This window comes from Microbacterium sp. (assembly GCF_047607465.1).
Taxonomy (GTDB): Bacteria; Actinomycetota; Actinomycetes; order Actinomycetales; family Microbacteriaceae; genus Microbacterium.
In genome coordinates this window covers 1-49,908 of sequence record NZ_JASGCY010000070.1, presented here as the reverse complement: position 1 = coordinate 49,908, position 49,908 = coordinate 1, and the positions used below count along the sequence as shown (strand labels likewise).

General features: G+C 69.4%; 49 protein-coding genes and 1 pseudogene. 27 read left to right on the top strand and 23 right to left on the bottom strand.

Annotated elements, in window-relative coordinates; genetic code table 11:
- Positions 1-207 (bottom strand): annotated as a pseudogene (locus QM568_RS10200) (hypothetical protein); the annotation flags it as partial.
- A gap of 206 nt (positions 208-413) precedes the next feature.
- Here QM568_RS10200 and QM568_RS10195 point away from each other — a divergent pair.
- The 6 genes from QM568_RS10195 (at position 414) to QM568_RS10170 (ending at position 4,861) form a co-directional block, all read left to right on the top strand.
- Positions 414-1,106: an NTP transferase domain-containing protein gene (locus tag QM568_RS10195; RefSeq protein ID WP_415138441.1), complete on the top strand. Its 693-nt coding sequence runs from the start codon at positions 414-416 to the stop codon at positions 1,104-1,106.
- An 80-nt stretch (positions 1,107-1,186) separates the two neighbouring features.
- Positions 1,187-2,119, top strand: a complete 933-nt coding sequence (locus QM568_RS10190; RefSeq protein WP_415138439.1) for a hypothetical protein — start codon at positions 1,187-1,189, stop codon at positions 2,117-2,119.
- A gap of 76 nt (positions 2,120-2,195) precedes the next feature.
- Positions 2,196-2,498: a hypothetical protein gene (locus QM568_RS10185; RefSeq protein ID WP_415138437.1), complete on the top strand. Its 303-nt coding sequence runs from the start codon at positions 2,196-2,198 to the stop codon at positions 2,496-2,498.
- A gap of 128 nt (positions 2,499-2,626) precedes the next feature.
- On the top strand, positions 2,627-2,932 hold the full coding sequence (locus tag QM568_RS10180) for a HigA family addiction module antitoxin (RefSeq protein ID WP_415138435.1): 306 nt from the start codon (positions 2,627-2,629) through the stop codon (positions 2,930-2,932).
- A gap of 115 nt (positions 2,933-3,047) precedes the next feature.
- Positions 3,048-4,637, top strand: coding sequence for an acyl-CoA carboxylase subunit beta (locus QM568_RS10175; RefSeq protein WP_415138433.1), 1,590 nt, complete (start codon positions 3,048-3,050; stop codon positions 4,635-4,637).
- Entirely contained in the window at positions 4,634-4,861 is a 228-nt protein-coding gene (locus QM568_RS10170) for an acyl-CoA carboxylase subunit epsilon (RefSeq protein ID WP_415138431.1), read from the top strand. Before QM568_RS10175 ends, QM568_RS10170 begins: the two co-directional genes overlap by 4 nt.
- Positions 4,862-5,042: 181 nt before the next feature.
- Here the strand turns inward: QM568_RS10170 and QM568_RS10165 are convergent, their stop codons facing one another.
- The 5 genes from QM568_RS10165 to QM568_RS10145 all read right to left on the bottom strand — a co-directional run bounded on the left by QM568_RS10165 (position 5,043) and on the right by QM568_RS10145 (position 10,925).
- Positions 5,043-6,275 (bottom strand): ROK family transcriptional regulator, encoded by a 1,233-nt coding sequence (locus QM568_RS10165; protein WP_415138429.1) that lies wholly within the window; start codon positions 6,273-6,275, stop codon positions 5,043-5,045.
- A gap of 248 nt (positions 6,276-6,523) precedes the next feature.
- Complete coding sequence (locus QM568_RS10160) at positions 6,524-7,534, bottom strand: hypothetical protein (RefSeq protein WP_415138427.1); 1,011 nt, start codon at positions 7,532-7,534, stop codon at positions 6,524-6,526.
- Positions 7,531-8,766, bottom strand: coding sequence for a sensor histidine kinase (locus QM568_RS10155; RefSeq protein WP_415138425.1), 1,236 nt, complete (start codon positions 8,764-8,766; stop codon positions 7,531-7,533). Before QM568_RS10155 ends, QM568_RS10160 begins: the two co-directional genes overlap by 4 nt.
- Before the next feature lies 1 nt (position 8,767).
- On the bottom strand, positions 8,768-9,418 hold the full coding sequence (locus QM568_RS10150) for a response regulator (RefSeq protein WP_415138423.1): 651 nt from the start codon (positions 9,416-9,418) through the stop codon (positions 8,768-8,770).
- 259 nt (positions 9,419-9,677) lie between these two features.
- Positions 9,678-10,925: a class I SAM-dependent RNA methyltransferase gene (locus QM568_RS10145; protein ID WP_415138421.1), complete on the bottom strand. Its 1,248-nt coding sequence runs from the start codon at positions 10,923-10,925 to the stop codon at positions 9,678-9,680.
- Between the two features lie 36 nt (positions 10,926-10,961).
- On the opposite strand from QM568_RS10145, the gene QM568_RS10140 reads away from it, so the two are divergent.
- On the top strand, positions 10,962-11,600 hold the full coding sequence (locus QM568_RS10140; protein ID WP_415138419.1) for a Maf family protein: 639 nt from the start codon (positions 10,962-10,964) through the stop codon (positions 11,598-11,600).
- 77 nt (positions 11,601-11,677) lie between these two features.
- The gene (locus tag QM568_RS10135) at positions 11,678-13,441 is read left to right on the top strand and encodes an acetyl/propionyl/methylcrotonyl-CoA carboxylase subunit alpha (protein ID WP_415138417.1); all 1,764 of its coding nucleotides are present in this window, start codon (positions 11,678-11,680) and stop codon (positions 13,439-13,441) included.
- A 42-nt stretch (positions 13,442-13,483) separates the two neighbouring features.
- Here the strand turns inward: QM568_RS10135 and QM568_RS10130 are convergent, their stop codons facing one another.
- Positions 13,484-14,350, bottom strand: coding sequence for a hypothetical protein (locus QM568_RS10130; protein ID WP_415138415.1), 867 nt, complete (start codon positions 14,348-14,350; stop codon positions 13,484-13,486).
- 121 nt (positions 14,351-14,471) lie between these two features.
- Between QM568_RS10130 and QM568_RS10125 the strand changes: the two genes are divergently transcribed.
- The 4 genes from QM568_RS10125 to QM568_RS10110 are packed head-to-tail and all read left to right on the top strand — an operon-like array spanning position 14,472 to position 16,643.
- Positions 14,472-15,539, top strand: coding sequence for a hypothetical protein (locus tag QM568_RS10125; RefSeq protein ID WP_415138413.1), 1,068 nt, complete (start codon positions 14,472-14,474; stop codon positions 15,537-15,539).
- Between the two features lies 1 nt (position 15,540).
- Complete coding sequence (locus QM568_RS10120) at positions 15,541-15,909, top strand: hypothetical protein (protein WP_415138411.1); 369 nt, start codon at positions 15,541-15,543, stop codon at positions 15,907-15,909.
- Entirely contained in the window at positions 15,899-16,336 is a 438-nt protein-coding gene (locus tag QM568_RS10115; RefSeq protein ID WP_415138409.1) for a hypothetical protein, read from the top strand. The genes QM568_RS10120 and QM568_RS10115 overlap by 11 nt, the downstream gene beginning before the upstream one ends.
- A 10-nt stretch (positions 16,337-16,346) precedes the next feature.
- Positions 16,347-16,643, top strand: coding sequence for a WXG100 family type VII secretion target (locus tag QM568_RS10110; RefSeq protein ID WP_415138407.1), 297 nt, complete (start codon positions 16,347-16,349; stop codon positions 16,641-16,643).
- A 24-nt stretch (positions 16,644-16,667) separates the two neighbouring features.
- On the opposite strand, the gene QM568_RS10105 is transcribed toward QM568_RS10110, so the two are convergent.
- Positions 16,668-18,119 (bottom strand): NAD(P)H-quinone dehydrogenase, encoded by a 1,452-nt coding sequence (locus tag QM568_RS10105; protein ID WP_415138405.1) that lies wholly within the window; start codon positions 18,117-18,119, stop codon positions 16,668-16,670.
- 45 nt (positions 18,120-18,164) lie between these two features.
- Between QM568_RS10105 and QM568_RS10100 the strand changes: the two genes are divergently transcribed.
- From QM568_RS10100 to QM568_RS10090, 3 genes are all read left to right on the top strand, one after another.
- On the top strand, positions 18,165-18,998 hold the full coding sequence (locus tag QM568_RS10100) for a purine-nucleoside phosphorylase (protein ID WP_415138403.1): 834 nt from the start codon (positions 18,165-18,167) through the stop codon (positions 18,996-18,998).
- Entirely contained in the window at positions 18,995-20,665 is a 1,671-nt protein-coding gene (locus QM568_RS10095; RefSeq protein WP_415138401.1) for a phospho-sugar mutase, read from the top strand. The genes QM568_RS10100 and QM568_RS10095 overlap by 4 nt, the downstream gene beginning before the upstream one ends.
- 87 nt (positions 20,666-20,752) lie before the next feature.
- A complete protein-coding gene (locus QM568_RS10090) occupies positions 20,753-22,042 on the top strand; it encodes a flavin-containing monooxygenase (protein WP_415138399.1) in 1,290 nt (429 codons plus the stop codon).
- 24 nt (positions 22,043-22,066) lie between these two features.
- Here the strand turns inward: QM568_RS10090 and QM568_RS10085 are convergent, their stop codons facing one another.
- From QM568_RS10085 to QM568_RS10045, 9 genes are all read right to left on the bottom strand, one after another.
- Complete coding sequence (locus QM568_RS10085) at positions 22,067-23,173, bottom strand: polysaccharide deacetylase family protein (RefSeq protein ID WP_415138397.1); 1,107 nt, start codon at positions 23,171-23,173, stop codon at positions 22,067-22,069.
- Between the two features lie 3 nt (positions 23,174-23,176).
- Entirely contained in the window at positions 23,177-24,292 is a 1,116-nt protein-coding gene (locus QM568_RS10080; RefSeq protein WP_415138395.1) for an adenosine deaminase, read from the bottom strand.
- A 50-nt stretch (positions 24,293-24,342) separates the two neighbouring features.
- On the bottom strand, positions 24,343-25,635 hold the full coding sequence (locus tag QM568_RS10075) for a thymidine phosphorylase (protein WP_415138393.1): 1,293 nt from the start codon (positions 25,633-25,635) through the stop codon (positions 24,343-24,345).
- Positions 25,632-26,030: a cytidine deaminase gene (locus tag QM568_RS10070; protein ID WP_415138391.1), complete on the bottom strand. Its 399-nt coding sequence runs from the start codon at positions 26,028-26,030 to the stop codon at positions 25,632-25,634. The genes QM568_RS10075 and QM568_RS10070 overlap by 4 nt, the downstream gene beginning before the upstream one ends.
- Before the next feature lie 17 nt (positions 26,031-26,047).
- Complete coding sequence (locus QM568_RS10065) at positions 26,048-27,337, bottom strand: ABC transporter permease (RefSeq protein ID WP_415138389.1); 1,290 nt, start codon at positions 27,335-27,337, stop codon at positions 26,048-26,050.
- On the bottom strand, positions 27,334-28,581 hold the full coding sequence (locus tag QM568_RS10060; RefSeq protein ID WP_415138445.1) for an ABC transporter permease: 1,248 nt from the start codon (positions 28,579-28,581) through the stop codon (positions 27,334-27,336). The genes QM568_RS10065 and QM568_RS10060 overlap by 4 nt, the downstream gene beginning before the upstream one ends.
- A 56-nt stretch (positions 28,582-28,637) precedes the next feature.
- A complete protein-coding gene (locus QM568_RS10055; protein WP_415138387.1) occupies positions 28,638-30,152 on the bottom strand; it encodes an ABC transporter ATP-binding protein in 1,515 nt (504 codons plus the stop codon).
- 103 nt (positions 30,153-30,255) lie between these two features.
- Positions 30,256-31,371, bottom strand: coding sequence for a BMP family lipoprotein (locus tag QM568_RS10050; protein WP_415138385.1), 1,116 nt, complete (start codon positions 31,369-31,371; stop codon positions 30,256-30,258).
- 149 nt (positions 31,372-31,520) lie between these two features.
- Positions 31,521-32,636 carry a mannose-1-phosphate guanylyltransferase gene (locus QM568_RS10045; RefSeq protein ID WP_415138383.1) on the bottom strand — a complete coding sequence of 372 codons (1,116 nt, stop codon included), beginning with the start codon at positions 32,634-32,636 and terminating at the stop codon, positions 31,521-31,523.
- Positions 32,637-32,865: 229 nt separating this feature from the next.
- On the opposite strand from QM568_RS10045, the gene sdhC reads away from it, so the two are divergent.
- The 7 genes from sdhC to QM568_RS10010 all read left to right on the top strand — a co-directional run bounded on the left by sdhC (position 32,866) and on the right by QM568_RS10010 (position 39,329).
- On the top strand, positions 32,866-33,300 hold the full coding sequence (gene sdhC / locus QM568_RS10040; RefSeq protein ID WP_415138381.1) for a succinate dehydrogenase, cytochrome b556 subunit: 435 nt from the start codon (positions 32,866-32,868) through the stop codon (positions 33,298-33,300).
- Positions 33,300-33,737, top strand: a complete 438-nt coding sequence (sdhD, locus tag QM568_RS10035; RefSeq protein WP_415138379.1) for a succinate dehydrogenase, hydrophobic membrane anchor protein — start codon at positions 33,300-33,302, stop codon at positions 33,735-33,737. The genes sdhC and sdhD overlap by 1 nt, the downstream gene beginning before the upstream one ends.
- A gap of 35 nt (positions 33,738-33,772) precedes the next feature.
- Complete coding sequence (gene sdhA / locus QM568_RS10030; protein ID WP_415138377.1) at positions 33,773-35,599, top strand: succinate dehydrogenase flavoprotein subunit; 1,827 nt, start codon at positions 33,773-33,775, stop codon at positions 35,597-35,599.
- 2 nt (positions 35,600-35,601) lie between these two features.
- On the top strand, positions 35,602-36,369 hold the full coding sequence (locus QM568_RS10025) for a succinate dehydrogenase iron-sulfur subunit (RefSeq protein WP_415138375.1): 768 nt from the start codon (positions 35,602-35,604) through the stop codon (positions 36,367-36,369).
- 117 nt (positions 36,370-36,486) lie between these two features.
- The gene (locus QM568_RS10020) at positions 36,487-37,326 is read left to right on the top strand and encodes an exodeoxyribonuclease III (RefSeq protein WP_415138373.1); all 840 of its coding nucleotides are present in this window, start codon (positions 36,487-36,489) and stop codon (positions 37,324-37,326) included.
- Positions 37,327-37,342: 16 nt separating this feature from the next.
- Positions 37,343-38,347 carry a tryptophan--tRNA ligase gene (gene trpS, locus QM568_RS10015; protein ID WP_415138371.1) on the top strand — a complete coding sequence of 335 codons (1,005 nt, stop codon included), beginning with the start codon at positions 37,343-37,345 and terminating at the stop codon, positions 38,345-38,347.
- A 421-nt stretch (positions 38,348-38,768) separates the two neighbouring features.
- Positions 38,769-39,329, top strand: a complete 561-nt coding sequence (locus tag QM568_RS10010; RefSeq protein WP_415138369.1) for a hypothetical protein — start codon at positions 38,769-38,771, stop codon at positions 39,327-39,329.
- 70 nt (positions 39,330-39,399) lie between these two features.
- Here QM568_RS10010 and pth read toward each other — a convergent pair whose 3' ends face one another.
- Both pth and QM568_RS10000 read right to left on the bottom strand, forming a co-directional pair.
- Entirely contained in the window at positions 39,400-39,981 is a 582-nt protein-coding gene (pth, locus tag QM568_RS10005; RefSeq protein ID WP_415138367.1) for an aminoacyl-tRNA hydrolase, read from the bottom strand.
- Positions 39,982-40,079: 98 nt separating this feature from the next.
- Complete coding sequence (locus QM568_RS10000; protein WP_415138365.1) at positions 40,080-40,688, bottom strand: 50S ribosomal protein L25/general stress protein Ctc; 609 nt, start codon at positions 40,686-40,688, stop codon at positions 40,080-40,082.
- A 220-nt stretch (positions 40,689-40,908) separates the two neighbouring features.
- On the opposite strand from QM568_RS10000, the gene QM568_RS09995 reads away from it, so the two are divergent.
- Positions 40,909-41,034, top strand: a complete 126-nt coding sequence (locus tag QM568_RS09995; protein WP_415138363.1) for a hypothetical protein — start codon at positions 40,909-40,911, stop codon at positions 41,032-41,034.
- A gap of 52 nt (positions 41,035-41,086) precedes the next feature.
- Here the strand turns inward: QM568_RS09995 and QM568_RS09990 are convergent, their stop codons facing one another.
- The 4 genes from QM568_RS09990 to QM568_RS09975 all read right to left on the bottom strand — a co-directional run bounded on the left by QM568_RS09990 (position 41,087) and on the right by QM568_RS09975 (position 44,986).
- Complete coding sequence (locus tag QM568_RS09990; protein ID WP_415138361.1) at positions 41,087-42,115, bottom strand: alcohol dehydrogenase catalytic domain-containing protein; 1,029 nt, start codon at positions 42,113-42,115, stop codon at positions 41,087-41,089.
- 73 nt (positions 42,116-42,188) lie between these two features.
- On the bottom strand, positions 42,189-42,962 hold the full coding sequence (locus QM568_RS09985) for an SDR family NAD(P)-dependent oxidoreductase (RefSeq protein ID WP_415138359.1): 774 nt from the start codon (positions 42,960-42,962) through the stop codon (positions 42,189-42,191).
- Positions 42,963-43,117: 155 nt separating this feature from the next.
- Complete coding sequence (locus tag QM568_RS09980) at positions 43,118-43,906, bottom strand: IclR family transcriptional regulator (RefSeq protein WP_415138357.1); 789 nt, start codon at positions 43,904-43,906, stop codon at positions 43,118-43,120.
- A 21-nt stretch (positions 43,907-43,927) separates the two neighbouring features.
- Positions 43,928-44,986, bottom strand: a complete 1,059-nt coding sequence (locus tag QM568_RS09975; RefSeq protein ID WP_415138443.1) for a D-2-hydroxyacid dehydrogenase — start codon at positions 44,984-44,986, stop codon at positions 43,928-43,930.
- Positions 44,987-45,084: 98 nt separating this feature from the next.
- Here QM568_RS09975 and QM568_RS09970 point away from each other — a divergent pair, with 98 nt between their 5' ends.
- From QM568_RS09970 to QM568_RS09955, 4 genes are all read left to right on the top strand, one after another.
- Positions 45,085-45,972 (top strand): NAD(P)-dependent oxidoreductase, encoded by an 888-nt coding sequence (locus tag QM568_RS09970; RefSeq protein WP_415138355.1) that lies wholly within the window; start codon positions 45,085-45,087, stop codon positions 45,970-45,972.
- A 56-nt stretch (positions 45,973-46,028) separates the two neighbouring features.
- On the top strand, positions 46,029-47,486 hold the full coding sequence (gene gndA, locus QM568_RS09965; RefSeq protein ID WP_415138353.1) for an NADP-dependent phosphogluconate dehydrogenase: 1,458 nt from the start codon (positions 46,029-46,031) through the stop codon (positions 47,484-47,486).
- Between the two features lie 125 nt (positions 47,487-47,611).
- Complete coding sequence (locus QM568_RS09960; protein ID WP_415138351.1) at positions 47,612-48,334, top strand: response regulator transcription factor; 723 nt, start codon at positions 47,612-47,614, stop codon at positions 48,332-48,334.
- Positions 48,331-49,854 (top strand): sensor histidine kinase, encoded by a 1,524-nt coding sequence (locus QM568_RS09955; protein ID WP_415138349.1) that lies wholly within the window; start codon positions 48,331-48,333, stop codon positions 49,852-49,854. Before QM568_RS09960 ends, QM568_RS09955 begins: the two co-directional genes overlap by 4 nt.
- Positions 49,855-49,908 lie beyond the last annotated feature (54 nt).

Below are 49,908 nucleotides of genomic sequence, written 5' to 3'. Positions count from 1 at the left end.
GGCGATCGCCGCGGCGCTCTGCGCCGCCGTCCGTGCCGCCGGGCGCTTCGCCGCCGGGCGCCTCGCCGCCGGCTTCTGCTTCTGGGCGCGGGGCTTCGGAGACGGCGCCTCCACGCCGTCCTGCTCCGCTCGTTCCACACCCCGCTTCGCAGAAGTGCTCGCGGCGTCAGCCACCTCGGGGGTGCGGTCGTCGGAAGAAGCGGTCACCGTCCGAGGGTATCAATCGAGGACGACATCGGCCTGCGGCGAGCAACATTCGGGAGCCTGAATGTTCCGTGTGCAATCGGTCACGAATTGACAACGGCACCCCCTCACCCCGGGCTATTCCAGAGTCTCTCGCTACCATGAGATCGGCACGAAGAAGTGTCTGGTCGGTTAATCGACCGTGAACACACCTTCCTTTAGGAGCACTCGTGACTCTTCAGACCGTCATTCTCGCAGCAGGAATGGGCTCGCGTCTCGGACGCGCGCTGCCGAAGCCGCTCACCGAGCTGAGCGATGGCCGCACCATCATGCGCCAGCAGCACGATAACATCCGCGCGGCGTTCGGGTCCGATGCCCGCATCACCACGGTCGTCGGCTACCGCGCCGAGACGATCATCGAGGCCTTCCCGCACGTGAACTACGTGCACAACGAGCGCTACGACGAGACCAACACCTCGAAGAGCCTGTTGCGCGCACTCGCGGCGACCGGCAAGTCCGGCGTGCTGTGGATGAACGGCGATGTCGTCTTCGACCCGATGATCCTCGGCCGCGCCACCGCGTTCATCGAGCGCGACCAGTCCTTCGTCACCGTCAACACCTCGAAGGTGAGCGACGAAGAGGTCAAGTACACCGTGACCTCCGAGGGCTTCATCGACCAGCTCTCGAAGACCGTCAAGGGCGGCCTCGGCGAAGCGGTCGGCATCAACTACGTCTCCTCGGCGCACAAGAAGGCGTTCATGCGCCAGCTGCAGCGCGTCGATGACCAGGACTACTTCGAGCGCGGCCTCGAACTGGCGATCGCCGAGGACGGACTGCTGCTGGAGCCGATGGACGTCTCCGATCTGTACGCCGTCGAGGTCGACTTCGCAGAGGACCTCGAGCGGGCGAACCTGTTCGTCTGATCCTCTTCTCATCGAATGCCCGGTGCCGTTCGCACCGGGCATTCGGCGTTCTCGCGGCCGGCGTGCCTAGGATTTGAGCCATGGGTGAGAAGGTTCAGAAGATCCATTCGCTGCCCGATGGCGCGGCATGGGACACCGGGGTTGCGCCGCCGGGCTCGAACGAGCATCCGTTGATGGTGCGCGGTCTCGACCGGGTCCTGGCGATCCAGCGCCCGCTCGTGCTCGCCCATATCCGCAGCATCCGTCTGCGTCATCCGCTCGCGACGCCTGCGGAGATCATCCGCATGCTCGAGGGCCGCTATCTCGCCGCTGTGACCACCGGTGGCGCCGCCGTGGGCGCCACCGCCGTCGTGCCGGGCATCGGCACCGGCGTGACCCTCGCCCTCTCCGGTGTGGAGACGGTGGGCTTCATCGAGTCGACCGCGCTGTTCGCGCAGTCGGTCGCCGAGGTGCACGGCATCGCCGTCTCGAACCCCGACCGGGCGCGGGCGCTCGTGATGACGCTCATGCTCGGCAAGGAGGGCGTCGCCCTCGTCGGCCAGCTGGCCGGTCAGGCCGCCGGACGCGCCGGCACGCGATCGGCGTACTGGGGCGAGCTCGTGACGAAATCGCTCCCCCGCGCCGCCGTCGGCCCGATGGTCGATCGTCTGAAGAACGTGTTCATCAAGCAGTTCGCCGCGCGCGGCGGCGCATCGTTCCTCGGCAAGGCCATGCCGTTCGGCGTCGGCGCGGTGATCGGCGGCGCCGGCAACCACATCCTGGGACGCCGTGTGCTGACCGCATCGCGCCAGGCGTTCGGGCCGGCGCCGCTGACCCTTCCGGCTGAGCTGGAGCCCGTCGAGGGCGCCGAGAGGATCGAACGACGGATGCTCCGTGGGGCGCGTTTCGCGGGCGACGCCGTCGCAGGGGCCGTCGGCACGGCGGCGCGCGGTGCGACCTGGGCCGGCCGCAAGGCGCTGACGCTCGGGCGACGTGAGCGCAGCGACTCGCCCTCCACGGCCGAGCCCGACTGACGACTTCTTCACACAACGCGGGCCCGCGTCGCTGACAGGCGGATCGTCGTCCGCGCCCGCCCCTAACGTGACGGGCATGTTGAGACCCGTCGAGCCCACTGATCCTCGCGCTCCCGCCTACCGCGTGCCCTGGCAGGTGTGCCGTGATGATCTCGCCCACCCTGTCGTCAGCAACAGGAGCGGCGAACCCGCCGACTTCGTCCGCATCTTCCATGACGACCCCGCCGACCGCGCGTCCACGCAGCTGTGGGGCCAGGTGCTGCCGGGCGAGCGGATGGAGGTGTGCCTGTGCTCGGCAGACCTCGACGAGGTCGTCGTGACCATCGCCTGGTTCCGCCCGCACGACGGCTTGGAGTACGTGTGGCGATTCGTGGTGTGACGACGCTCAGCCGCGTCGGTGCTCCTGCTCCCGACGGCGCTCATCGACACCTGAAGACAGGTCGCGGATGCATGCTCTCGAGCGTTGTATCCTGTTGCGCAACACGCAACAACCGAGGATTACCACTGATGGACGAGCTGAAGCCGATGTACGACCCGCCGCACCCGGGCGAGCTGCTCCTCGACGTCTACCTTCCTGCTCTCGGCATGAGCGGCCGGGAACTGGCGGTCGAACTCGGCGTCGCACCGTCGACGCTCAGCCGCGTCTTGAACGGATCCAGCCGCGTCACGCCCGAGATGGCTCTGCGCCTCTCCAAGGCTCTCGGCGCTTCCGCCGAGAGCTGGCTGGCGATGCAGAACGCCCACGATCTGTGGGTAGCGCGCAGCACCGTGAATCTCGACGCGGTGAGAAGGATCGACCGCGCGGTCGCCTAAGCTCCGGCATCCACGACGACAGCAATGCATGATACGTGCATCCCCCAAAGGATCGCGGATCGCGTTGTAGCGAGCATCCAACGGCCTCCGACAAGCCCGCGCTAGGGTGGAGAGCGTGACGGAACAGCCCGACCTCTTGACCACCGCCGGCCGCATCGCAGACCTTCGCGCACGCTACGACGAAGCCGTCGTCGCCCCGGAGGAGCTCGCCAAGCAGAAGCAGCACGCCAAGGGCAAGATGACCGCCCGTGAGCGGGTCGAGCTGCTCGTCGATGCTGGAAGCTTCGTCGAGTTCGACGAGTACGTCCGCCATCGCACCACCGCCTTCGGCATGGACCGCAACCGCCCATACGGCGACTCGGTCGTCACCGGCATCGGCACCATCCACGGCCGTACGGTCGCCGTCTACTCGCAGGACTTCACCACCTTCGGCGGCTCCCTCGGCGAGGTCGCCGGCGACAAGATCACCAAGATCATGGACTTCGCCCTCACCAACGGCATGCCGATCATCGGCATCCTCGACTCCGGCGGCGCCCGCATCCAGGAGGGCGTGCTCGCGCTCAGCAAGTACGGCGAGATCTTCCGCCTGAACACCCGCTCATCGGGTGTGATCCCGCAGATCTCGATCATCATGGGCCCGGCGGCCGGCGGCGCGGTGTACGGCCCCGCCCTCACCGACTTCGTCATCATGGTCGACAAGACCAGCCAGATGTTCGTCACCGGCCCCGACGTCATCAAGACCGTCACCGGCGAGGACGTCGGCATGGAGGAACTCGGCGGAGCCCTCACCCACAACACGCGCTCAGGAGTCGCCCACTACCTCGCCGAGGACGAGGACGACGCCATCGACTACGCGAGAACCCTGCTCGGCTACCTCCCCGACAACAACATGGCCGAGATCCCCAGCTACGAGAGCGGCTTCGAGTGGGAGACGACGGATGCCGATCGCACGCTCAACGCGATCATCCCCGACTCCCCCAACCAGCCGTACGACATCCACACGGTGATCGAGCACGTCGTCGACAACGGCGACTTCATCGAGGTGCAGCCTCTCTTCGCGCCGAACATCGTCATCGGCTTCGGCCGCGTCGAGGGCCGCTCGGTGGGCATCATCGCCAACCAGCCCTCGCAGATGGCCGGCACCCTGAACATCGAGGCGGGCGAAAAGGCGAGCCGCTTCGTGCGCTTCTGCGATGCGTTCTCGATCCCGATCGTCACGCTCGTCGACGTGCCGGGCTACCTTCCTGGGACCGACCAGGAGTGGACGGGCGTCATCCGCCGCGGCGCGAAGCTCATCTACGCCTATGCCGAGGCCACGGTGCCGCTGGTGACCGTGATCCTGCGCAAGGCCTACGGCGGCGCGTACATCGTCATGGGCTCGAAGCAGCTCGGCGCCGATGTGAACCTCGCATGGCCCACCGCGGAGATCGCCGTGATGGGCGGTCAGGGCGCGGTGAACATCCTCTACCGCGGCGAGATCAAGAAGGCCGAGGAGGCCGGCGAAGACGTCGCAGCGGTGCGCACGCGCCTCGCCAACGAGTACACCTACAGCGTGACCTCGCCCTTCCTCGCCGCCGAGCGCGGCGAGCTGGACGGCATCATCGAACCGGCGAACACGCGCGTCGCCATCGCGAAGGCGCTGCGGGCGCTTCGCGGCAAGCGCGCTGAGCTGCCGCCCAAGAAGCACGGGAACATCCCGCTGTGACCGGCGCAGAGCCCGAGAAGCAGGATCCGACGATCGAGATCCTGCGCGGCAGCGCCACCGAGGAGGAGCTGGCGGCGCTCATCGCCGTCGTCAGCGATGCCTATGCGCAGGAGGAGGCTGCCGCAGTGGCCGCTGACCGCCGGGTCTCGGCATGGCAGCAGACACGGCGTCCGATGCGCTCGACGATGCGGCGCGACATCCCCTGGGGTCGCTTCTCCGGCTGAGCCAGCGGCAACAACTGGGGATCCGGTCGCATCTGCGGATCCGCGAGCCCCCCGACTCGCGGATCACGCAGACTGACTGCATCGAATTCGGGCGCCGTACGCAGATGCCAGGCGCCGCCCCAGATCGACACCGTAATACTACATCGATTCGAGTTATTCGATCAAGCCTTTTCGCCCGTTGTCATTCCGCGAGGAAGAGATCCGAGGCGCGAGGGGTGAGCACAGCGTCGAGCACCATGCACGCAGCTCCCACCGCGCCCACGTCATCGCCGACGATCGTGCCGTCGACCGCCATCGGACGCACGGCCCTGGTGACGTTGCGCGCATCGATCAGCGCCGGCAGCTCGCGGAGGCAGATCGGCTCCAGACGGCTCCACAGCGGCCCTCCGAGCACGATGCGATCGACGTCGAGCAGGTTGGCCAGCGCCGAGATCAGCACGGAGAGATGCACCGCCGCACGGCGCAGGAGCTGCCCCGCCTGGCGGTCACCGGCGCGCGTACGATCGCAGAGTTCGGTGAAGCGGGCGTCGACGGCCTCGACATCGTTGCCCTCGCGGTCATCGAGGAGCACGCCTTCGCGCTCGGCCTCCTCGACGATCGCCTGCGGCGTGCACACGACGTCGACGCATCCGCGCAGTCCGCAGCCGCACAGGGCGCCGTCGGGATCGACGACGATGTGGCCGATCTCTCCGAAGTTCCCCGAGGCCCCCGTGATGACATCGCCCCGCATGACGAGCGCGGCGCCGATGCCGGTGCCGAGATAGAGGAACACGAAGGTGTCATCCGCAGGCCCCGTCCCCTTCCACAGTTCGCCGGCTGCGGCCGCGGAGGTGTCCTTCTCCAGCACCACCGGCAGCCCGGTCCGCTCGGAGAGCACGGCGCGCAAGGGCACGCGGTGCCAGCCGTGGAGCTTGGGAGGATCGATCACGGTGCCCCGATCGGCGTCGAGAGGCCCTGGCACCGCGACACCGATGCCTGCCAACCGCTCCCGATCGACACCGGCATCCGCGACGATGCCCTCGACCGCCTGCGCGATGACCTCGACGAGGCGGCGGGGGTCGTTCTCGTTCGTACGGACCACCCGTTGCTGGACGACCTCGCCGGACAGGTCGAGGAGGACGAGGGTGATCACCGCCGGATCGAGGTGCACGCCGATGGAGAAGCGACTGTCGGCGACGAGCCGGAGGATCACCCGGGGCTTGCCCGGTCCGTTGATGGCGCGGCCCGCCTCCGCGACGAGTCCGTCGCCGAGCAGCCGCCTGGTGATGTTCGTCACGGTCTGCGCCGAGAGCCCGGTCGCCTCGGCCAGCTCGATCCTGCTGACGCCATCCGCCGAGCGTCGGATCGACTCGAGGATGACAGCCTGGTTGAAGTCACCCATCCGGGGGAGGTTGGTGCCTCTGCGCGTGCCCATAGACCTATCTTGTCCCCCAAAATACCTACAGACAACGCGGGCACGGTGCGTCAGAATGATGACAACGCTTCGCGTTCGGTCGGTGCCTCCGTTCCAGGGTAGACGGATGGTCACCGGTCTTCAGCGGCCGGTTTTCGGGTAACCGCGCCGCGCGGCGAGGGGCAGGCGGTCTCGCCGCCCCTCGCCCACTCCGGCTCACCTCGGCCCTGATCCTCCTCCCCGTTCAGAGCCGAGGCGCGGGCCTGCGCTCAGTCCGCGCCCGGTTCGCGCTCGATCTCATGCCAGAGATCGACCTCGTCGTCATCGCGCGACGATCCCGAGCTCGCGCGGCCGACGACCGTCACGGCGACGCGTTCGTCATGAGCGGCACGGATGATGACGCGCGATGCGCGCGCATCGGCGAGCACTCCGGCGAGCTCATCGCGGATCTGCGCCCGGCGCGTGTCGGAGATGCCGTCCAGTCCGCCCTCGTCGAACACCGTCACCGCGATCCCCCGCCGCCGTGCATCGTCGATCGCATCGCGCACCGCATCGTTGAGCAGGCTCGCGCCGCGCAGCTCGTCCCGCAGCCGCCCCTCGGCCAGACGCGCCTCCAGCCGCTCGGCCTCATCGAGCACCCCGTGCGTGGCGACGACGCGGCTGAGCACGGGGCCGGCGACGGCCAGGGCGAACTGCGTGCGCAGCCGGCGCTCGCGCTGGCGGACCTGCTGCGTCGCGTGCCAGGTGGAGACTGCCTGCTGGATGTCGGCCAGTCGCTCCGTGTCGCGGATCGCCCTGTCCCAGAACAGCACGAGCAGCCACGCCACGAGCATCCACACGATCGAGCCGACGAGGCCGAGCGAGAGCGCGCCCGCGATCCCCAGATGCACCCAGCTCAGGGCGACGAGCGCGATGAGCACGGCCGAGGCGATCACGTGACGCCGCCGCACCACGAGCACGACGCCGAGGAGACCGATCGCGCCGATGTACCAGGTCGCGAACGGGGCGGTGCGCTGCTCGAGGGCGAGCGAGTGCGTCGCCAGCGACTGCACGACCACGCTGCTCACGGCCGCGGCGATCGCGACCCACAGCGGCATGCGCACGTTCACCGCCGCGTCCCACAGGATCGCGGCGTTCACGGTCACCAGGTAGAGGAGGATCGCCGCGACCAGCAGCAGGGGCTGGGCCGGCTGCTCGATCCACCACACCGCGCGGGCGGCGAAGTACATCGCGAAGCCGATGGCGAGCAGGGTCGCGACGCTGCGCACTGTACGGTTCATGCGCGCGACCAACCGAGGGTGACGACGGTCCCTGTGCTGTTTGAGTCGATCTCGGCGGTGCCGGCGACCCCGGCCATGCGCGCGAAGATCGATGCCCGGATGCCCAGCCGATCGGCGCCGATCGCCTCGGGATCGAAGCCGGGCCCGTTGTCGCTGATCACCACCGTGGTGCCGTCGTCGCCGTCGCCGATGACCACGACATGCAGTCCACGGCCGGCGGCGTGCGTGACGGCATTGCCCAGCGCCTGCCGCGCGGCGAGCACGAGCGCTCTGGCGACGCGACCGGGCAGGTGCCCGGCGTCGCCGCGCTGCTCCACGATGGCATCCGCCCCCAGTTCCGACAGCGCGCGCCGCAGCTCGATGACGATCTGCCCGACCGCGACCGGCTCGTCGCTGCCCTCCTCCGCGACGCCGGCGTCGGTGTTCGCGAGCCGGGTGAGCGCCTCCCTGGCCATCGAGACCGCGAGCGTCTGCGCCCGCGGAGTCTCGGCGCGCTCGGCGGCGATGAGGGCTGCGAGCACGCTGTCGTGCATGAGCGCAGACATCGCCACCCGCTCCTCCTCGGCGGCCGTGGCCGCGGCGGCGGCGGCATAGGACGATACGGTCCGGCCGCGCACGTCGTCCACTCCGGCGGCGACCGAGCGGAACATCCAGCCCAGGGCGATGATGACGAGCCCGAGGATCAGCGTGAAGGACACGTCGAACCCTGTGGTGACCCAGAACTCGTTCGAGAAGTCGCCCTGCACGAGGCGCACGTAGCCGTACACGAAGGGCATGCACGCGGCCCAGACGAACTGCAACCAGAGCGGGAAGGCGAGCATGGCGGCGACCACACCGACGTTCACGAGGAAGAAGATCCACGGCTGCTGCGCGGCGACCTTGTGGTTCGGATTGACCACGACCGGCCACAGGATCAGGGCGATGAGATAGCCGACGGCGAAGAGTCCGGATGCCGTGCGGACCCCGCGCCCGAGCACGCAGGCGACGAGCATCGCGGCCAGGGGCGCGAAGACGAGCACGAGCATGCCCACGTGCGCGAAGTCCGCCTCCGACAGCGTCGTGAGCGCCGCGATGAGAGCCTGTGCTCCGAGCACCGTGGATCCGACGGCCACGACGATCGCGAGGATGCGCTCCATCCGCTTCGAGGTGAACCGCTCGGAACCGGTCTCGATGCTTCCAGGAGAGGGGATCTTGCTCCATGCCTCCCGGATGCCGACGCCCTCGACGGGCACCTCAGGCTCCGTCGGGGGCGTAGATGCCGTCTTCGATCGCGCGACGCATGAGATCGACCTTGGTCGAGGCCGTGCGACCCACGCTGACGTACTTCACGCGGACCCGCGAGATGTTCTCCTTCGCCGTCGAGTAGGCGACCCCGAGCCGCTCGGCCACGGCCTTCAGCGGGAGCCCGGTCGCATACAGGCGCAGCACCTCGCGTTCGCGGCTGGAGAGCTGGGCGTCGGAGAACTCGCGGTCGCCGTCGACGGCGCTGGCCCACTCGACGTTGTTCAGCGCCTCGCCCTGGGCGACGGTGCGGATCGCGTCGAGGACGTCGTCGAGCGCGGACGATTTGCTCACGACACCCGCCGCGCCCGCCACCAGCGCCTCGCGCACGGCGACTGGGCGGTCGGCGACACTGTGGATGACGACGCTGGAGCCGTCGGCGACGATCGAGGCGACGTTCTCGGTGACGGTGGTGCCGTCGCCGAGGGTGAGGTCGAGCACGACGACATCCGCCGGCGCCTGTCCCGCTTCACGGCGCCAGTCGAGGTAGGAGCCGACGGTGCTGCCGGAGAACACCACTGTCTGCTCGCCGTCGCGCGCACACGCCGCCTCGAGACCGAGACGGACGGACTCGTGGTCATCGATGAGTGCAACGGTGCTCATTGCTCCAGCCTACTGATCCCGTGCGGCGCGCCGGAGGTCGGCGCAGGGCCTTCTTGAGGCCGGTGGCGGTCGGTTTGTCGGGTGCGGATGCCGGTGCGCCGGCGTGTCGGGCAGGATCCGCCCGACATTCGACAATCGGCCCGACAAAGCGCCCGCCACACCTGCCAGCATCCGTTCGTCGAAGCACGGTGCAGGACTGTCTTCGTCCGCGCCGGCCCCCTCGCGAGGCGACCGACGTCAGGAAAGCCGGAGGCAGGACTCAGCGCGTCAGCAGCGCGACGACCTCGAAGTGGTGGGAGTGCGGGAAGAGGTCGAACGCGCGCAGCCGCGGCACCTGCCAGCCGCGCTCGCGAAAGGTGCCGAGGTCCCGGGCCAGGGCGACCGGATCGCAGGCGACGTAGGCGATGGCATCCGGGGCCATGGCATCGATCGCCTCGACGACGGCGCGGCCGGCGCCTGCGCGCGGCGGGTCGAGCACGACGGCACCGGCGCGGCCGCGGGGGGCCTCCTGCAGGAAACGGTCCACGCGTGCGGTGACCGCCGTCACCTCGAGCGGGGCGAGGTTCTCCCGCGCGTGCGCCGTCGCCCGCGCGCTCGACTCGACCGTGACGATGTCGCGCGCGCCGAGATCGGCGAGCGTCGCCGCGAACAGGCCGACACCGCCGTACAGGTCGAAGTGCCTGGCCGTGTCGTCGACGTGATCCTCGAGCAGCCCGTAGACGGCGGCGTCCAGGACGGATGCCGCACGCGGATGCACCTGCCAGAAGCCGTCGGCATCGACCTGGAAGCGCCGCTGCCCGACCTGCTCGTGCACGACGTCGTGGCGGCGCCGCGGCGGACGAGCGGCCCCTAGTCGGCGGGCGGACTCCTCTCGGCGGATGATCCGGACCCGGCCGTCGGCCGGCTCGACGAGCTCGACGCGACCGGGCCGGATGCCGGCGAGATCGGACGCCGCTTCGGCGATCGCCGGCCGCGCGAGCACGTGCTCGCCGACCTCGATCACGCGGTGGCTGCGCGCGGCATAGGGACCGACGCGTCCGTCATCGTCGACATGCAGCGTCACCCTCGTGCGCCAGCGCGTGCCGTCGGAGGAGTCGACGGCCTCGACGTCGGGGATTACGAGACCAGGGCCGGCGAAGCGATCGAGCGCCTCGCCGAGCACCTGCCGCTTGAGCACGCGCTGGTGGGCGAGGCCGATGTGACCGAGATCGGCGCCGCCTGGACGCTCGGCAGGATCGCGCGACAGATCGGCCTCTGGCCAGACGTGCGGCCGGCGGTGCGGTGACGGCTCGAGTACCTCGACAGTCTCCGCACGCCAGAAGCTCTTCGACTCCGCCTCCTTCTGCGACCCTGAACCTACCGGAGGGATCAGGCGCGCCCGGACGCGCTCCCCGGGGATCGCGTCGGACACGAACACCACGCGCCCCTCATGGCGGGCGACGAAGGTGCCGCCGTGCGCGATCCCGGTGATGTCCAGATCGAGCAGCGCAGACGTGGGGTCGGTCATCCCTCCAGAATACGGCGGGCGGCTACGGTGGTGAGCATGCGCGTGTGCCTGGCCTCCACCTCCCCCGCCCGCCTGATGCTCCTTCGCCAGGCGGGGATCGAACCGCTGATCATGGCGCCCGAGGTCGATGAGGACGCTGTCGGGGCCGCAGCGGCCGCAGCGCGCGGCGCCGAGCTGCCTCCGGAGGAGCTGGTCCTGCTCCTCGCCCGCGCGAAGGCCGCCGACGTCGCCGCCCGCCTCGCCGACGACGGAGGGTTCGACGGCCTCGTCATCGGCGGCGACTCGATGTTCGCGATCGACGGCCGCGTCTACGGCAAGCCCTACACGCCGGAGGAGGCCACCCGGCGGTGGGTGCGGATGCGCGGCGCCACCGGGATCCTGCACTCCGGTCACAGCGTGCATCGCGTCTCCCCCGGTGTCGCCCCCGTCGAGGCGACCGCCGTCGCCGCGGCATCCGTCACCTTCGCCGACGACATCTCCGACGCCGAGATCGCCGCCTACGTCGCCTCGGGCGAGCCGCTGCACGTGGCCGGCGCCTTCACCGTCGACAGTCTCGGCGGCGCGTTCATCACCGCGGTGGAGGGCGACCCGTCGACCGTCGTCGGCATGTCCCTGTCAACGATCCGCCTGCTCGCCGGCGAGCTGGGCGTCACGTGGACCTCCCTGTGGTCGTAGACTCCCGAAACGTTCTCTGACTTTTCTTGTGGAGAGTCGTCAAATGGATGCCTGCCTGAGTCGATAGGCTGGCAATTATGCCCATCGAGAAGGTACTCATCGCCAACCGTGGCGAGATCGCCGTCCGCATCATCCGCGCCGCCCGCGACTCGGGCATCTCCTCGGTCGCCGTGTACGCCGACCAGGACCGCGATGCGATGCACACCCGCCTGGCCGACGAGGCCTACTCCCTCGGCGGTGCGACGAGCGCCGAGACGTACCTGCAGATCGAGAAGATCCTCTCCGTCGCGCGCCGTGCCGGAGCGGACGCCGTGCACCCCGGCTACGGGTTCCTCGCCGAGAACGCCGAGTTCGCCCGCGCTGTGATCGGTGCGGGCATGACCTGGATCGGTCCGTCGCCCGAGGCGATCGAAGCCCTCGGCGACAAGGTGACCGCGCGTCACGTCGCGGAGAAGGTCGGAGCACCGCTCGCCCCCGGCACGCCCGGTCCCGTCTCCGGCGCTGACGAGGTCATCGCCTTCGCGCAGGAGCACGGCTTGCCGATCGCCATCAAGGCCGCCTACGGCGGCGGCGGACGCGGCCTGAAGGTCGCGCGCGAGCTCGACGAGGTCGCCGAGCTCTTCGAGTCGGCGACCCGCGAGGCCGTCACCGCCTTCGGCCGCGGCGAGTGCTTCGTCGAGAAGTATCTCGACAAGCCGCGCCACGTCGAGACGCAGTGCCTGGCGGATGCCGCGGGCAACGTCGTCGTCATCTCCACGCGCGACTGCTCGCTGCAGCGCCGCCACCAGAAGCTCGTCGAGGAGGCACCGGCGCCGTTCCTCACCGAGGAGCAGAACGACGCGCTCTACTCGGCATCGAAGGCGATCCTCAAAGAGGTCGGCTACGTGGGCGCCGGCACCTGCGAGTTCCTCATCGGCGCCGACGGCACCGTGTCGTTCCTCGAGGTGAACACGCGTCTGCAGGTCGAGCACCCCGTGTCGGAGGAGGTCACCGGCATCGACCTCGTCCGCGAGCAGTTCCGCATCGCCGCCGGCGGCACGATCGACTACGACGACCCTGAGCCCCAGGGCCACTCGATCGAGTTCCGCATCAACGGTGAGGACCCCGGCCGCGGCTTCCTCCCGCAGCCGGGACCCATCCACGTCTTCAAGACCTTCGGCGGCCCCGGCATCCGTCTCGACTCCGGCGTCACCGCCGGCGACTCCGTCTCGGGCGCCTTCGACTCGCTGCTGGCGAAGATCATCGTCACCGGCAAGGACCGCGCCGAGGCGCTCGAGCGTTCGCGTCGCGCCCTCGACGAGTTCGAGGTCGCGGGACTTCCGACCGTGCTGCCCTTCCACCGCGCGGTCGTCCGCGATCCCGCCTTCACCGCCGAGAACGGCGAGTTCGGCGTGTTCACGCGGTGGATCGAAACGGAGTTCGTCAACGAGATCCCCGCGTGGGACGGCGAGCTCCGGGCCCCCGCCGAAGCGGCGGGGCGCCACACCGTGGTCGTCGAGGTCAGCGGCAAGCGGCTCGAGGTCAGCCTGCCCGACCGGGTGGCCGCCTCCGTGAGCGCAGCCGGCCGCCCCGCGGCGGTGCCGCCGTCGCGACGCAGTCACACGACCACGGTCAACGCCGGCGCGTCGGGAGACGCGGTGAAGTCGCCGATGCAGGCCACGATCGTCAAGGTCGCCGTCGAGGAGGGCCAGCACGTCGTCAAGGGCGACCTCGTGGTCGTGCTCGAGGCCATGAAGATGGAGCAGCCCCTGCAGGCGCACAAGGACGGCGTCGTCGGGAGCATCAACGCCGCCCCCGGTACGACGGTGTCGGCCGGTCACCAGCTGCTGACGATCTCCTGAGCGGCGCCGACTGAGCGGCGCCGGCGTTCGGGGCCGAGTGGGCTACTCCCCCGGCGCGGCGGCGCTCCAGGCGCCGAGAAGTTCCTGACCCGCCTGTGTGCCCAGCATCGCCCGTGCCGATGGCGTGCGGTGGAACCCGCGCAGCGCCGACCAGACCACCAGGGGATGCACCTGCAGCGCCGCGGGCAGGACGGTGACGGTCGCCGAGCCGATCGCGTGCTTCGGGTCGACCCGGAGCCGGATCACCGGACGCTGCTCCATCCCGCGCCGGGGCGCCGTCAGGTCGGCCTCGACGGCGCGGATCGCCTCCCACGGCAGGTGCACCGTCTCGGTCACCCGCACGATCGTCACGCCGTGCGGGCCGAGCGCGAGCCCGACCCGGCGGCGCCCGAAAGAGTCGAACCGGAACCGGGCGACGACCGCGCGCACCGACACGAAGGCGAACAGCACCGCGAGGAACCCCATTGCGACGGCGCCGAGGAACGCCTGCGGCCGCCCGGCGAAGCCGATGTGCACGGCGACCGCTGTCGCCGCGGTGAGCACGAGCGCCCACACGGTCGACAGCACCATCGTGACGACGCCCGCGGGGCGCTCGGCGACGAACAGAGCCCTGACCTCGGGGACCTGCGATCCGGCGCGCACGAGGCGCGAGGCCTCGATCAGCCTCATCCGCCCCCGCCCGAACGGCCTGCGGACCGCGACGAGGAGCGCAGTGGCGCCGAACAGCACGAGCACCGCACCAGACCACACCCGGCCCGCCGAGCCCTCCGCGAAGACGATCATCACGGCGGCGACGGCCCAGAGCGCGACGGCGACCCAGAGCATGCCGGTGATCCGTCGGGGCCGCGGCTCCCCCCACGCCGAAGGCCAGCGCTCCAACGGCAGCAGCGCCGCGTGCTCCGCCGTCACGTCAGCCGGCCTGAGGGCACGCGGGACGACAGCAGCAGGTGTGGAAACGGCATGACGTCCATTCTCCCAGGTCGGTCCGGGGTTAGGGTGGAGGCATCGGTGCCCATCGAGGAAAGACCGCATGTACAAGATCGATCCCGCCCGCCTGAGCGCGCACGCGACCGCGTTGACCGAGGATGCCTCATCGACGGCGACGGCCTCCACGTACGCCGCCGACCACATGACGCTCGAGATACTGGACACGTCCTTCGTCTACTCGAAAGCCATGTTCGCCGCGAACGAGACCGTCGAAGCGCTGCAGAGCTACTTCACCGCGCTGAACACGGCACTGACGGCATCCGCGACCGAGCTCGAGGGGACAGCGACGCGGTCTCTGGAGCTCGATGACGCGATCGAAGCCGAGCTCGATCGCGAGTACCCCGACGCCGGTACTTCCCCAGGCCCGACCACACCCGCCGGCGATGCGTCTTCCGGTTCTGTGCACAACGCCGTCGATGAACTCACGCCGCCTGCCACCGAGGTCCCGGAGGATCTCGTCGCGACGATCCTCACGACCGACTGGCTGAGCCCCTTATCAGCGCTCGCGCAGGTGCTGGACTGGATCTTCGACTGGGACTACCTCGACGTCATCGCGAAGAACTTCAGCGGCGACTGGAACAAGCTGTACGAGGTGTCCGATGCCCTCAAGCACCTCGGCGCGTACACGCGCGTCCAGGGTGACAACGTGCGCCACGAGATGGCGGTCACGGCCGGATCGTGGAGCGGCGAGGCGGCGACGGCCGCCAACGTGTTCTTCACCGACATGGCGGACAACCTCCGCGACGCCGGCACGAAGATCGCCGAACTCGGCCCGGAGTTCGAGGCGGTGTCGCGCGGCATGATCAGCACGGCCTCGCTCGTGAGCGACGTGTTCGCGAAGATCCTCGACGCAGCGCTCGTCGCAGCGATCTGCATCGCCGCGGGCACCGTGAGCATCGAGACGATCGTCGGTGGCATCCTCGGCTACCTCTGCGGCGGTATCGAGATCGGCTATGCCCTGTGGCTGGCCAAGTCCGCCTACGACACGGTGCAGAGCGTGCTGACCTTCTTCGACGCTCTCGGTGCGGCCGTCGGCGTGCTCGGCTCGCTGCTGGCAGGCGGCACCGACCTTCCCGTACCCGCAGGCTACGACAACGCACAGGTGGATTGAGATGATGCAGGACCCCACGATCGCCCCCGAGGGAGAGGTCCCCGACCAGCGTCGAGTGCTCGGCACCGCGCAGGCAGGCAGCCCGCTCGATCTGCGCGCACGCGAGCTCCTCGCCCGGCTCAGCCGTGATCCTGACATGGACGAGAGCGTGCGCACACGGGCGGCGGAGGCGCTGGCCGGTCGAGCGACGCTCCGTGACGTGGCGCAGGTGCCTGCGTTCGCGGCCCGGATGGAGGAGGCCGGTCGCGTCCTGCGCTCCGCGCTGGCCGACATGGACGACGAGCAGCGGGAGGCGGTCCGCACGGCATTCCTACGGGGTGCCGACGGCGGCTCCGAGACGACGGGCCGAGGGGGCACCGATGCGCCGTGATCTCCTCCCGGTCGCCCTGCTCCTGACGGCGACCGCACTCGCCCTGAGCGGATGCTCGTCATCTGCTGCACCGTCGACACTGACCGTGCAGTCGGAAAGCGGCGAGGAGCAGACGATCACGGTGTCGGATCTGCAATGCGTCACCAACGGGTCGAAGTTCATCGCCTCCAGCCTCCAGAGCAGGATCGGCGACCTCTCGGCGTTCACCGCGACCGTCTTCGGCGACACGGAGAATCCGATGACCTGGATCAGCCTCGGCGAGGATCGCTGGTTCCTCACCACCGAAGAGTTCACGCACGACGGCGCTGTGGTCTTCGATGAGGCCGAAGGACGCATCGGAACGTCGGATGACGGGTACCCGACGCAGTTCGACGAGACCGCCATCATCAATGGCGCGTTGCCCTGCACGACGCAGAAGAGTCTTTGAGGAGGACGGGTTGGACAGACGCATCATCGCCGTCGAGCATGACACGCTCGACGAGGTCTGCCGGCAGATCACACTGCACGTGAGCGCCATCGATGACGAGCTGGACAGGCTCGAAGCCGCTGCCGCCGCGCTGTCGGGGCAATGGTCGGGCGAAGCGAGGGACGCCTATCACGTGGCTCAGCGCGGCTGGGATCAGACCATGAGGGAGATGACCGCGATCGCCCGGCAGCTCTCGGCAGTCGCACGGCAGGGCAACGACCGCTTCCGCAGGCAGGACGCCCGCGAAGCGTCGGTGTGGGCGCGCTGAGGCGATCGCACCGCCCCGACGACGTCACTTCGCGATGTACACCTGGTGCATCGCGCGCGTGGCGTCGGTGAAGCTGCTCGTCAGCGACGGGTACGCCGCGAACACGCGCGAGACCTGGTCGACGTTCAACCGGCGCTCGACGGCGAGGGCGAGCGGGTAGATGAGCTCCGAGGCCTTGGGCGCCACGACGACGGCGCCGATGAGCGTACCGGAGCCGGTGCGGGCGATGAGCTTGACGAAGCCGTCGCGGATGCCCATCATCTTCGCGCGCGGGTTCGCCGCGAGCGGGAGCTTGTGCACAATGCCGTCGGCGAGGCCGTCTTCGACGTCCTTCTCCGAGAAGCCGACGGTGGCGATCTCCGGCGCGGTGAAGATGTTCGCGGTGATCTTCAGCTGCTCGAGCGGGATCACGATGTCTCCGAGCGCATGGAACACGGCGGTGCGGCCCTGCATGGAGGCGACGGATGCCAGCGGGAAGAAGTTCGTGCAGTCGCCGACGGCGTAGATGTTGGGGACCGAGGTGCGCGCGACCCGGTTCACCCTGACGTGCCCGGATTCGGTGAGCTCGACCCCCGCCTCCTCCAGGCCGATGCCGCGGGTGTTGGGGATCGAGCCGACGGCCATCAGACAGTGGCTGCCCTCGACGGTGCGTCCGTCGGAGAGCGTCACCGTGACCCCGGTCTTCGTCTTCTCGACCTTGTCGGCCCGCGACTTCGAGAGCACGTGCATGCCCCCGCGCTTGAAGACCTTCTCGAGCACGCGTGCGGCGTCCTGGTCCTCGCCTGGCAGCACCTGGTCACGGCTGGAGATCAGCGTAACCTGGGCACCGAGGTTCATGTAGGCCGAGGCGAACTCCGCACCGGTGACACCGGAGCCGACGACGATGAGGTGCTCTGGGAGCTCCTTCATGTCGTACAGCTGGGTCCAGGTGAGGATGCGCTTGCCGTCGGGCTTGGCCGAGTCGAGCTCGCGCGGAGACGCCCCGACGGCGACGACGAGGGTGTCGGCCTCGACGCGGTCGAAGTCGGTGCCGCCGACCGAGGTAGACACGACGATCGCGTTGGGCCCCTCGAGCCTGCCATGGCCAGAGAGGATCTTCACGCCAGCGTCGAGCAACGCGGTGCGCATGTCCTCGGACTGCTGGCCGGCCAGCGAGATCAACCGCTTGTTGACGGCGGCGAGGTTGATCGCGATCTCGGGCTTGAGAGGCTTGCCGTTCTCGCCCTTCGCGTAGAACTGCACGCCGAGGTCCGAGGCCTCGGAGATCGCCACAGCGGCGTCGGCGGTCGCGATGAGGCTCTTCGACGGCACCACGTCGGTGAGCACGGCCGAACCGCCCACCCCCACCCGCTCGACGAGCGTCACGTCGGCACCGAGCTGGGCCGCGGCGAGCGCCGCCTCGTAGCCGCCGGGACCGCCGCCGAGGACGGCGACGCTCTGCCTGTTCACGAAAGGGGTAGTAGCCATGCTGAACATTCTCCCGCACTGGCACGGCACGCCGCACATTCCTAGAGTGGTCTCATGCCAGACACTCTCTCGAACCCCCTCGACGACCCTGCGGCGAACCCCTTCGAGGTCGCCCAGGCCGCCGCAGCCGACATCGCACGCCTGACCGGGGTCGACCACCACGACATCGCCCTCACTCTCGGATCGGGATGGGGCAAGGCCGCCGACATCATCGGCGAGACCGTCGCGACCGTCCCCGCAACCGAGGTCACCGGCTTCTCCAAGCCCGCCCTCGACGGTCATGTCGGAACCCTCCGCAGCATCCGCACTCCCGACGGCAAGAACGTCCTCGTCATCGGCGCGCGCACCCACTACTACGAGAACCACGGCGTCCGTCGCGTCGTCCACTCCGTGCGCACCGCCGCAGCGACGGGGGCAGCGATCATGGTCCTCACCAACGGCGCCGGCGGCGTGCGCGAGACGTGGAAGCCCGGCCAGCCCGTGCTCATCAGCGACCACATCAACCTCACCGCCGACTCGCCTCTCGAAGGCGCCACGTTCATCGACCTCACCGACCTCTACGCGAAGCGCCTGCGCGACATCGCCCGCACCGTCGACCCGACCCTCGACGAGGGCGTGTACACGCAGTTCCGCGGCCCGCACTACGAAACGCCCGCCGAGGTGCAGATGGCCAAGGCCATCGGCGGACACATCGTCGGCATGTCCACGGCGCTGGAGGCCATCGCCGCGCGCGAGGCCGGCATGGAGATCCTCGGCTTCTCGCTCATCACCAACCTCGCCGCCGGCATCCAGCAGACGCCGCTCAGCCACGCCGAGGTCATCGAGGCAGGCCGGCTCGCCGAACCCGTCATCACCCAGCTCCTCGCCCGCGTCATCGAGGCGCTATGAGCGACGCGCTCCTCGACACGGCGCGCGCCTGGCTGCGTCAGGACCCCGACCATCAGACGCGCGACGAGCTCGCGGGCATCATCACCCGCGCCGCCGCCGGGGACGAAGCGGCGACGGCCGACCTCGCCGACCGATTCGGCTCCCGGCTCGCCTTCGGCACCGCGGGCCTGCGCGGAGAGCTCGGCGCAGGCAGCAACCGGATGAACCGCGTGCTCGTCGCCCAGGCGGCGGCGGGCCTGGCCGCCTACCTGCGCGAGAAGAGCACGGGCGGCGCTCCCACCGTCGTCATCGGATACGACGGCCGTCGCAACTCGCGCGTGTTCGCCGTCGATTCCGCAGAGATCTTCGCCGGCGCCGGCCTGCGTGCGATCCTGCTCCCGCGCCTGCTGCCAACGCCCGTGCTCGCCTTCGCCGTGCGTCACCTGGGTGCGGATGCCGGCGTGATGGTCACCGCCAGCCACAACCCGCCGAACGACAACGGCTACAAGGTCTACCTCGGCGGGGCCGACGACGGCTCGCAGATCGTGGCGCCCGCCGACGCCGAGATCGCCCTGCACATCCAGCGGGTGGCGGATGCCGGCGGCGTGGACGCCCTGCCGCGCTCCGAGGGCTACGAGACGGCCGGCGAGGACGTCGTCACCGCCTACGTCGAGGCGACCGCCGCCGTGGCCCCGGCAACCGAGGCCGCAGCCGGGATGCGCTGGGTGTACACGGCGATGCACGGCGTGGGGTGGGAGACGCTCTCGCGCATCGTCACCATCGCCGGGTACCCGCAGCCGCTCGTGGTGAACGAGCAGCTCCGTCCAGACGCCGCCTTCCCCACCGTATCGTTCCCCAACCCGGAGGAGCCGGGCGCGATGGATCTCGCCTTCGCCCGCGCGCGGCGCGTGCAGGCCGACTTCATCCTCGCGAACGACCCCGACGCCGACCGTCTCGCCGTCGCGATCCCCGACGCCACGGCCCGCGGCGGCTGGCGCCGGCTCACCGGCAACGAGGTGGGTCTCCTGCTCGGCGCCCGCGCCGCGCGGGCGGCGGAGGGCTCCCGCGGCGCCTCGCTGGCGTGCTCGCTGGTCTCCTCCCCCGGCCTCGGCGCCGTCGCCGCCCAGCACGGGCTCGACTTCCACGAGACGCTCACCGGCTTCAAGTGGATCTCGCGCGCCCCTGGCATCGTCTTCGGCTTCGAGGAGGCGCTCGGCTACCTCGTGAACCCCGCGACGGTGCGCGACAAGGACGGCCTCTCGGCCGCGGTCGCGATCCTGTCGCTCGCCGCCGAGGCGCGCGAGCGCGAGACGACGATCGCCGGGCTCCTCGCCGAGCTCGGCGAGCGCTACGGGCACTTCGCCAGCGGCCAGGTGTCGATCAGGGTCGACGATCTCACCGTCATCGGCGCCGTAATGCAGTCGCTGCGCACGACGCCGCCCACCCGATTCGGCGAGCGCGGGATCGCCGAATCGGAAGACCTGCTGCAGGCGGCTCCCGGCGCCCCGTCGGGAGACGTGCTGCGTTACCGCCTCGTCGACGGATCGCGCATCATCGTGCGCCCCAGCGGCACCGAGCCCAAGCTCAAGGTGTACATCGACGCGAAGGCCGACTCCGCGGCGGGCGCGACGCAGGCGGTCGCTGAGCTCGAGACGGACGTGCGCGCGCTGCTCGCCGACCGGTCCTGACGGCGCGGGGCGGACATGGCGACCAGACGCGCGAGATCAGCGCCCTGAGCGGGGGCGAGCGGCATGCACGACGACGGGCGGAGCAGCATGAACACCTACGCCATCATCGGCGCCGGCCCGTCGGGTCTCGCCGCGGCGCGGGCGCTGACGCGGCGCGGCATCCGCGTCGAGGGCTACGAGGCCTCGCACGGCGTGGGCGGTCTCTGGGACATCACGAACCCGCGCAGCACGATGTACGAGTCGGCGCACCTCATCTCGTCTCGGACCACCACCGAGTTCGCCGAGTTCCCGATGCGCTCCGATGTCGACTACCCCGGTCACGCGGTCCTGCGCGAGTACTTCGCGCAGTACGCCGACCGATTCGGCCTCGACGAGCTCTTCCGCTTCGGCACCGAGGTCACGCGTCTCGAACCGCACGACGGCGGCTGGGACCTCACCAGCACCGGCCCCGAGGGCGAGCAGACGCGCCGCTACGACGGCGTCGTCCTCGCCAACGGCACGCTCGCGAGGCCCCACGTGCCGTCGTTCGCCGGCGAGTTCGCAGGCGAACTCCTGCACACCGCGCAGTACCGCAGCGCAGCGCAGCTCTCCGGGAAGCGGGTGCTGATCATCGGCGCCGGCAACTCCGGCTGCGACATCGCGGTGGATGCCGTGCACCATGCCGCCTCGGTGGAGATGAGCGTGCGCCGCGGCTACTACTTCGTGCCGCGCTACCTCTTCGGCCGCCCCAGCGACACCCTGAACCAGGGCCGTCCGCTGCCGGCGCGCCTCAAGCAGGCCATCGACTCCCGGGTGCTCAGGGCGTTCACCGGCGACCCGGCGCGCTTCGGCTTCCCCAAGCCCGACCACCGCATCTACGAGTCCCATCCCATCGTCAACACGATGATCCTCAACCACCTCGGCCAGGGCGACCTGCGCATCCGCGCCGACGTCTCCCGCTTCGACGGCGGCCGCGTGCACTTCCGCGACGGCGGCACCGGCGAGTACGACCTCGTCCTGCTCGCCACCGGATACCAGCTCGACTACCCGTTCGTCGACCGGGCGCACCTGTCGTGGCAGGGGGCGGCGCCGAGGCTCTTCCTGAACATGTTCCCCGCCTCCTTCAACGGACTGTACGCGATGGGCATGATCGAGGCCTCCGGCATCGGCTGGCAGGGGCGCTACGAGCAGGCCGAGCTGCTGGCGGCCTACCTCCATGCGCTCGATCACGCCCCGGCCGCAGCGGCGCGGTTCCGCGACCGGGTCACCACGAGCGCCTGGCCCGACGTGACCGGCGGCTACCGCTACCTGGGGCTGGATCGCATGGCCTACTACGTGCACAAGGACGCCTACCGCGCAGCGGTGCGCCGCGAGCAGGCGCAGCTCGACAGTCGCTGACCCCGTCGACACGTGCCGGCGAGGTCAGCCGATCCGCTTCACCAGCGCGTCAAGGCCCATGCCGTAATCGATCCGCACGACGGGGAGGGCGTGCTTGTCGGTGCCGATCGTGACGTAGCCCGGCTCGATCGTCCGCGCCATCTCGTACCCGGCCTGAGCGACCCCCTGCTTCGCCGTGTCGTCGTAGTGCCCGTAGGGGTAGGCGATGACCTCGCGCACGCCGAGGATGTCCCCCGAGGTGTTGAGATCCGCGGCGATCTGATCGGCCGTCCAGTTGACCATCCGCCCCTTGCCGTTGTCGCCCGCCTGGTGCATGTCGTGGGTGTGCGAGCGGCGCTGCACGTAGATCGATGGCGGCGGGTCCTGCCGGTATGCGGTGATCATGAACGACGTCGAGAGCACCTTGTACTTATCGACGATGGGCACCGCGAGGTCGAACCAGCTCTGATCCGCGTCGTCGTCGGTGATGATCACCGAGTGCGCAGGCAGGAACAGCCGTCCGTCGATGAAGGCGCCGAGCTCGTCCCAGGTGGGCAGGTAGAACCCGCTCGAGGCGATATGGCTCATCTGCGCCTCGAAATCTCCGATGTACGCGTAGTTGCCGCGCAGCCACCCCGACTCCCCCTCCGGTTTGGCGGTGAACTGGTGGTACATCAGGATGGGGATCCGCGCGTTCTCCGCCACGTTCTGCTCCGGCGTCATCCACGCGGAGAAGAGCTGCATCCGCTGGTCCCGGCACGCCACGACATCGGCGCCGTTGATCCTGGCGGCCTGATCGAACGAGGCGGCGTCCGCCGCCGTCGGGTACCAGCCGCCGAAGACACGCCCCTCCTCGGTTGGGATCGGCAGACCCTGATAGAGGGCGTCCTGCCGCTGCAGCATGGGCTCGGCGGGAGCCCCGTCACCCGAGAAGCTCACGGCGCACGCGAGCGGATCGTCCGCGTCCCGCAGCAGCTGATCCTCCGGGCTCAGGGGTGGAGGCGCGATCCTCCGCGCCTCGGCACGGGGCGGGACCTGTTCCCGTGCGGCGGTCGCCCAGATGATCCCTCCGGCCGTTCCCGCTCCCAAGAGGATGACAGCACTGACGATGACGACGACGATCTTCAGCCGCCGCTTCCCCCCGGTCGCCATGGCTCAGACGTCGAAGCCTTCGGCGATCATCTCGACGAGCTCTTCGCGCTCCTCGACGGGCAGGAACGTCGCCGCCGCCGCGTTGAACTGGAACGTCTCGAGATCGTCGAGGTCGTACTCGAAGGTCTCGACGAGCAGGGCGAGCTCGCGGGTCAGCGAGGTCGCGCTCATGGTGCGGTTGTCGACGTTCACCGTCACGGCGAACCCGAGCTGGTAGAGCAGGTCGAACGGGTGGTCGGCGAGGGTCTTGCCCCACTTCGCGATCGCCCCGGTCTGCAGGTTCGACGACGGCGACAGCTCGAGCGGGATCTCGCGATCGCGCACCCAGCGCGCGAGGTCGCCGAAGCGCACCTGCACCTCGTCGCCCTCCTCGGTGATCACCTCGAGGTCCTCGGCGATGCGCACCCCGTGTCCGAGGCGCAGGGCGCGCCCGTCGATCAGGGCAGAGCGGATGCTGTCCAGACCCGCGGCTTCCCCGGCGTGCACGGTCACCGGGAAGAAGTTCTCGGCGAGGTAGTCGAACGCCGCGCGGTGCTTCGATGCGGGGAAACCGTCTTCGGCGCCGGCGATGTCGAAGCCCACGGCTCCCCGACCGCGGAACGCCACGGCGAGCTCGGCGATCTCACGCGAGCGGTCGGCGTGCCGCATCGCGGTGATCAGCTGGCCGACGCGGATGCTGCGCCCTGCGCGGTCAGCGGCATCCTCTCCCTCTTCGATGCCCTGCTGCACCGCCTCGACGGTCTCCTCGAGGGTGAGTCCGCGGCTGAGGTGCTGTTCGGGCGCCCAGCGCACCTCGCCGTAGATGACGCCGTCGCGGGCGAGGTCCTCGACGAACTCGCGGGCGACGCGCGTCAGCGCCTCCTTCGTCTGCATCACCGCGGTGGTGAGGTCGAAGGTCTTGAGGTACTCGACGAGCGAACCCGAATCGCTCTGCGTGGCGAACCACTTCCCGAGCGCTGCCGCCCCGTTCTCGGGCACGGCCAGACCGATGGCGTCGGCGAGCTCGATGATCGTCGCCGGGCGCAGTGCACCGTCGAGGTGGTCGTGCAGCGACACCTTCGGGAGGCTGCGCAGTGACACGCCCTGGATGGTGACGTCGCCGCTCTGGTCGATCGACATGGGTTTCCTCTCGGTGACGGATTCGCTCAGTTCAGGCTAGCGGTCGCCGGTCACGCCGTGATGCGCTCGCGCACGATGGGGCCGGCCGCCGGGGCCTCGTCGCCGATCTCCCAGGCGCCCTCGAGCGCCTCGAGGGCCCGCGCGAAGCGGGCATCGTCCGCGGCGGACAGCGTGAACAGCGCCTGCCCAGCGGCGACGCGGTCGCCGGGCTTGGCGTGCAGATCGATGCCCGCCTCGAAGATCACCGGATCCTCGGCGCGGGCGCGTCCAGCGCCGAGGCGCCAGGCCGCGACGCCGAAGGGCAGCGCGTCCATGCGGGTGAGCACGCCGGAGGCGGGGGCCGTGACGACGTGCGTCTCGCGCGCCGTGGGCAGCTCCGCATCCGGATCGCCGTCCTGTGCGCGGATCATCGCCCTCCAGGTGTCCATGGCACGTCCGTCGTCGAGGGCCTTCTCGACGTCGGCATCCGGGAGACCTGCAAGGGCCAGCATCTCCCTGGCGAGCGCGATGGTGAGCTCTCGCACGTCGGCGGGGCCTGCGCCTGCGAGCACCTCGACCGACTCGCGCACCTCGTTCGCGTTACCGATCGCCAGGCCGAGCGGCACGTTCATATCCGTCAGCAGCGCCGTCGTCGCGACACCGGAATCCGTGCCGAGCGCGACCATGGTGCGGGCAAGCTCACGAGCACGGTCAATGTCTTGCATGAAAGCGCCAGAGCCGAACTTCACATCAAGGACGAGCGCATCGGTGCCTTCAGCGATCTTCTTCGACATGATGCTCGACGCGATCAGCGGGATCGCCTCGACGGTGCCGGTGACGTCGCGCAGCGCGTAGAGCTTCTTGTCCGCAGGAGCGAGACCGGTGCCTGCCGCGCAGATCACCGCTCCGACATCCGACTGCAGCTGCGCGAAGATCTCCTCGTTGCTCAACGCCGCGCGCCACCCCGCGATCGACTCGAGCTTGTCGAGGGTCCCTCCGGTGTGGCCGAGGCCGCGCCCCGAGAGCTGCGGGACCGCGACGCCGAACGAGGCGACCAGCGGAGCCAGCGGCAGAGTGATCTTGTCGCCCACGCCGCCGGTCGAGTGCTTGTCGACCGTCTTCTTGCCGAGGCTGGCGAAGCTCATCCGCTCCCCCGAGGCGATCATCGCGTCGGTGAGCACGCGGATCTCGTCGCGCTCCATGCCGCGCTGGAACACGGCCATCGCGAACGACGCCATCTGCGCATCGGAGACGTAGCCGCGGGTGTACGCGTCGACCATCCACCGCAGCGCGGGCTCCGGCACCGCCCCGCCGTCGCGCTTCGCGCGGATCACGTCCACGGCGTCGAACGGTTCGATACTCATCGGACGGCCTCCAGGTCTCGGGGGCCGAACGCGTCCGGCAGTACTTCGTCGATGGTGCGGATGCCGGAGACGGTCTCCAGCAGCATCCCTGGCATGGCGTGCTCGAAGAGCAGCTGCCGGCAGCGTCCGCACGGCATGATCGTCTCGCCGTCGTTGTTCACGCACACGAAGGCGACGAGCTTGCCGCCGCCGGACATGTGCAGGTCGCCGACCAGCGCGCATTCGGCGCAGAGCGTCACCCCGTACGAGGCGTTCTCGACGTTGCATCCGGCGACGATCCGGCCGTCGGAGGCGTAGGCCGCCGCACCCACACGGTATCGGGAATAGGGGGCGTAGGCCTTGGCCATCGCCTCCGTGGCGACCTGACGCAGCTCGTCCCAGTCGATGTCAGTCATCGTCATCCGCCTCCGGGTCAGCCCTTGATGTAGGGCTTGCCTGCGGCGGCCGGCCCCTTGATCTGGCCGGCGAAGCCGGCCACGGCCAGCAGCGTGACCAGATAGGGCAGCATCAGCATGAACTCGCCGGGTACAGGCGTCTTGAGCACCACCAGCAGGTTCTGCAGGTTCGTCGCGAAGCCGAACAGCAGCGCGGCGAGCGTCGCCCTGATCGGATCCCAGCGACCGAAGATGACGGCGGCCAGAGCGATGAACCCTGCGCCGTTGGTCATGTCGTCGTTACCGAAATGCGGCACGGAGACGAGCGTGAAGTACGCGCCTCCGACGCCGGCGATCGCACCCGCCAGCAGGACGTTCCAGAAGCGGGTCGGGTTGACCTTGATGCCCACCGTGTCGGCGGCTTGCGGATGCTCCCCCACGGCGCGCAGACGCAGACCCCAGCGACTGCGGTACAGCCCCCAGGCGACGGCGGCGACGGTGATGAACATCAGGTAGACGATGAACGTCTGATTGAACAGCACAGGGCCGATGATCGGGATGTCGCTGAGCCAGGGCACCTCGATCGGTGTGAAGCGCACCGGCGAGTTGAGCGTCTTCTCGTTCGGGGCCAGCAGCGTTCCGTAGAGGAAGCCGGTCAGACCAGAGACGAGCACGTTCAGAACGACGCCGACGATCACCTGATCGACCAGGTACTTGATGGCGAACGCCGCGAGCACGAACGCGACCAGCGCGCCGCCGAGCATCGCCCCGAGCAGACCGACGAGCGGACTTCCCGTGACGCTCGAGAGCAGCGCCGCGGCGAACGCGCCCAGCAGCAGCTGGCCCTCGATCGCGACGTTGACGACGCCGGCGCGCTCGCCGATCACGCCGCCCATCGCGCCGAAGACCAGCGGCACCGCGAGTGAGACGGCACCGAACAGCAGGCTGGTGATCGGGACGAGACCTCCAGGCGACGCCCACACGAGAAAGGCGAAGACGGCGAGGATGCCGAATCCCGCGACCAGCCACAGCGAAGGCTTCCGATAGGTCATCGCGCGCAGGAACGATGCCGCAACGATCAGCACGAGAACCACCGTCACGATCCAGACGGTGAGCTCGGTCGGCAGCGCGATGTCGGGCAGCGCGAGCGCTGAGGACTCTTCGCCGAGGCGGAAGGTGCTGGTGCCGCTGCGGGGAACCAGCAGGAACAGCAGCGTCAGCAGCACCGTCAGCACGGCGAGGACGATGGGCGCCTTCAGCTTGCGCTCGCGCACCTTCGCGAGCGCGACGGCGCCGTCGGAGGGCTGCGCCTGAACGATCGACGTCATGCCTTGACCGCCTTCGTGTTCGCGTCGGCGGCGATGCGAGCCGCCTTCCTCGCGTCCTTCTCCGCCTTGCGCGCCGCGGCGATCCGGGCCTTCGCCGCCTTCTCGGCGTCGGACTTCGGAAGGAAGAACATCGTACGCAGCAGCGGCGGGGCCGCGATGAACAAGACCACGAGGGACTGCACGACCAGCACGATGTCCACCGGGATGTCCTGCGCCTGCATGGAGAACGATCCGGCCCTGAGCGCACCGAACAAGATGCCTGCGGCGAAGGTGCCCCATGCCCTGCTTCGTCCGAGGAGAGCGACGGTGATGGCGTCGAAGCCGATGCCCGCATCGATCGTCTCGGTGATGCCGGTCGTGATGGCTCCTTGCAGCTGGTTCATACCGGCGAGGCCCGCGAGGCCACCGGCGAGGAGCATCGCGTAGACGTACACCCGCTGCACGCTGATGCCCGCGGCGCGTGCGGCGTGCGGGTTCTCACCCACCGCACGCATGCGCAGTCCCAGCGACGAGCGCTCGACGAGCCACCACACGAACACGGTCGCTGCGATCACCAGGACGAATCCGAGATCGAGCAGCGGGAACTGCGCGCCGAGCAGAGGAGGGAACTGCGCGGAGGCAGGAGTCGCCGAGCCGAGAGCCTGGTTCGTACCGGGTTTCTGCAGCAGACCTGGCGTGCGCAGCATCCACAGCAGCAGGTAATAGGCCACGTAGTTGAGCATGATCGTGAGGATCACCTCGTGCGCACCGGTGCGCGCCTTGATCAGGCCGACGATGCCGCCCCAGATCGCGCCGCCGGCGATTCCCGCGATCAGTGTCACCGGGATGTGAAGCCAGATCGGCAGATCGAGCGAGAAGGTGAGCAGGCCGGCCACTGCGACGGCGACCAGCATCTGGCCCCTGGCGCCGATGTTGAACAGTCCGACGCGGAACGCCAGTGCGACGCCGAGGCCGGCGGCGATCAGCGGGGCTGCGAAGCCGAGCGTGTTCGTCAACGGTCGGATCTGCGCCGCGAAGTCGTTGGCACGCGCATTGAAGATGGCACCGCGCACGAGTGCTTCATACCCGTTGTAGACCGCGTTCCATGCCGCCGCGATCGTGTCCGTCGGGCGTGCGAAGAAGTATCCGGAAGCCTCCCGCACGTCCTCGTTGGTGATCGCGATCAGGATGCCGCCGACCACCAGCGCGACGAACATCGCCAGAACCGTTGTCACGGCGCTCGTGCGCAGCAACTCCTTGACCAAGGCGTTGTCTTTGCGTTCGGGGGTTGACGCATCGCCTGCGCCCGGCGTCGATCCGCTCACGCTGCCTCCTCCGCTCCGGCTGCGCCGGCCATCATGAGCCCCAAGGTCTCCCGCGGGGTGTCGCCGGGCACGATCCCGACGATCGATCCCCGGTACATCACCGCAATCCGGTCGGCCAGAGCTGCGACCTCGTCGAGCTCGGTCGAGACCACCACGACGGGGATGCCCGCGTCTCTGGTCTCGATGATCCGTTTGTGGATGAACTCGATCGAACCGACGTCGACGCCGCGGGTCGGCTGAGCGGCCACCAGCAGGCGCAGTTCACGGCTCATCTCGCGCGCGATCACGACCTTCTGCTGGTTTCCCCCTGAAAGCGTGCCTGCCGGCGTCTGTGCACCCTGGGTGCGGATGTCGTACTCCTCGATGCGCGCACGGGCGAACTCATCGAGAACGCGACGGCGCACTGTTCCGACTCTGCTGAACGCGGGGTCGTTGGAGCGGTCGAGGATCAGGTTCTCCGCGACGGAGAAGGAGGCCACCAGACCGTCTTCGTTGCGGTCCTCTGGGACGAACCCGACACCGGCGTCGAGGATCGCGCGCACGCTGCGGCCGACGAGTTCGGCGCCGTCGAGCGCGATCGATCCCTCCACCCGCGCCGCCAGGCCCACCATGGCCTCGACGAGCTCGGTCTGCCCATTACCCTGCACGCCGGCGATCGCGAGCACCTCACCCGGACGCACGTGAAAGGAGACGTCGTCGACCACGATCGCGCCGTCGGCGGTGAGCACGCGCAATCCGGTGACCGCGAGACCGCCCTCGCCGGGGTGCGGGGGCTCCTTGTGCACGGTGAGTTCGACCGCACGCCCCACCATCATCGATGCGAGCTCGGCGTTCGTCGCCGTCGGCGAGGCCTCCCCCACGACGCGGCCGAGCCGCACGATCGTGATCTTGTCTGCGACCTCGCGCACCTCGCGCAGCTTGTGCGTGATGAAGACGATGGCGGTGCCCTCCTCGCGGAGCTGGCGCATGATGCCCATCAGCTCATCGGTCTCCTGCGGGGTGAGCACGGCTGTCGGCTCGTCGAAGACGAGCACCGTGGCGTCGCGAGAGAGCGCCTTGATGATCTCGACGCGCTGCTGCACCCCGACGGGCAGATCGCCCACAACGGCATCCGGATCGATGTCGAATCCGAAGCGTGCGGACACCGAGCGCACGTGCTCGCGCGCTTTCACGATGTCCAGGGTGCCGATCCCCTTGGTCTGCTCGTGACCGAGCATCACGTTCTCTGCGACGGTGAACACCGGCACGAGCATGAAGTGCTGATGGACCATGCCGATGCCCGCGGCCATCGCATCGCCGGGACCGCGGAAGTGCTGCACCTGGTCGTCCAGGAGGATGTCGCCTTCGTCGGCCTGATACAACCCGTAGAGCACGTTCATGAGGGTGGATTTGCCCGCGCCGTTCTCGCCGAGGAGCGCGTGGATCTGCCCGGGTTCCACCACGAGATCGATATGGTCGTTCGCGACGAGACTGCCGAATCTCTTGGTGATCCCGCGTAGTTCGAGCTTCATATCTGCACCTTATCCAGAAGAGTCCCGTCGGTCGACCGGCCATCCATGGGACGAGGCGGGCAGCTGAGTCTCAGCGGCCCGCCCCGTACCCACCGGCGTCAGATCACGGCGAGTTCGGAGACTCGACCGTGATGTCGCCGGAAATGATCTGCTCCTGCAGCGCAGCGAGCTCATCGGTCAGGCCCTCGGGGAGCTTCGATTCGAACGCGCCGAAGCCGGAGAGCTCCACACCCTCGTTCTCGAGCGTGCCCACATAGGGGGCCGGGTCGAAAGTGCCCTCGGATGCCGCGATCGTGGCGTCGTGCACGGCGACATCGATCGCCTTCATGATCGAGACCAGGGTGATGTCGGCGACGCTCGAGTCGGCGACGGCAAGATCGCTGTCGACACCGAGGATGACCGTGTCCTTGCCGCTGTCGGCGATCGCCGCGGCAGCGCTCTGGTAGATCGGCCCGCCGACAGGCAGCAGGACGTCGACGCCCTGGTCGAGCACACCCTGTGCGGTCTGCTTGGCGGTGTCGTTCGCCTCGAAGCCGCCCGTGAACGAACCCGTCTGCGTGGCGCTGTCCCAGCCGAAGATCTCGACGGTCGCGCCCTTGTCCTCGTTGTACTTCTCGGCGCCGAGCTGGAAGCCGTCCATGAATACGGCGACCGACGGGATCTGCATGCCGCCGAAGGTGCCGATCTTGTTCACGCCGCTCTGGGCGGACCATGCCGCCGCCGCGTAACCACCGAGGTAGGCGGCCTGGGCGGTGTCGAAGACGAGGGGCTTGACGTTCGGCGCGTCGACGGTGCCGTCGTAGTCGTTGTCGGCCCAGTCGTCGATGATCGCGTAGTCCAGGTCGGGGTTGGCCAGCGCCGACTCCACGGTCGCGGTCGACAGCTTGAAGCCGACCGAGATGATGAGCGAGCAGCCCTCGGAAACGGCGGTCTCGAGGTTCGGCGCGTAGTCGTTGTCGTTCGCCGACTCGAACTCGAGCGACTTGATGCCGAGCTCGTCCGCTGCGGCGTCCATGCCCTCCTTGGCCGACTGGTTGAAGGACTTGTCGTTCCAGCCGCCTGCGTCGGAGACGAGGCAGGGCAGGAAGTCGGAATCGGTCTCAGGGGCGCTGCTGGTGCCGCCCGATTCGGTCGGTGCCTGGCCGCAGCCGGCGAGAGCGAAGACGACCCCAACGGCGACGGTCGCGCCGAGAAGCTTCTTGGTGGTGGAGATGGTCAACTCAGTGCCTCCCTGAACGACACCGCGTCCCTCGCGGATCGCTCAAAGTTACCTACTGTTTCGGCTTTTGCGCATGCCGGACGGCACGGCTTCACGCAATGGTTACGAACCTGAAACCAATCCGGCGGATGAGCATGCGAGCGTGCTCATCAGAGCACATCGCCTCGTCCGGTCAGCTTGAGGGACTCGACGACGCCCTTGACCCGTTGGGCGTTCTCGACGGTCGTCACCAGGAGGGCATCGGGTGTGTCCACGACCACGATGTCCTGCACGCCGACGAGGCTGATCACGCGACTCGTCTGACTCACGAGGATCCCGCTCGCGGCATCCGAGAGCACCCTGGCCTTCGGGCCCAGCACCGCGAGGTCGTTCTTCCGGCCGTTCGTGATGAGCTTGGTGAGGGAGGCGAAGTCCCCCACGTCGTCCCAGTCGAAGTGGCCGGGGACCACCGCGAGACGCCCCTTCGCCGCGGCCGGCTCCGCGACCGCGTAGTCGATCGCGATCTTCTTCAGGCGCGGCCAGATGCGGTCGACGGCCGGGCCGCGCCGATCGCGGTCGTCCCAGGCCTCGGCCAGCTCGATGAGACCAGCGTGCAGTTCTGGCTCGTTGGCTGCGAGCTCGTCGAGCAGCACTCCGGCCCTGGCGATGAACATCCCGGCGTTCCAGAGATAGTTGCGGTCGGCGACGTAGGCCTTCGCCGTGTCGAGGTCGGGCTTCTCGACGAAGCTCTCCACCAGGGATGCCTCGCGGGCGCCGTCGACGACGAGCTCCGCGCCCTGCTTGATGTAGCCGAACCCGACCGCAGGCTCCGATGGCGTGATGCCGATCGTGCAGATGTACCCCTCGCGCGCGACTTCCACGGCGTCGCGCACCGTGAACTCAAAGACGCGGGAGTTGCGGATCACGTGGTCGGCGCTGAACGAGCCGATGATGACGTCGGGGTCGCGACGGTGCAGGATCGCGGCGGCGAGACCGATCGCCGCCGCCGACTCCCGAGGCTCGGACTCGAGGAAGACGTTGAGGTCGGGGATGCCGGGGAGCTGCTCCTCCACCGCGGCCCGATGCGCTCGGCCGGTGACGACCGCGATCCGGTCGGGGCCGGCGAGCGGCTCCAGCCGGTCCCAGGTGTCGCGCAGCAGCGAGTGGCCGGATCCGGTGAGGTCGTGCAGGAACTTCGGCGCGTCCGCCCGCGAGAGGGGCCAGAGCCTGCTGCCGATGCCGCCGGCGGGGATCACTGCATAGAAGTCGTCGATGGGTCGGTTCACCCTGCCAGGGTATCCGCCGACGACCATGTCGATACGCTCTTGACACCATGCAGAAAAGGCATGCTGAAAGCCTCTCGATATCAAGATAGTTAGGATGCCCTTCGTCGCTCTCAGCGATATGACCGGAATAGTATGGGCACCGATCGGCCGTGCCCCGACGTCTTCTCGGGCTCACGCTTGGACCACGCAGCGCACGCGACCGAGTCACATCGATCCAGGGAGGACGACCGTGTCCGCAGGCGCTCGCTTGACACCGTCGATTTCGGAAACCACATCCAAGTCTCCGCGCGGCACGCTGTACCGGGGTCGCGAGGGAATGTGGTCGTGGGTGCTGCACCGCATTACCGGAGTCGCCATCTTCTTCTTCCTGCTGGTGCACGTGCTCGACACGGCGCTCATCAGGGTGTCGCCCGAAGCGTACGACGCCGTCATCGGCACGTACAAGAACCCGGTCATGGCTCTCGGCGAGGTCGTCCTCGTCGCCGGCATCGTCTTCCACGCGATGAACGGCCTGCGCATCATCGCCGTCGACTTCTGGTCGAAGGGCGCCCGCTACCAGCGTCAGCTGTTCTGGGGTGTCATCGGAGTGTGGGCCGTGATCATGGCCGGATTCGCACCCCGTCACCTCGCCCTCGCCTTCGCCGGATTCACGGGAGGCCACTGATGACCGCTCAGACCGTCCACGCCCCCGCCCGCCGCGCGCGCCGGTTCAACATCGAGAAGTGGGGCTGGCTGTTCATGCGCCTGTCCGGCGTCGTGCTCGTCGTGCTCATCTTCGGGCACCTGTTCGTGAACCTCATGACCGGCGAGGGCATCCACGCGCTCGACTGGGGCTTCGTCGCAGGCAAGCTCGCGAACCCGTTCTGGCAGTGGTGGGACCTCCTGATGCTGTGGCTCGCCCTGATCCACGGCGCCAACGGCATGCGCACGATCGTGAACGACTACGTCACCAACGAGAAGGCGCGCCTGGCCCTGGTCTGGGCCGTCGGCCTCGCCGCCGGTCTGTTGATCGTGCTCGGCACACTCGTCGTCTTCGCCTTCGACCCGTGCACCGGCATCACCGAGCAGAGCGCGTTCTGGGACGCGTGCCAGGCGCTCTGAGACGCGCTGAGGACTGAGAAGAGAGCTAACGAGAAGTGACTACTGAGGCGCAGGAGTCCGTCGTCCGCGACGGCGTGCACTACCACCAGTTCGACATCGTCATCGTCGGCGCCGGCGGCGCCGGCATGCGCGCTGCGATCGAGGCCGGCCCCGGAGCGAGGACTGCGGTGATCAGCAAGCTGTACCCGACGCGCTCGCACACCGGCGCCGCGCAGGGCGGCATGGCCGCCGCCCTCGCGAACGTCGAGGAGGACAGTTGGGAGTGGCACACCTTCGACACGGTCAAGGGCGGCGACTACCTCGTCGACCAGGATGCCGCAGAGATCCTCGCCAAGGAGGCGATCGACGCGGTCATCGACCTCGAGAACATGGGTCTTCCGTTCAACCGCACCCCCGAGGGCAAGATCGACCAGCGCCGCTTCGGCGGGCACACCGCCGAACATGGCAAGACCCCGGTGCGCCGCGCCTGCTACGCCGCCGACCGCACCGGTCACATGATCCTGCAGACGCTGTTCCAGAACTGCGTCAAGCTCGGCATCAACTTCTTCAACGAGTTCTACGTGCTGGACCTCCTCACCGTGAAGGACGACGCGGGCAAGACGCGGATCGCGGGAGTCGTCGCCTACGACCTGTCCACGGGAGAGCTGCACGTCTTCCATTCGAAGGCCGTCATCTTCGCGACCGGCGGCTTCGGCAAGATCTTCAAGACCACCTCGAACGCCCACACCCTCACCGGCGACGGCGTCGGCATCGTGTGGCGCAAGGGCCTCCCGCTTGAGGACCTCGAGTTCTTCCAGTTCCACCCGACCGGTCTCGCCGGTCTCGGCATCCTCCTCACCGAGGGCGCCCGCGGTGAGGGAGCGATCCTGCGCAACGCCTCCGGCGAGCGCTTCATGGAGCGCTACGCGCCGACCATCAAGGACCTCGCCCCCCGTGACATCGTCGCGCGATGCATGGTCCAGGAGGTCGCAGAGGGCCGCGGCGCCGGCCCCCACAAGGACTACGTGCTCCTTGACTGCACGCACCTCGGAGCCGAGGTCCTCGAGACCAAGCTGCCGGACATCACCGAGTTCGCCCGCACCTACCTCGGCGTCGACCCGGTCGTCGAGCCGGTACCCGTGATGCCCACAGCGCACTATGCGATGGGCGGCATCCCGACCAACAACAACGGCGAGGTCCTCGCCGACAACGACACGGTCGTGCCCGGCCTGTACGCGGCCGGCGAGTGCGCCTGCGTGTCGGTCCACGGCGCCAACCGCCTCGGCACGAACTCGCTGCTGGACATCAACGTGTTCGGCAAGCGCAGCGGCCGCAACGCCGTCGAGTACGTCAAGACGGCCGAGTTCGTGCCGCTCCCCGACGATCCAGCCGGCTTCGTGTCGGACATGATCGAGGGCCTGCGCAACAACCAGGGAACCGAACGCGTCGCCGTGCTCCGCAAGAAGCTGCAGGAGGAGATGGACAGGGGCGCGCAGGTCTTCCGCACGCACGACTCCCTCCAGCACGTCCTCGGCGTCATCGCCGAGCTCCGAGAGCGCTACAAGAACGTCCACGTCGACGACAAGGGCCACCGCTTCAACACCGACCTCCTCGAGGCCGTGGAACTGGGCTTCCTCCTCGACATCGCCGAGGTCGTCGTCTACGCGGCGCAGAACCGCGAGGAGAGTCGCGGCGGGCACATGCGCGACGACTTCCCGAAGCGCGACGACGAGAAGTACATGCAGCACACCATGGCGTATCTGACCGGCGACGCGCACTCGTCCGACCCGAGCGATCACATCCGACTCGACTGGAAGCCGGTCGTGTTCACCAAGAACGAGCAGGGCGAGTTGAACTACCCGCCGATGGAGAGGAAGTACTGACCATGTCGAACGCAGTCGCAGAGGCACCAGCCGCCGACACGAACGACAGCGGCGTCCAGGCCTTCATCGTCACCTTCAACATCCGCCGCTTCGACCCCGAGGTCGACGCCGAGCCGCACTGGGTCGACTACGACGTCGAGCTCTACTCGACCGACCGCGTGCTCGACGCGCTGCACAAGATCAAGTGGGACCTCGACGGCTCCCTCACGTTCCGCCGCTCCTGCGCCCACGGCATCTGCGGCTCCGACGCCATGCGCATCAACGGCCGCAACCGCCTCGCCTGCAAGACGCTGATCAAGGACCTCGACATCTCGAAGCCGATCTACGTCGAAGCGATCAAGGGTCTTCCCCTGGAGAAGGACCTCGTCGTCGACATGGAGCCGTTCTTCGCCTCCTACCGCGAGGTGCAGCCGTTCCTCGTGGCGAGCACCGCCCCCGAGAAGGGCAAGGAGCGCCACCAGTCCATCGCCGATCGCGAGATCTTCGACGACACCACCAAGTGCATCCTGTGCGCGGCGTGCACCTCGTCGTGCCCGGTGTTCTGGACCGACGGGCAGTACTTCGGCCCGGCGGCGATCGTCAACGCGCACCGCTTCATCTTCGACTCCCGCGACGACAACGCCGGCGTCCGCCTCGACATCCTCAACGACAAGGAGGGCGTCTGGCGCTGCCGCACGACCTTCAACTGCTCCGAGGCCTGCCCCCGCGGCATCGAGGTCACCAAGGCCATCGCCGAGGTCAAGCAGGCCGTCCTCCGAGGGCGCCCCTGACGGGTAGCGCTGCGATGGCGGCGCGCAGTGCGCCGCCGAGTTCCTGCTCGCCTGCACTCCCGCGTACCCGCTCCTGGCGACCATCACGATGTCCGTGACCCTCGTTAGTCTGGATCAATGCCTCATCTGCGTATCGCCACCGTCAACGTCAACGGCATCCGGGCGGCTGCCCGCAACGGTATGAGCACCTGGCTCGACACCGCCGATGTCGACATCCTCACCCTGCAGGAGGTCAGAGGGCAGGACGAGCACCTCGAAGCCGCGCTCCCCGGCTGGACGTTCGTCCACGACGAGGCGACCGCCAAGGGCCGAGCTGGCGTGGCGATCGCCAGCCGCACACCCGCTCTCGCCGCGCGCACCGAGTTCGGCCCCTCCGACTTCGACTCGAAGGGGCGATGGATCGAGGCCGACTTCCTCCTCGGGGACCGAGCGCTGACGGTGGTGAGCGCCTACGTGCACACCGGCGAGGCCGACACCCCGAAGCAGGAAGAGAAGTGGAAGTTCCTCGACGCGCTGCAGACGCGGCTCGGCGAGCTCTCCCGCGACGACGCGCTGAGCCTCGTGACCGGCGACCTCAACGTCGGCCACCGCGAGCTCGACATCAAGAACTGGCGCGGCAACCGCAAGAAGGCGGGCTTCCTCCCCCGTGAGCGGGCCTACTTCGACCGCTTCCTCGGAGAGGCGGGCGCCGAGATCCATGGCGTCGACGGCTCCGTGGGCACGGGGCTCGGCTGGGTCGATGTCGGGCGCCGGTTCCACGGCGAGGTCGCCGGCCCCTACACGTGGTGGTCGATGCGCGGCCAGGCCTTCGACAACGACTCCGGCTGGCGCATCGACTACCACCTGGCGACCCCGGCCCTCGCCGAGCGGGTCACCGCCTACCACGTGGCGCGCGCGGCATCCTACGACCAGCGCTGGAGCGACCACGCCCCGGTCGTCGTCGACTACAGCTACTGAGCATAGGATTGACACCGTGACGAGACCTCGCCTCTACTCCGGAATGCAGCCCTCCGCCGACTCCCTCCAGATCGGCAACTACATCGGGGCGCTCCTGCAGTGGCGGGATCTGCAGAGCTCCTACGAGGCGTTCTTCTCCGTCGTCGACCTGCACGCCCTCACTCAGCCGAATGATCCCGCCGCGCTTCGAGACAAGACCCGCCGCACAGCCGCACAGTACATCGCAGCGGGCATCGAACCGTCGAAGTCGACCCTCTATGTGCAGTCGCATGTGCGCGCCCACGCGGAGCTGTCGTGGGTACTCAACACGCTCACGGGTTTCGGCGAGGCGAGCCGCATGACCCAGTTCAAAGACAAGTCCGCCCGGTACGGCGCCGACGTCACGAATGTCGGAATCTTCACGTACCCGATCCTGATGGCCGCAGACATCCTGCTCTATCAGACCGACGTCGTACCCGTCGGCGACGATCAGAAGCAGCACGTCGAGCTCACCCGCGACCTCGCCGAGCGGTTCAACTCGCGCTTCGGCGAGACCTTCGTCGTGCCGCGCCCGGTGATCCAGAAGGACACCGCGCGCATCTACGACCTGCAGAACCCCGGCGCGAAGATGTCGAAGTCGGCCGAGAGCGACGCCGGCGTGCTGTGGATGCTCGACGACCCGGCGAAGTCGGCGAAGAAGATCATGCGGGCCGTCACCGACAACGAGGGCTCCGTGCGATACGACCGCGAGCACAAGCCGGGGGTGTCGAACCTGCTCACGATCTACGCGGCCCTCACCGGTCGCCAGATCGGTGCGATCGAAGACGAGTACGCGGGCCGCGGGTACGGCGACTTCAAGAAGGGCCTCGCCGAGGTGGTCGTGAACGAGTTCGAGCCGGTGCGCGCCCGAGCGCTCGAGCTGCTCAACGACCCTGCCGAACTCGATCGCATCCTCGCCGACAACGCAGGACGAGCGGATGCCGTGGCCGACGCCACGCTCGACGCGGTGTACGACCGCGTGGGACTGCTGCGGCGCGTCTGAGCGAGCCCCGCTCTAGGATGGTGGCGTGACCGATCCTCAGCTGCCGCCGCCGTCCGGCGCCGTTCCGCCCGCCCCGCCTGTGCCGCCCCAGGCCGCCCCGGCACCTCAGGATGTCCCGGCGCCACAGGCCGCCCCCGTGCCACAGGCCGCCCCCGCACCCCAGGAACTCCCGGCGCCGCAGGCCGCCCCCGCACCACAGGAAGCCCCGGCACCTCCGCCGGCATTCCCCGCGCCGCAGTCACCGCAGGCCTTCCCCGCGCCGCAGGCCTATCCGGCCGCACCGCAGGCGTATCCGGCCGCACCGACCTACCCGGCAGCACCGGCCCCGGCAGCGCCGACATACCCGGCCGCTCCAACCTATCCGGCGGCGCCGACCTACCCGGCAACGCAATCCGACGGGACCGGCGCCACTGTGCCGCCGGTGCCCCCGGTCCCGCCCTACCCCGGCTCGTATCCGGGCGCCGCGGCCCCGCAGACCGGATATCCCCCGGCGCCCGCCTACCCCGCAGCGCCTGCAGCGCCGGCGGCTCCTCCCGGGGCCTACGAGGTTCCTGTCGGCGGATACGCCGCTCCCCAGGGCGGGTATCAGGCCCCAGCGCCGACGACCGCATCCGGCGGGTTCCTGGGCATGCTCGCGCTCATCCTCGCCCTCGTCGCCGCCGTCGGGATGCCGATTATCGCCGGCATCACAGGCTATGCCATCGGCGCGCAGCTGCCCGGCGGGCTCGACACCTCCGACTCCGAACTGCTGCGCTCGCTGTCGCCCGTGCGCACCGAGGTGCTCTGGGCGGAGATCTCCTTCTGGGCCGGCACCGCGACGGGGATCGCCGCGATCGTCATCGGGATCATCGCGATCCGCAAGAAGCAGCAGCGCGGGGCCGGTATCGCTGGTCTCATCATCGCCGTGCTCGGCGCGATCATCTACGGGATCGTGCTGTTCATCGCCCTCGCCGCCGGAGCGGCATCCGGGTTGGCCTACTGATCACCGCGTTCTCCGCTCGCCGCCGCTCACCGTCGCGGGCGGAGAACGCAGTGTCCTCCGCAGGCTCCGATCAGCGCGGAGCGTGGTGCTTCTGCTGCGCCGCCAGCAACCCCTCGTCGACAAGGAGCTCCACCGCGTCCGCGGCATCCGAGACGAGGATCGGGAGGTTCGCGCGCTCATCCTTGCCGAACGGTGAGAGGACCCAGTCGGCGGGATCCTGACGGCCCGAAGGGCGCCCGATGCCGACGCGCACGCGCGGGAAGTCGGGCGTCGTGATCGCCTTGGCGATGTCGCGGACGCCGTTGTGCCCGCCGTGTCCGCCGCCGGTCTTCAGCTTGACCGTGTCGAACGGGATGTCGAGCTCGTCGTGCACGACGACGATGCGCTCGGCCGGCACCGAGTAGAACCGCGCCAGGGCCGCGACCGGCGTGCCCGACACGTTCATGAATGTGTTGGGCTTGGCGAGCACCAGCTTCGACGCCCCCGGCCGCAGCCAGGTCTCGACGACGCGGGCGCCGCCCTTGTGCTCGCGGAACCCCTCGCCGCGGCGCGCGGCGAGCTCGTCGACCACCATCTGCCCGATGTTGTGCCGGGTGGCGGCGTACTGCGGCCCCGGGTTGCCGAGTCCGACCACGAGCCAGGTCTCTGCCATCAGGTTGTCCTCTCTGCGGGCCGCGCGCGACCCCGGGTCAGGATACGACAGAGGGGGCGCGATCTGCTCGCGCCCCCTCTGCGGTGTTCGTCAGAGCGTCACTCCGCGGCGGCCTCTTCGGCGGCCGGAGCCTCGGCACCCTCGGCGGACGCCTCGTCCTCGAGGGCAGCGGTCGCGGCGGCGATCGCGACGACGAGGACCTCGGCGTCGGTGACCAGGATCGAGCCCTTGGGCAGGACCACGTCACCGGCGGTGATGTGGTCGCCCTCTTCGAGGCCCTCGACCGAGACCTCGATGTGCTCGGGGATGTGCGTCGCCTCGGCCTCGATCGAGATCGTCGTGGTGTCGAGGTTGACCAGGGTGCCGGGAGCGGCCTCGCCGGTGACGACGACGGGAACGTCGATGGCGACCTTCTCGCCCTTCTTCACCACGAGCAGATCGATGTGCTCGATGATCTGCAGCACCGGGTCCTTCTGTACGTCCTTGACGAGGGCGAGCTGGTCCTTGCCGTCGATGTCGAGCTCGAGCAGCGCGTTGGCGCGACGCACGATCAGCGAGACCTGGTGGCCAGGCAGCGCGACGTGCACGGGGTCGGTGCCGTGGCCGTAGATGACGGCGGGGATCTTGCCGGCGGCGCGCAGACGGCGGGCGAAGCCCTTACCGAACTCGGTGCGCAGCTCTGCTACGACCTTGGTGTCTTCAGACATGTGGTTCTCCTTCGGGACGCGCGGCAGGAGCTGCGCGGTGGTCTGGGTGATTGTCGATCTCGAACGCAGACACGTGAAGAAGCCGCAGGGCTCTCGCCGCGTCGATAACGGATGTTCGCGCACGCGCAGCACATCCCTCGCCGAGGTTCACCTCAATGCTACCCGATGACCCGATAGGCTGAGGACACCGGCCCTCCTCTCGCAGAACACGGAGAAACCCATGCTCGACGGCGCCTTCCTCTCGCACGCGATCGCCTGGCTCATCGGGGCCATGACGATCTGCGCGGCCGTCGTCACGCTCGGCGCCCTGTTCTCGCTCGGTCGCTCCGGCTACCGCAAGGACTGAGCCGCTCCCCCCGCCGCTCGGGCCCAGCAGGAGGACGCGCGCGCCCGCCCCTTCACTGGAAATCGAGGAGCACCTTGCACGACCTCGACGGGTCGGCGGCCACGGCGAAGGCTTCCAGCGCTTCGGCGGCGGGCCGCACATCGCTCACGATCCCGGTGACGTCGAGGGTTCCGTCGGCGAGGGCCGCGATGACCTCGTCGATCTCGGCGGCGAAGCGGAAAGATCCGGTCAGCGTCAGCTCTCTCGTGATCGCGGTGGCGATCGGCACCGCGACGTCCCCCGCCCGCTGCAGGCCGAGCAGCACGACCACGCCTGCGCGCACGGCGGCGGACACAGCGGCCGCGAGCCCCGGCACCGTCCCGCTGGACTCGACGACGACGTCCGCATGGAGCGCGGCGATGGCGTCGGCGTCGCGGGCGTCGAGGGAGCGGATGCCGCGGGCCTCGGCGATGCGCCGCGGCCGCTCCTGCACATCGGTGACCGTGATCGACGAGGCGCCGCCGCGCTGTGCGACGGAAGCGACCAGCTGGCCGATGGGACCGGCTCCGATGACGGCGACGCTCTTGCCCGAGACGTCGCCGGCGCGCGCGAGCCCGTGCCACGCGACCGCCGCGGGCTCGGCGAGCGCGGCGGTGCGCAGGTCGAGCGTCGACGGCACGGCGTGGAGCATGCGGGTCGGCAGCGCGACACGCTGCGCGAACGCGCCCTGCGTGTGCGGAAGGTGCAGCGCCGAGCCCAGGTAGCTCGACGCCGGAGCGAGGTTCGGCCGGTCCTGCGGCCAGGGCGTCATGCCGTCGCCGTGCGGGGTGAGCGGGTGGACCGCCACCGCCGTGCCTGGGGCTGGGCCCGAGCCGTCGGCGGCGGCGGTCTCGACCACGCCTGAGACCTCGTGGCCGAGGACCATCGGCTCCCGCAGGATCGACGCGCCGGCCGCCCCATGTCGCCAGTAATGCAGATCCGAACCGCAGACCCCGCCGTAGGCGATGCGGACCACGGCCTCATCGACCCCCGAGGCGACGTCGCCGATGTCTTCGACACGGAGGTCGCCTGCGGCATGGGCGACGATGGCGAGGTTCGACATGGGATTCCTTTCGGCTTCACACCAGCGGTGTGATCGGCTCCGTCGCGGCGAACGGCTCATCGATCTCGCGGCATCAGACCACCGCCGTCATGCCGCCGTCGACGAACAGGGTCTGTCCGTTGACGAAGTCGCTGGCGGATCCGGCGAGGAAGACGAGCGCGCCGACGAGGTCCTTCGTGTCGCCCCACCGTCCGGCGGGTGTGCGCCCTCGCACCCAGGCCGAGAACTCGTCATCGTCGATGAGGGCCTGCGTGAGCGCGGTGGCGAAGTAGCCGGGGGCGATCGCGTTCGCCTGGATGCCGTGCGGGGCAAGGTCCGCGCACAGGCCCTTCGTGAACATCACGATCGCGCCCTTCGTCGCCGAGTACGCCGCGATCGAGGGCCGGGCGAGCTGCGACTGCACGCTGCCGATCTGGATGATCTTGCCGCTGCCCCGGGCGATCATGCCCGCCGACACCCGCCGCGACAGGTGGAACACGCTGGAGAGGTTGGTCTGCACGAGTGCATCCCAGTCGGCGTCGGCGAACTCGGCGATCGGCGCACGGCGCTGCACGCCGGCGTTGTTCACGAGGATGTCTGGCGTGCCGATCAGCCGTTCCACCTCGCCGATGCCTGCGTCGACGGCTGTGGCGTCGGTGACGTCGAAGACGACGCTGTGCGTGACGGCCCCTGTGGCCCGGGCGATCTCGGATGCCGCGGCCGCCGCCTTCGCGTCGTCCCGGCCGTGCACGATGACCGTCGCCCCCGCCGCAGCCAGACCCTCGGCGAGCGTGCGGCCGATGCCTTGGCTCGAGCCGGTCACCAGCGCCGTGCGCCCGGTGAGGTCGAAGGCCGACAGGTCGCTCATCGTGCGACCGCCGCGGGGGTGGTGCGGGGGGATTCGGTCACTGCCATCTCCTTCGATCGGCTTCGCCGGAGCGCGCAATGTCGAATCTACCAGTCGGCTGAACCTCGTTCAATGCTTTGAACGATGAAGAACGGATGCCGGGACGACCCATCCGCTCACCGGCGCGCGGCGGCGCTGAACGGGTTCGTCAACGCCGCCGCGGCCGCCTGCAGCGCGGCGCCCACCCGCTCGATGCGCTCGAAATCGGCTTCCGCCGCGCGGATGGCGACCCCGAGGGCCAGCGGCGGGTCGGACGGCGCCCAGCTCGGCAGCGGCACGGCCACCCCGACGATGCCGCGGAACGACTCCTCGGCGTCGAGCGCCCAGCCGCGACGGCGGGCCGAGGCGAGCACGTCCAGCAGCCCCGCGAGCGTCGTCGGGGTGCGCTCCGTGAGCGCGGGGAAGACGGCATCCGCTCCGACGATCGCCGATACCTCTTCGTCCGTCATCGTCGACAGCAGGGCGCGGCCGGTCGCCGAGAGCGCAGCGGGCAGGCGCGATCCCAGCGGCGTGCCGAGGCGCAGCGAGGACGATCCCTCGTGGCGCGCGAGGTAGAGCGCGTCGGAACCGTCGAGCATGGCGACCTGCACCAGCTCGGTGCGCAGCACCTCCGACGAGTCGCACACGGTGTAGAACTCGCGCACCTGGTTGAACTGCGCCGCGAACGCGCCGCCGAGCTCGGCCGTTCGCCGCCCGAGCCGGTAGCCCTGGGCTGTGCGCTCGAGCATGCCTGCGGCCTCGAGGGCGAGGCACAGATTAGCCGTGGACGACTTCGCGAGCCCCAGGCCGCTCGCGAGCTCCGTGAGGGTCCGCGGCCCGCCGGCGTCGGCGAGGAGGCCGAGCAGCCGGATGCTGCGCGTCACCGCCGGCGCCGGATCGCGTCCGTCCTTGTCCACCTCGTTCATGCGTGCCCTTTCACGGTGGGATCAGTAGAACTCGACCGTATCGACCTCGCTGACGAGCCGGTGACCGTCGAGCAGGCGCGCCGCGTCCTCGGCGAAGCGCCGGGCGATGCGTTCCTCCTCCTTCGAGCTCAGCGCCGCGGTATGCGGGCTGATGAGGACGTTCGGGTGGGTCCAGAGCGGCGAGGCCGCATCGAGCGGCTCGACCTCGAAGACGTCGAGGGCGGCGAAGGCGATGCGGCCGTCGTCGAGCGCCGAAAGCAGAGCGGCCTCGTCGATCACGGTGCCGCGGCCGACGCTGGCGAGGATCGTGCCGGGCTTGACCGCCGCGAACACACCGCCGTCGATGAGGTGGTGGGTCTGCTCGGTGCCAGGGAGCGTGACGACGATCGCGTCGACCTGCGAGAGCGCCTCGACGAGCTCATCGAGCCGCACCAGGCGATCGACGCCGTCGACCGGCTCCCCGGAGCGGGTCGTGCCCCACACCCGGGCGCCGAGCGCGTGGAACCGGCGGGCGCATTCGGCGCCGATGCCGCCGAGGCCGACTACGAGCACGGTCATCTCGTCGATCTGGCACATCTCCCACCGGTCGGGCCAGATGCGATCGCGCTGATCCTGCAGCAGCCGCGGCAGCCGCTTCGCGCCTGCCATCACGCCGAACACCGCGAACTCGGCCAGCGGAGCGCCGTGCACGCCGGCGCTGGTCGTGAACACGATCCGGTCGAGATCGGCGCGCTGAAGCCCCGCGGCCCGCACCTGCGCCCCGCCGCCGGCGGCGGTCGTCATCACCCAGCGCAGAGCGGGGTTCGCCGCCACCGTGCGCGCCAGAGCGGCCGGATCCACATCGGGGATGCCGAACAGCGCGTCAGCCGAGTCCACCATCGCGTCGAAGGCGGCCTGCTGCGCGGGGGTGCGCCGGTGGTCGGGGTCTCCCGACCAGTCGGCAGGCCCGCGCATGGGATGCACGAGGGAGTGATCGCGGACCATCTCGACCCGGGGCTCCAGCTCCTCGATGAGCTGGCAGAGCTCTTCGGTCAACGGCACCGCCGCGACCGCGCGCAGCCTCTTCTCGTCCTCGACCATGGCGGCCCCTTCCTCGGAGATCTCGGTGCGGCCATCGTAGCCCAGATCCATCTGGGTGAACGCTATTCAACGCATTGGATCTTTGCTACCTTGGCGTCATGAGCACCTCCCCTGTCGTCGGCATCGTCGGGCTCGGCGCGATGGGCCGCCCCGTCGCCGATCGGCTGCTCGCCGCCCACGGCACGATGCACATCCATGCCCGCAGCCCGCAGCCCGGACTCATCGCCGCGGGCGCCTCATGGGCCGAGACCCCCCGGCAGCTCGCCTCCCGCGTCGACGTGCTCGTCACGTTCCTGCCCGATCTGCCCCAGCTCGAGGAACTGCTCGCCGGCGCCGACGGCATCCTCGCCGGCGCCGGCGACCTCCTCCTGCTGATCGGCTCGACCTCGTCCGCTCCGTCCGTCCGCTCCCTCGCCGCGCGGCTTTCTGCACAGACCGATGGGCGCATCCGCGTCGTCGACTGCCCGGTCTCCGGCGGCGTCGACGGCGCCACCGCCGGCACGCTCTCGATCATGCTCGGCGGCGCCGCCGAGGACGCGGCGGTCGCAGCATCCGTCCTCTCCCCGTGCGGAACACCGGTGCACCTGGGTCCTCTCGGCGCCGGCGAGGTCGCGAAGGCCTGCAACCAGCTCGTGGTCTCGGCGACGATCCTCGCGCTCGGCGAGGCGACGGTACTCGCCGAGCGCAGCGGCCTCGACCTCGACGCGCTGTGGACGCTGCTCGGCGGCGGCTACGCCGGCTCGAACCTTCTCGACAGCCGCAAGCACAAGCTCGTCTCCGGCGACGACTCCCCCAGCGGCATGGCGCAGTACATGGTCAAGGATCTGCGCTTCGCCGCCGACATCGCCGAGGCCACGGGCACCGCGGCCGTGCTGCTGCCGACGCTGCGCGCCGCGTTCGACGAGATCGTCGCGACCGGGCTCGGCGACCGCGACATCGCGGTGTCGCGGCGGTTCGTCGCCTCCCGCGACACAACCGCGCGCTGAGAGCGCGCACCGCGATAGCCTGAACCCACCCCTACTTCACGATCGAGGAGCCATCTGTGCCCGAAGCATCAGCGAACATCGGAGTCGTCGGACTCGCCGTCATGGGCTCGAACCTCGCCCGCAACCTCGCCAGCCGCGACGGCAACACGGTGGCGATCTTCAACCGCAGCTACGAGAAGACGCAGTCGGTCATCGACGCGCACCCCGAGGCGGGCTTCATCCCGGCGCAGACCTACCAGGAGTTCGCCGACTCGCTGCAGAAGCCGCGCACCGCGATCATCATGGTCAAGGCCGGCGGACCGACGGATGCCGTCATCGACTCCCTCATCGAGGTCTTCGAACCAGGCGACATCATCGTCGACGGCGGCAACGCCTACTTCCCCGACACGATCCGCCGCGAGAAGGCCGTCCGCGAGACGGGCATCAACTTCGTCGGCGCCGGCATCTCCGGCGGTGAGGAAGGCGCTCTCCTCGGCCCGTCGATCATGCCGGGCGGTTCGGACGAGTCGTGGGTCACCCTCGGGCCGATCCTCCGCTCCATCGCCGCGGTCGCCGAAGGCGAGCCGTGCGTGACGCACGTCGGCCACGACGGCGCCGGCCACTTCGTCAAGATGGTGCACAACGGCATCGAGTACGCCGACATGCAGCTGATCGCCGAGGCGTACGACCTCATCCGCCAGGGCACCGGCAAGTCGCCGGCCGAGATCGCCGAGATCTTCGCCGAGTGGAACAAGGGCGAGCTGGAGAGCTACCTCATCGAGATCACCGCCGAGGTGCTCCGCCAGGTCGACGCCGCCACCAGCCGCCCGCTGGTCGATGTGATCGTCGACCAGGCCGGCGCCAAGGGCACCGGAGCGTGGACCGTGCAGACGGCGCTGTCGCTGGGCGTGCCCGTCTCCGGCATCGCCGAGGCGACGTTCGCGCGGTCACTGTCCTCGCACCCCGAGCAGCGCGCCGCGGCATCCGCTCTCCCCGGCCCCGACTCCTCGCAGGCGGCCCTCGACGCCGCCGATCACGACGCCTTCATCGAAGACGTGCGCCTCGCGCTGTACGCCTCGAAGATCGTCGCCTACTCGCAGGGCTTCGACGAGATCCGTGCCGGAGCCGCCGAGTACGACTGGAAGATCGATCTCGGCGCGATCAGCAAGATCTGGCGCGGCGGCTGCATCATCCGCGCGCAGTTCCTCAACCGCATCGCCGACGCGTATGCGGCCGAGCCCGACCTCCCCGTGCTCATGACGGCGCCGTACTTCGCCGAGGCCTTGGGGCGTGCGCAGGCGTCGTGGCGGCGGGTCGTCGTCGCAGCGGCCGAGGCCGGCATCCCCGCTCCCGCGTTCTCGTCGTCGCTGTCGTACTACGACGGCATCCGCGCCGAACGCCTTCCGGCCGCCCTCGTGCAGGGGCAGCGCGACTTCTTCGGCGCGCACACCTACAAGCGCATCGACAAGCCCGGCACCTTCCACACCCTGTGGTCGGGCGATCGCACCGAGATCGAAGCCGAAGACACGCACTGATCGCGTGCAGACGAGCCAGGGCCTCGGCATCCGCCGGGGCCCTGGCTCGTGCGGCATCCGCACTTCACAGCCAACGCATTGCCTATGCCATAGAAATCTCATAGGAAATTCCGCAGGATGGCTTCATGAGCACCCCTGAACTGCACCGCCCCGATGGTTCCGCCCTGCGCATCCTCGCCGTGGACGACGAACCGATGCTGACCGATCTGCTCTCGATGGCGCTGCGCATGGAGGGCTGGGAGGTGCGCACTGCATCGTCCGGCCTCGAAGCGCTCCAGGTCGCCCGCGAGTTCGAACCCGACGCCCTCGTGCTCGACGTCATGATGCCCGACCTCGACGGCATGTCGGTGCTCAAGCGGTTGCGCGAAGCGGGAAACCTCGTGCCCGTGCTCTTCCTCACCGCGAAGGACGCGGTGGGCGATCGTGTGGCCGGCCTCACCGCCGGCGGCGACGACTACGTCACCAAGCCCTTCAGCCTCGAAGAGGTCATCGCACGTCTGCGCGCCGTCATCCGTCGCACCGGGCACGCGACCAGCGACGACGGGCAGTCGATCCTGCGCGTCGCCGATCTCACCCTCAACGAGGACAGCCACGAGGTGGCCCGCGACGGCGACGAGATCGAGCTGACCGCCACCGAGTTCGAGCTGCTGCGCTACCTCATGCGCAACGAGCGCCGGGTGCTGTCGAAGGCGCAGATCCTCGACCGCGTGTGGAGCTACGACTTCGGCGGCAAGTCCTCGGTCGTCGAGCTGTACATCTCCTATCTGCGCAAGAAGATCGACGCGGGGCGCACGCCGCTGCTGCACACGGTGCGCGGTGTCGGGTACATGATCAAGGCCCCTCAGTGACCCAGGCGAAGCCGAGGACGCGGCGTCCGCTGACGCTGCAGACGAGGCTGATGGCCGCCGTCATCGGCTTCGTCTCGCTGATCCTCGTGATCGTCGCCGTCATCACCAGTGCGATCCTCGGCGGCACACTCGAGCGCCAGCTCGACGAGAAGCTCGCCAGCTACGCGGTGCGGTTCGCGCAACTCGTCGACCAGGTCCCGCCGGATCTCGCCACCGCGGGCAACGTCCTCGCCGGCCAGCCCGCCCCCGAGGAGGGCATGCTGTTCGCCGAGCAGAACGTGTACGGCACGAGCGGCGTCGTGCTGACGAGCCCCGGCAGCAAGGCGCAGGTCGAGCTCTCGACGGAGCAGCTGCGCGCGATCAGTGCCGCATTGAACGGCGATCGCGCCGCCACCGTGACGCTCGAGGGGCTCGGCTCGTATCGCGTGATCGTCACGACAGCGCCCCAGAGCGGTGCGACCGTGGTCGCCGGCCTCCCGCGCGACGACATCCAGAACCAGCTCACCACGCTCCTCACCGTCATCGCCCTGACGACCGTCGGCGGACTGATCCTGCTGGCACTGACCACCGCGGTGACGATCAGGGTGAGCCTTCGGCCGCTGCGGGCGATGGCGGCGACGGCGACGCGGGTCGCCAACCTCCCCCTCGATCGCGGCGCCGTGGAGATCACCGAACGCGTGCCCGCGTCGGAGTCCGACCCGCGCACCGAGACCGGGCTCGTCGGCGCCTCTCTCAACAAGCTCCTCGACCACGTCGACAGCTCCCTCGCCGCGCGACAGCGCAACGAGGAGCGGATGCGGCAGTTCGTCGCCGACGCCAGCCACGAGCTCCGCACCCCGCTGGCGTCGATCCGCGGCTACTCCGAGCTGTCGCTGCGAGCGCTCGCACAGGCGCAGGCCCGCGGCGCCGGCGCCGGCGCCGGCGACCCGACGATCAACGGCACCACGACCTCGCTCGAGCGCATCCAGGCGCAGTCGCTGCGGATGACGAGCCTCGTCGAGGATCTGCTGCTGCTCGCCCGCCTCGACGAGGGTCGCGAACTCCTCCACGGCACCGTGGATCTGACCAGGCTCGCCGTGGAGAGCGTGGCGGATGCGCAGCCCACCGCCCCCGACCACGACTGGCGCATCGACGTCCCCGACGAGCCGGTGATCGTCGTCGGCGATGCCGGCCGGTTGAGCCAGGTCGTGACCAACCTGCTCGCGAACGCCAGGACGCACACCCCAGCGGGCACGCAGATCACGCTGTCGGTCGCGCGCGAGGGCACCGACGTGGTGATGCGCGTGCACGACGACGGACCGGGCATCGACCCCGCCGTGCGCGAGGAGCTGTTCGCCCGCTTCGCCCGCGGCGACGCCTCCCGCGCCAGGCAGACCGGTGGCACCGGCCTCGGTCTCGCCATCGCGAAGGCGATCGTCGAGGGGCACGGCGGACACATCGAGGTCAAGAGCGTCCCCGGCAGCACGACGTTCACCGTGCGGATGCCGGTGGCCCCACCACCACCGCCCTCCCCGAGCTGAGCGCTCCGGTCCGGCCCGCTCGGGCCCGCCAGCCCCGCCCGCCCGCCCCGCCCG

Bases quoted from the DNA above. Each gene is read 5' to 3' on its own strand.
- QM568_RS10070 (WP_415138391.1), bottom strand. From the start codon at position 26,030: ATGACTGACATCGACTGGGACGAGCTGCGTCAGGTCGCCACGGAGGCG.
- QM568_RS10065 (WP_415138389.1), bottom strand. From the start codon at position 27,337: ATGACGTCGATCGTTCAGGCGCAGCCCTCCGACGGCGCCGTCGCGCTC.
- QM568_RS10080 (WP_415138395.1), bottom strand. From the start codon at position 24,292: ATGTCGATCGACCAGAGCGGCGACGTCACCATCCAGGGCGTGTCACTG.
- QM568_RS10105 (WP_415138405.1), bottom strand. From the start codon at position 18,119: ATGTTCAGCATGGCTACTACCCCTTTCGTGAACAGGCAGAGCGTCGCC.
- QM568_RS10115 (WP_415138409.1), top strand. From the start codon at position 15,899: ATGCGCCGTGATCTCCTCCCGGTCGCCCTGCTCCTGACGGCGACCGCA.
- QM568_RS10190 (WP_415138439.1), top strand. From the start codon at position 1,187: ATGGGTGAGAAGGTTCAGAAGATCCATTCGCTGCCCGATGGCGCGGCA.
- pth (WP_415138367.1), bottom strand. From the start codon at position 39,981: ATGGCAGAGACCTGGCTCGTGGTCGGACTCGGCAACCCGGGGCCGCAG.
- QM568_RS10085 (WP_415138397.1), bottom strand. From the start codon at position 23,173: ATGGCGACCGGGGGGAAGCGGCGGCTGAAGATCGTCGTCGTCATCGTC.
- QM568_RS10145 (WP_415138421.1), bottom strand. From the start codon at position 10,925: ATGACCGACCCCACGTCTGCGCTGCTCGATCTGGACATCACCGGGATC.
- sdhD (WP_415138379.1), top strand. From the start codon at position 33,300: ATGACCGCTCAGACCGTCCACGCCCCCGCCCGCCGCGCGCGCCGGTTC.
- QM568_RS10150 (WP_415138423.1), bottom strand. From the start codon at position 9,418: ATGAGCACCGTTGCACTCATCGATGACCACGAGTCCGTCCGTCTCGGT.
- QM568_RS10000 (WP_415138365.1), bottom strand. From the start codon at position 40,688: ATGTCTGAAGACACCAAGGTCGTAGCAGAGCTGCGCACCGAGTTCGGT.
- QM568_RS10100 (WP_415138403.1), top strand. From the start codon at position 18,165: ATGCCAGACACTCTCTCGAACCCCCTCGACGACCCTGCGGCGAACCCC.
- QM568_RS10025 (WP_415138375.1), top strand. From the start codon at position 35,602: ATGTCGAACGCAGTCGCAGAGGCACCAGCCGCCGACACGAACGACAGC.
- QM568_RS09995 (WP_415138363.1), top strand. From the start codon at position 40,909: ATGCTCGACGGCGCCTTCCTCTCGCACGCGATCGCCTGGCTCATCGGG.
- QM568_RS10165 (WP_415138429.1), bottom strand. From the start codon at position 6,275: ATGGGCACGCGCAGAGGCACCAACCTCCCCCGGATGGGTGACTTCAAC.
- QM568_RS09970 (WP_415138355.1), top strand. From the start codon at position 45,085: ATGAGCACCTCCCCTGTCGTCGGCATCGTCGGGCTCGGCGCGATGGGC.
- QM568_RS10185 (WP_415138437.1), top strand. From the start codon at position 2,196: ATGTTGAGACCCGTCGAGCCCACTGATCCTCGCGCTCCCGCCTACCGC.
- QM568_RS10090 (WP_415138399.1), top strand. From the start codon at position 20,753: ATGAACACCTACGCCATCATCGGCGCCGGCCCGTCGGGTCTCGCCGCG.
- QM568_RS10140 (WP_415138419.1), top strand. From the start codon at position 10,962: ATGCGCGTGTGCCTGGCCTCCACCTCCCCCGCCCGCCTGATGCTCCTT.
- QM568_RS09990 (WP_415138361.1), bottom strand. From the start codon at position 42,115: ATGTCGAACCTCGCCATCGTCGCCCATGCCGCAGGCGACCTCCGTGTC.
- QM568_RS09975 (WP_415138443.1), bottom strand. From the start codon at position 44,986: ATGGTCGAGGACGAGAAGAGGCTGCGCGCGGTCGCGGCGGTGCCGTTG.
- QM568_RS10120 (WP_415138411.1), top strand. From the start codon at position 15,541: ATGATGCAGGACCCCACGATCGCCCCCGAGGGAGAGGTCCCCGACCAG.
- QM568_RS10160 (WP_415138427.1), bottom strand. From the start codon at position 7,534: ATGAACCGTACAGTGCGCAGCGTCGCGACCCTGCTCGCCATCGGCTTC.
- QM568_RS10135 (WP_415138417.1), top strand. From the start codon at position 11,678: ATGCCCATCGAGAAGGTACTCATCGCCAACCGTGGCGAGATCGCCGTC.
- QM568_RS10075 (WP_415138393.1), bottom strand. From the start codon at position 25,635: ATGAGTATCGAACCGTTCGACGCCGTGGACGTGATCCGCGCGAAGCGC.
- QM568_RS10095 (WP_415138401.1), top strand. From the start codon at position 18,995: ATGAGCGACGCGCTCCTCGACACGGCGCGCGCCTGGCTGCGTCAGGAC.
- QM568_RS10180 (WP_415138435.1), top strand. From the start codon at position 2,627: ATGGACGAGCTGAAGCCGATGTACGACCCGCCGCACCCGGGCGAGCTG.
- QM568_RS10020 (WP_415138373.1), top strand. From the start codon at position 36,487: ATGCCTCATCTGCGTATCGCCACCGTCAACGTCAACGGCATCCGGGCG.
- QM568_RS09960 (WP_415138351.1), top strand. From the start codon at position 47,612: ATGAGCACCCCTGAACTGCACCGCCCCGATGGTTCCGCCCTGCGCATC.
- QM568_RS10055 (WP_415138387.1), bottom strand. From the start codon at position 30,152: ATGAAGCTCGAACTACGCGGGATCACCAAGAGATTCGGCAGTCTCGTC.
- QM568_RS09980 (WP_415138357.1), bottom strand. From the start codon at position 43,906: ATGAACGAGGTGGACAAGGACGGACGCGATCCGGCGCCGGCGGTGACG.
- QM568_RS09985 (WP_415138359.1), bottom strand. From the start codon at position 42,962: ATGAGCGACCTGTCGGCCTTCGACCTCACCGGGCGCACGGCGCTGGTG.
- QM568_RS10125 (WP_415138413.1), top strand. From the start codon at position 14,472: ATGTACAAGATCGATCCCGCCCGCCTGAGCGCGCACGCGACCGCGTTG.